This window comes from Pseudoalteromonas sp. NS-SX12, from assembly GCF_057367955.1.
Map to the genome: position 1 here is coordinate 1,632,400 of NZ_CM170634.1, position 57,671 is coordinate 1,690,070.

Annotated in this window: 53 protein-coding genes (2 of these 53 only partly in view); 31 read left to right on the forward strand and 22 right to left on the reverse strand. The window is 41.1% G+C overall.

Annotated features, from left to right (window positions below; all coding sequences use genetic code 11):
- A protein-coding gene (locus AC2IOM_RS07630) for a S10 family peptidase (protein WP_486358017.1) crosses the window boundary here: on the reverse strand, positions 1-929 show its 5' portion. The gene continues 571 nt to the left of window position 1, outside the view; 929 of the gene's 1,500 nt are visible here — the first part of the coding sequence; the start codon lies at positions 927-929; the stop codon falls past the left edge of the window.
- A gap of 321 nt (positions 930-1,250) precedes the next feature.
- Between AC2IOM_RS07630 and AC2IOM_RS07635 the strand changes: the two genes are divergently transcribed.
- Together AC2IOM_RS07635 and AC2IOM_RS07640 are read left to right on the forward strand one after the other, a co-directional pair.
- A complete protein-coding gene (locus AC2IOM_RS07635; protein WP_010561821.1) occupies positions 1,251-2,030 on the forward strand; it encodes a DUF2189 domain-containing protein in 780 nt (259 codons plus the stop codon).
- A 405-nt stretch (positions 2,031-2,435) separates the two neighbouring features.
- The gene (locus AC2IOM_RS07640) at positions 2,436-3,668 is read left to right on the forward strand and encodes a GGDEF domain-containing response regulator (protein ID WP_138630364.1); all 1,233 of its coding nucleotides are present in this window, start codon (positions 2,436-2,438) and stop codon (positions 3,666-3,668) included.
- A gap of 140 nt (positions 3,669-3,808) precedes the next feature.
- Here AC2IOM_RS07640 and AC2IOM_RS07645 read toward each other — a convergent pair whose 3' ends face one another.
- The 4 genes from AC2IOM_RS07645 to AC2IOM_RS07660 all read right to left on the reverse strand — a co-directional run bounded on the left by AC2IOM_RS07645 (position 3,809) and on the right by AC2IOM_RS07660 (position 7,508).
- Positions 3,809-4,531: a LytR/AlgR family response regulator transcription factor gene (locus AC2IOM_RS07645; protein WP_010561819.1), complete on the reverse strand. Its 723-nt coding sequence runs from the start codon at positions 4,529-4,531 to the stop codon at positions 3,809-3,811.
- Positions 4,521-5,075 carry a histidine kinase gene (locus tag AC2IOM_RS07650; protein ID WP_010561818.1) on the reverse strand — a complete coding sequence of 185 codons (555 nt, stop codon included), beginning with the start codon at positions 5,073-5,075 and terminating at the stop codon, positions 4,521-4,523. The genes AC2IOM_RS07645 and AC2IOM_RS07650 overlap by 11 nt, the downstream gene beginning before the upstream one ends.
- Before the next feature lie 102 nt (positions 5,076-5,177).
- Positions 5,178-6,281, reverse strand: a complete 1,104-nt coding sequence (locus AC2IOM_RS07655) for a histidine kinase (protein ID WP_486358018.1) — start codon at positions 6,279-6,281, stop codon at positions 5,178-5,180.
- Between the two features lie 18 nt (positions 6,282-6,299).
- Positions 6,300-7,508: a sensor histidine kinase gene (locus tag AC2IOM_RS07660; protein ID WP_486358019.1), complete on the reverse strand. Its 1,209-nt coding sequence runs from the start codon at positions 7,506-7,508 to the stop codon at positions 6,300-6,302.
- Between the two features lie 295 nt (positions 7,509-7,803).
- Here AC2IOM_RS07660 and AC2IOM_RS07665 point away from each other — a divergent pair, with 295 nt between their 5' ends.
- The 3 genes from AC2IOM_RS07665 to AC2IOM_RS07675 all read left to right on the forward strand — a co-directional run bounded on the left by AC2IOM_RS07665 (position 7,804) and on the right by AC2IOM_RS07675 (position 10,600).
- Complete coding sequence (locus tag AC2IOM_RS07665) at positions 7,804-8,142, forward strand: P-II family nitrogen regulator (RefSeq protein WP_010561815.1); 339 nt, start codon at positions 7,804-7,806, stop codon at positions 8,140-8,142.
- A 10-nt stretch (positions 8,143-8,152) separates the two neighbouring features.
- Entirely contained in the window at positions 8,153-9,385 is a 1,233-nt protein-coding gene (locus AC2IOM_RS07670) for an ammonium transporter (RefSeq protein ID WP_010561814.1), read from the forward strand.
- Between the two features lie 117 nt (positions 9,386-9,502).
- Positions 9,503-10,600, forward strand: coding sequence for a response regulator transcription factor (locus AC2IOM_RS07675; protein WP_100913944.1), 1,098 nt, complete (start codon positions 9,503-9,505; stop codon positions 10,598-10,600).
- Here AC2IOM_RS07675 and thpR read toward each other — a convergent pair.
- A complete protein-coding gene (gene thpR / locus AC2IOM_RS07680; protein ID WP_486358020.1) occupies positions 10,597-11,139 on the reverse strand; it encodes an RNA 2',3'-cyclic phosphodiesterase in 543 nt (180 codons plus the stop codon). The two genes, AC2IOM_RS07675 and thpR, sit on opposite strands and share 4 nt — an antisense overlap.
- A gap of 42 nt (positions 11,140-11,181) precedes the next feature.
- Here thpR and AC2IOM_RS07685 point away from each other — a divergent pair, with 42 nt between their 5' ends.
- The 4 genes from AC2IOM_RS07685 (at position 11,182) to hrpB (ending at position 16,273) form a co-directional block, all read left to right on the forward strand.
- A complete protein-coding gene (locus AC2IOM_RS07685) occupies positions 11,182-11,505 on the forward strand; it encodes an ArsR/SmtB family transcription factor (protein ID WP_105170511.1) in 324 nt (107 codons plus the stop codon).
- Between the two features lie 10 nt (positions 11,506-11,515).
- A complete protein-coding gene (locus AC2IOM_RS07690) occupies positions 11,516-12,514 on the forward strand; it encodes an ArsJ-associated glyceraldehyde-3-phosphate dehydrogenase (RefSeq protein ID WP_486358021.1) in 999 nt (332 codons plus the stop codon).
- Positions 12,515-12,592: 78 nt separating this feature from the next.
- The gene (gene arsJ / locus AC2IOM_RS07695; protein WP_486358022.1) at positions 12,593-13,801 is read left to right on the forward strand and encodes an organoarsenical effux MFS transporter ArsJ; all 1,209 of its coding nucleotides are present in this window, start codon (positions 12,593-12,595) and stop codon (positions 13,799-13,801) included.
- Between the two features lie 30 nt (positions 13,802-13,831).
- Positions 13,832-16,273: an ATP-dependent helicase HrpB gene (gene hrpB, locus AC2IOM_RS07700; protein WP_486358023.1), complete on the forward strand. Its 2,442-nt coding sequence runs from the start codon at positions 13,832-13,834 to the stop codon at positions 16,271-16,273.
- 12 nt (positions 16,274-16,285) lie between these two features.
- Here hrpB and AC2IOM_RS07705 read toward each other — a convergent pair whose 3' ends face one another.
- Complete coding sequence (locus AC2IOM_RS07705) at positions 16,286-16,705, reverse strand: DUF3429 domain-containing protein (RefSeq protein WP_486358024.1); 420 nt, start codon at positions 16,703-16,705, stop codon at positions 16,286-16,288.
- A 131-nt stretch (positions 16,706-16,836) separates the two neighbouring features.
- On the opposite strand from AC2IOM_RS07705, the gene AC2IOM_RS07710 reads away from it, so the two are divergent.
- Positions 16,837-17,532 (forward strand): hypothetical protein, encoded by a 696-nt coding sequence (locus tag AC2IOM_RS07710; RefSeq protein ID WP_486358025.1) that lies wholly within the window; start codon positions 16,837-16,839, stop codon positions 17,530-17,532.
- A gap of 17 nt (positions 17,533-17,549) precedes the next feature.
- Here the strand turns inward: AC2IOM_RS07710 and AC2IOM_RS07715 are convergent, their stop codons facing one another.
- Positions 17,550-18,602: an aldo/keto reductase gene (locus AC2IOM_RS07715; RefSeq protein WP_486358026.1), complete on the reverse strand. Its 1,053-nt coding sequence runs from the start codon at positions 18,600-18,602 to the stop codon at positions 17,550-17,552.
- Between the two features lie 211 nt (positions 18,603-18,813).
- On the opposite strand from AC2IOM_RS07715, the gene mrcB reads away from it, so the two are divergent.
- On the forward strand, positions 18,814-21,126 hold the full coding sequence (mrcB, locus tag AC2IOM_RS07720; RefSeq protein WP_486358027.1) for a penicillin-binding protein 1B: 2,313 nt from the start codon (positions 18,814-18,816) through the stop codon (positions 21,124-21,126).
- Positions 21,127-21,154: 28 nt separating this feature from the next.
- On the opposite strand, the gene AC2IOM_RS07725 is transcribed toward mrcB, so the two are convergent.
- The 5 genes from AC2IOM_RS07725 to AC2IOM_RS07745 all read right to left on the reverse strand — a co-directional run bounded on the left by AC2IOM_RS07725 (position 21,155) and on the right by AC2IOM_RS07745 (position 27,626).
- Entirely contained in the window at positions 21,155-22,984 is a 1,830-nt protein-coding gene (locus AC2IOM_RS07725; protein WP_486358028.1) for a methyl-accepting chemotaxis protein, read from the reverse strand.
- A gap of 124 nt (positions 22,985-23,108) precedes the next feature.
- Positions 23,109-24,389, reverse strand: coding sequence for a glutamate-1-semialdehyde 2,1-aminomutase (hemL, locus tag AC2IOM_RS07730; protein ID WP_394228189.1), 1,281 nt, complete (start codon positions 24,387-24,389; stop codon positions 23,109-23,111).
- An 18-nt stretch (positions 24,390-24,407) separates the two neighbouring features.
- Positions 24,408-25,424 (reverse strand): aspartate carbamoyltransferase, encoded by a 1,017-nt coding sequence (locus AC2IOM_RS07735; RefSeq protein WP_010561800.1) that lies wholly within the window; start codon positions 25,422-25,424, stop codon positions 24,408-24,410.
- Positions 25,425-25,472: 48 nt separating this feature from the next.
- Positions 25,473-25,907, reverse strand: coding sequence for a CopD family protein (locus tag AC2IOM_RS07740; protein WP_486358029.1), 435 nt, complete (start codon positions 25,905-25,907; stop codon positions 25,473-25,475).
- Between the two features lie 12 nt (positions 25,908-25,919).
- A complete protein-coding gene (locus AC2IOM_RS07745; protein ID WP_010561798.1) occupies positions 25,920-27,626 on the reverse strand; it encodes a chloride channel protein in 1,707 nt (568 codons plus the stop codon).
- 217 nt (positions 27,627-27,843) lie between these two features.
- Here AC2IOM_RS07745 and erpA point away from each other — a divergent pair, with 217 nt between their 5' ends.
- From erpA to AC2IOM_RS07765, 4 genes are all read left to right on the forward strand, one after another.
- On the forward strand, positions 27,844-28,182 hold the full coding sequence (erpA, locus tag AC2IOM_RS07750) for an iron-sulfur cluster insertion protein ErpA (protein WP_010561797.1): 339 nt from the start codon (positions 27,844-27,846) through the stop codon (positions 28,180-28,182).
- Between the two features lie 271 nt (positions 28,183-28,453).
- A complete protein-coding gene (locus AC2IOM_RS07755; protein ID WP_486358030.1) occupies positions 28,454-29,542 on the forward strand; it encodes an efflux RND transporter periplasmic adaptor subunit in 1,089 nt (362 codons plus the stop codon).
- Between the two features lie 11 nt (positions 29,543-29,553).
- Positions 29,554-32,670, forward strand: a complete 3,117-nt coding sequence (locus AC2IOM_RS07760) for an efflux RND transporter permease subunit (RefSeq protein ID WP_486358031.1) — start codon at positions 29,554-29,556, stop codon at positions 32,668-32,670.
- A 578-nt stretch (positions 32,671-33,248) separates the two neighbouring features.
- A complete protein-coding gene (locus AC2IOM_RS07765) occupies positions 33,249-33,488 on the forward strand; it encodes a helix-turn-helix domain-containing protein (RefSeq protein ID WP_010561794.1) in 240 nt (79 codons plus the stop codon).
- Between the two features lie 42 nt (positions 33,489-33,530).
- Here the strand turns inward: AC2IOM_RS07765 and AC2IOM_RS07770 are convergent, their stop codons facing one another.
- The 4 genes from AC2IOM_RS07770 to AC2IOM_RS07785 are packed head-to-tail and all read right to left on the reverse strand — an operon-like array spanning position 33,531 to position 37,296.
- The gene (locus tag AC2IOM_RS07770) at positions 33,531-34,886 is read right to left on the reverse strand and encodes an AmpG family muropeptide MFS transporter (protein WP_486358032.1); all 1,356 of its coding nucleotides are present in this window, start codon (positions 34,884-34,886) and stop codon (positions 33,531-33,533) included.
- 44 nt (positions 34,887-34,930) lie between these two features.
- Positions 34,931-35,551 carry a peptidylprolyl isomerase gene (locus AC2IOM_RS07775; RefSeq protein ID WP_486358033.1) on the reverse strand — a complete coding sequence of 207 codons (621 nt, stop codon included), beginning with the start codon at positions 35,549-35,551 and terminating at the stop codon, positions 34,931-34,933.
- A gap of 12 nt (positions 35,552-35,563) precedes the next feature.
- Positions 35,564-36,124 carry a YajG family lipoprotein gene (locus AC2IOM_RS07780; protein ID WP_100913928.1) on the reverse strand — a complete coding sequence of 187 codons (561 nt, stop codon included), beginning with the start codon at positions 36,122-36,124 and terminating at the stop codon, positions 35,564-35,566.
- A 2-nt stretch (positions 36,125-36,126) separates the two neighbouring features.
- A complete protein-coding gene (locus AC2IOM_RS07785) occupies positions 36,127-37,296 on the reverse strand; it encodes a methyltransferase (protein WP_486358034.1) in 1,170 nt (389 codons plus the stop codon).
- Between the two features lie 42 nt (positions 37,297-37,338).
- Between AC2IOM_RS07785 and AC2IOM_RS07790 the strand changes: the two genes are divergently transcribed.
- From AC2IOM_RS07790 to nqrM, 14 genes are all read left to right on the forward strand, one after another.
- Positions 37,339-37,950: an alpha-ketoglutarate-dependent dioxygenase AlkB family protein gene (locus AC2IOM_RS07790; RefSeq protein ID WP_138630400.1), complete on the forward strand. Its 612-nt coding sequence runs from the start codon at positions 37,339-37,341 to the stop codon at positions 37,948-37,950.
- A 29-nt stretch (positions 37,951-37,979) separates the two neighbouring features.
- Positions 37,980-38,288, forward strand: coding sequence for a BolA family protein (locus tag AC2IOM_RS07795; protein WP_010561788.1), 309 nt, complete (start codon positions 37,980-37,982; stop codon positions 38,286-38,288).
- Between the two features lie 207 nt (positions 38,289-38,495).
- Positions 38,496-38,948, forward strand: a complete 453-nt coding sequence (locus AC2IOM_RS07800; RefSeq protein ID WP_486358035.1) for a TRAP transporter small permease subunit — start codon at positions 38,496-38,498, stop codon at positions 38,946-38,948.
- Positions 38,948-40,327, forward strand: coding sequence for a TRAP transporter large permease (locus tag AC2IOM_RS07805; protein WP_486358036.1), 1,380 nt, complete (start codon positions 38,948-38,950; stop codon positions 40,325-40,327). Before AC2IOM_RS07800 ends, AC2IOM_RS07805 begins: the two co-directional genes overlap by 1 nt.
- A 30-nt stretch (positions 40,328-40,357) precedes the next feature.
- Entirely contained in the window at positions 40,358-41,455 is a 1,098-nt protein-coding gene (locus tag AC2IOM_RS07810; RefSeq protein WP_486358037.1) for a TRAP transporter substrate-binding protein, read from the forward strand.
- A 133-nt stretch (positions 41,456-41,588) separates the two neighbouring features.
- The gene (gene fabV, locus AC2IOM_RS07815; protein ID WP_100913921.1) at positions 41,589-42,776 is read left to right on the forward strand and encodes an enoyl-ACP reductase FabV; all 1,188 of its coding nucleotides are present in this window, start codon (positions 41,589-41,591) and stop codon (positions 42,774-42,776) included.
- Between the two features lie 375 nt (positions 42,777-43,151).
- Positions 43,152-44,495: a Na(+)-translocating NADH-quinone reductase subunit A gene (locus tag AC2IOM_RS07820; protein ID WP_486358038.1), complete on the forward strand. Its 1,344-nt coding sequence runs from the start codon at positions 43,152-43,154 to the stop codon at positions 44,493-44,495.
- Between the two features lie 4 nt (positions 44,496-44,499).
- Positions 44,500-45,699: an NADH:ubiquinone reductase (Na(+)-transporting) subunit B gene (locus AC2IOM_RS07825; RefSeq protein ID WP_010561782.1), complete on the forward strand. Its 1,200-nt coding sequence runs from the start codon at positions 44,500-44,502 to the stop codon at positions 45,697-45,699.
- The gene (locus AC2IOM_RS07830) at positions 45,692-46,438 is read left to right on the forward strand and encodes a Na(+)-translocating NADH-quinone reductase subunit C (protein ID WP_486358039.1); all 747 of its coding nucleotides are present in this window, start codon (positions 45,692-45,694) and stop codon (positions 46,436-46,438) included. Before AC2IOM_RS07825 ends, AC2IOM_RS07830 begins: the two co-directional genes overlap by 8 nt.
- Positions 46,438-47,067, forward strand: coding sequence for an NADH:ubiquinone reductase (Na(+)-transporting) subunit D (locus tag AC2IOM_RS07835; protein ID WP_054980658.1), 630 nt, complete (start codon positions 46,438-46,440; stop codon positions 47,065-47,067). The genes AC2IOM_RS07830 and AC2IOM_RS07835 overlap by 1 nt, the downstream gene beginning before the upstream one ends.
- Before the next feature lie 10 nt (positions 47,068-47,077).
- Positions 47,078-47,686 carry an NADH:ubiquinone reductase (Na(+)-transporting) subunit E gene (nqrE, locus tag AC2IOM_RS07840; protein WP_010561779.1) on the forward strand — a complete coding sequence of 203 codons (609 nt, stop codon included), beginning with the start codon at positions 47,078-47,080 and terminating at the stop codon, positions 47,684-47,686.
- A gap of 20 nt (positions 47,687-47,706) precedes the next feature.
- Positions 47,707-48,933 carry an NADH:ubiquinone reductase (Na(+)-transporting) subunit F gene (gene nqrF, locus AC2IOM_RS07845; protein ID WP_486358040.1) on the forward strand — a complete coding sequence of 409 codons (1,227 nt, stop codon included), beginning with the start codon at positions 47,707-47,709 and terminating at the stop codon, positions 48,931-48,933.
- Between the two features lie 96 nt (positions 48,934-49,029).
- The gene (locus AC2IOM_RS07850; RefSeq protein ID WP_138630414.1) at positions 49,030-50,052 is read left to right on the forward strand and encodes an FAD:protein FMN transferase; all 1,023 of its coding nucleotides are present in this window, start codon (positions 49,030-49,032) and stop codon (positions 50,050-50,052) included.
- A gap of 172 nt (positions 50,053-50,224) precedes the next feature.
- Positions 50,225-50,437, forward strand: a complete 213-nt coding sequence (nqrM, locus tag AC2IOM_RS07855; protein WP_010561776.1) for a (Na+)-NQR maturation NqrM — start codon at positions 50,225-50,227, stop codon at positions 50,435-50,437.
- Positions 50,438-50,474: 37 nt separating this feature from the next.
- On the opposite strand, the gene AC2IOM_RS07860 is transcribed toward nqrM, so the two are convergent.
- The 4 genes from AC2IOM_RS07860 to AC2IOM_RS07875 all read right to left on the reverse strand — a co-directional run bounded on the left by AC2IOM_RS07860 (position 50,475) and on the right by AC2IOM_RS07875 (position 54,157).
- Positions 50,475-52,445, reverse strand: a complete 1,971-nt coding sequence (locus AC2IOM_RS07860) for a M56 family metallopeptidase (RefSeq protein WP_010561775.1) — start codon at positions 52,443-52,445, stop codon at positions 50,475-50,477.
- A gap of 9 nt (positions 52,446-52,454) precedes the next feature.
- Positions 52,455-52,841: a BlaI/MecI/CopY family transcriptional regulator gene (locus AC2IOM_RS07865; protein ID WP_054981173.1), complete on the reverse strand. Its 387-nt coding sequence runs from the start codon at positions 52,839-52,841 to the stop codon at positions 52,455-52,457.
- 54 nt (positions 52,842-52,895) lie between these two features.
- On the reverse strand, positions 52,896-53,648 hold the full coding sequence (locus AC2IOM_RS07870; RefSeq protein ID WP_486358041.1) for a LytR/AlgR family response regulator transcription factor: 753 nt from the start codon (positions 53,646-53,648) through the stop codon (positions 52,896-52,898).
- Between the two features lie 143 nt (positions 53,649-53,791).
- Positions 53,792-54,157 (reverse strand): DUF3192 domain-containing protein, encoded by a 366-nt coding sequence (locus AC2IOM_RS07875; protein WP_010561772.1) that lies wholly within the window; start codon positions 54,155-54,157, stop codon positions 53,792-53,794.
- A 406-nt stretch (positions 54,158-54,563) separates the two neighbouring features.
- Between AC2IOM_RS07875 and dinB the strand changes: the two genes are divergently transcribed.
- The gene (gene dinB / locus AC2IOM_RS07880; protein ID WP_275419472.1) at positions 54,564-55,619 is read left to right on the forward strand and encodes a DNA polymerase IV; all 1,056 of its coding nucleotides are present in this window, start codon (positions 54,564-54,566) and stop codon (positions 55,617-55,619) included.
- 90 nt (positions 55,620-55,709) lie between these two features.
- Entirely contained in the window at positions 55,710-57,236 is a 1,527-nt protein-coding gene (locus AC2IOM_RS07885) for a M17 family metallopeptidase (RefSeq protein ID WP_486358042.1), read from the forward strand.
- A gap of 129 nt (positions 57,237-57,365) precedes the next feature.
- Here AC2IOM_RS07885 and AC2IOM_RS07890 read toward each other — a convergent pair whose 3' ends face one another.
- Positions 57,366-57,671, reverse strand: partial view of a methyl-accepting chemotaxis protein gene (locus tag AC2IOM_RS07890; RefSeq protein ID WP_486358043.1) — the 3' end only. The gene runs 1,332 nt beyond the window's last position; the window shows 306 of its 1,638 coding nt (coding positions 1,333-1,638); its start codon lies beyond the right edge, outside the window; its stop codon occupies positions 57,366-57,368.

Consider the following 57,671-nt stretch of genomic DNA (forward strand, 5'->3'; position numbering starts at 1 on the left):
TATTTAGCGATGGTTGCGGCAATTTGTTGTTTTTCATCAATATTAATAAAGCCACCTTTGCTAATTGCAGGGATCGCTTTATTGATTGAAAAGTCTTCAACTTCGGCTAAAAATGTTGTTAGTGGCATGTTTTGGTATTTAGTATCTAACTTGTTGTGATACCAAGCCGTTGCGGCAAAGTAAGGAATGCGATTAGCGGCTTCAACTGGGCCTTCGCGTTTAATACCAATTTCAGTAGGTGATACTAAGATTACGCCATTTAGATACATCCATTGGCGATTTTGCAATTCAAGTGCAAGACCAGAAACACGTGTTGTACCGTAACTTTCACCAATTAAAAACTTTGGCGATAACCAGCGGTTGTTGCGTGTTACAAAGGTATTAATCCAATCAGCTAGGTATTTAATGTCGGCATTAACACCAAAAAATAACTCTTTTTGTTTATCTTTACTTGGCAGTTCACCTTTGTCATTTTCAAGAACACGAGAATAGCCTGTGTTTACTGGATTAACGTAGACAATATCAGCGACATCAAGCACTGAGTAAGGGTTACTTTTAACGCCATAAGGCTGAACTGGGTAGCCTTCGTCATCAATATTTAAGATTTTAGGGCCTGTGTAAGCAAGGTGCATCCAAACCGAAGCCGAACCAGGTCCACCATTAAACGAAATCAGTAATGGGCGTTTGCCATAGTCTTTCACACCTGACTTTTGATAATACGTGTAATGCAAACTGGCAATCGCGTTACCTTGCTCGTCCCATACCGGTTGCGTGCCAATTGTTGCACTGTACTTAACCTTGTTACCTAAGATTTTTACTTGGTGATTAGAGGTTTGTTTACTATCGATTGTTATTTTTCTATCAGTGGCTTGTGATTGGTTTGATATCACAAGCGCTGAAAAAACGACTAACTGAATAAGCTTTTTCATGTTGGCCCTGTTGTTAAACATGTGGATTAGGTTAGTAAGCAGACTACTTAATTTTTGCTTGTGCGGTCAAAGAGAGTGAGACCAATATAGGCATTTTTTCGTTCAATTACTAAATCTACCCTATACTGATTAATGACGTATATAAAACAATGATGCACTTTGACTTTTTACATATAAGCCGTTTTTACAGCGCAACAAGCATTGTATTTAAAACGCTATTAAATGGTTAAAGCAAAAAAACAAACCCATTGTTTGTATCGATACGTACAGTAACTATGAGCGATATTGTCACCGCTAACTGATTCAATTAAGGAGAAAGTTATGCCTCAAACTCCAGTAGCAGATAAGCATGCGACTTTTGCCAGATGTTTAGAGTGCAATAAGGTTGGACTATTTGCCCCTCTGCATTGGCTTGCCCTTGGTTTTAAAGATATGGCAAGTGCGCCAATTTTGAGCCTATTTTATGGTGTTGTGTTTAGTATTATCCCTGTCGCGATTTTATATTTTGTCTATCAATCAGGTACCCATCTCGTTATTTTACCCGCCACCGTGGCATTTGCCCTAATTGGGCCAGCTTTTGCTGTTGGCTTATACGATATTGCGTGGGAACTGGAAAAACAGCACAAACCGACACTAAGTCATAGTTTAAGGTCAATGTTTCGAAACCCAGTTGGCGAGTGGGGTTTTGCGGTACTGTTAATGGTGATTATGATTATTTGGATGCGTTTAGCGGCACTGGTGCATGCGTTATACCCAAATAGTGTTAATCCAACATTTGACGAGCTCTCGGCGTTTTTAACCTTAGGGTCGTTAATTGGTGCAGTTATGCTCGGTAGTGTATTTGCTATTTCTGCGTTTACACCGCAAATCATGATGGAGCGCCGAGTGGATATTATGACTGCTGTGGTGTCATCGATACATGCAGTAAAAGAAAATATTGGTGCCATGATTGTTTGGGCATTTTGCATTGTTGCTTTGGTGGCATTAGGCTTTTTGACTGGCGCAACAGGGTTTATTGTAATAATGCCGCTGCTTAGCTATGCAAGCTGGCATGGCTATATCGCCATCATAAAACACAAAGGCCCTCGCGGTTACGAGTAATAAGGGGCGGTTATCTTTTTACGTTCGTTTTTGCAGCAGTTTGGTTTGGCTTTACATAAGGCAGAGGCTGGGTGACATAGTTATGCTATGTGAGTCAGCCGATAACACCGTAAAAAGCCAATTGAGCGCATTTTTTCATTGTTGCCTACATGGATAGAGGTAAGGGGCGTGAGTAGAAGCGCGAGCGTTGAGCGATATTCGCTTAGATTTCTGAGCAACTCATCGAGCGTCGCGATAAACACACGCTCAGAGAGAACTAAAATAGCAGTGAAAAGATCAGTAGGCCCTAGTATATTTTTAAAAAAGGGGAACGTTTGTTTCCCTTTTTTTAATGGTTATGTGGTATAACGGGACCACAATAATAAGCCTGCGAGCAGGTAAGAAAAGCTTAGTTGGAGTGTAACTATGCAACGAATTCTAATCGTTGAAGATAGCAAAATGGTGCAACAAGTATTGCGCCATCTAGTCGCGCAGTATTTATCTGTTCCCGTTGATTTTGCCGCATCGCTGAGAGAGTCGGCAGGACTTATCAAAAATAATAAATATACCCTAGCGCTGGTGGATTTGAACTTACCCGATGCGAGTAACGGTGAAGTGGCCACACTGACCTTGCGTTGTGGTATTCCTACACTTGTTTTAACTGGCAGTATTGATGAGTTTAAGCGTCAGCAAATGCTTGAAATGGGTGTGGTGGATTACGTACTAAAAGAAAACCGCGATTCATATACTTATGCTGTAAAGCAGTTGGCACAGCTGCTCGGAAACCAAGGAACTAAAGTACTGGTTGCTGATGATTCGCAAACTAGTCGTACTATGATGCGTCAAAACTTAGAGCGTTTACTGTACCATGTTGAAGAGGCTGAAGATGGTGATCAAGCGTATCAAAAGCTATTAGCTGATGAGAGCATTAAGTTACTACTCACCGACTTTGCTATGCCGAAAAAAGATGGTTTTGAATTAGTTAAAAGCATTCGCTCAAAACGAGGGCGTGATAGTTTAGGTATTATTGGTATTTCAGGTTCTGGCAGTCAGAGTTTATCTGCCAAGTTTATTAAGCATGGCGCAAATGACTTTTTAACAAAACCTTTCGCACCAGAAGAGTTTCATTGTCGTGTAATGATGACCATGGAGCAGCTAAACCTGATAGAGACCATTAAAGATTCTGCGAACAAAGATTATCTTACAGGGCTTTATAATCGTCGTTACTTCTATCAAGCGTCAGAGAAAATTATCACTGAGCAATCGTTATTAAGTATTGCTGTGATTGATATCGACCACTTTAAGCAAATAAATGATACTTACGGGCACCAAGCTGGCGATGAAGTCTTAAGCTTTTTATCAAATAAATTAACAGAGCAATTTGGTGATGCACTGATGGCGCGTCTTGGCGGGGAAGAATTTGCCGTGCTGTTTAGAGGTGAAGATCAGGATGCAGCATTTGAAAAACTCGATGAACTACGTTTTTCACTCGCGAATATGCAAGTTGAAGCTGCGGGTCAATTTATTAGCTTGTCTATCAGTGCGGGGGTTGCTCAATTACAGCAAGACGAAGAGCTTTCAGAGCTAATTAATCGCGCCGATGTGGCACTTTATGATGCAAAAGGTGGTGGCCGAAATCAGGTGGTTATTCACCAATAAAGCCAACCTTTAAAGAGTAAGCTAAGAGTTCATAATCGACGCTCTTAGCTTTTAATTTTGCTGAAATCTGAAATCTGAAATCTGAAATCTGAAATCTGAAATCTGAAATCTGAAATCTGAAATCTGAAATCTGAAATTTTTTACAGCTGCGTAAACTCAAGTAGTTGTCTTAATTTGGTTGCTTGTCTACGAGAGATTTCAACCGTTTGACCATTGCTTAGCGTCGCTGTTAAGCCATAGCTAATTGCCTGTTCCATGCTTTCAATTGCATCTAGACGAATAATGTCTGAGCGACTGGCACGAAAATAATGTCTTTCGTCTAATTTTGCTTCAATTTTATTAAGCGAGCTGTGTAAGTACGCTTTACCGTGCGGTGTATAAATCGCCGCGTGGTTACCAATTGACTCAAAACGAATGATCTCTTTCAGCTCAATAATGCGCATGGTTTCGCCGTACTTCACCATTAGTTTGTGATCATCCGGTAGGCCACTTGCCGATGCGCTTTGTTCAAGACGTTTTTCTAATTTTTCAATGCTTTCGGCTAAACGAGCAGGGTTTACTGGTTTTACTAAATAGTCCATCGCGTTTAGTGAAAATGCTTCTACGGCAAACTGGTCGTAAGCAGTACAGAAGATAATATTCACGTCATCACCGAGTGATTCTGCAAGCTCTAAACCGGTTGCGCCAGGCATATGAATGTCTAAGAAGATTGCATCCGGTTTATGCTCAGCGATTTTTTCACTCGCTTCTTCGGCATTTTTAGCCTCATCAACAATTTCAATTTGGCTATGTTTTGATAGTAGGCGTTTTAATTCACTGCGAGCAAGACGTTCGTCATCAACAATTATTATTCTAATACTCATTGTTAAAAGTTAACTCCATCGTGTAAGTGGTCGCATCACAGGTTTGTGTTGCACTGCAAACATTACCAAGGCCGAGCTTCGCAATTAGCTCGTTTAATGGCAAGTCACCTGACTTTATTTTTGGTGTTTGCGTTAATTTAAGTGTAAAAGTAAGCGCACCGCCAGTTTCATTGGTGCTTACAAGTAGTTCATTGTGGCTAACGCTGTAAATATCTTTTTTGATGAATACATACTCAACTATAGGCAGTAGCAAAGAGCATGCTAAAGGATATGGGCTGGAAAGCTTAGTGAACTGTTTTGTTATTGTAATTCGTTCTTCAAGGCGTAGCGCTTCTAAATCAAGCAAGTGTGCTAATTGAGTTAAGTCGTCGCTAACGCTGGTATTACCTACACCGTCGTTTAGTTGATAGCGAATTAACTCGGCAAGTTTGCCAAGTAAGTCGCTCGCTAAATCTTGATTTTCGAAAATCATATAGCGGATAGCATTCATGCTATTAAACAAGAAGTGTGGATTTAATGGTGCTTCCGCATTTTTTTCAAACATATAAAAAGAAAGTCTCTTTTTTGACAGACTATTCTGAGTCTATCGATTTTAAAATTATCTCGCCAATTAAAATGATAAACGGCAAAAAAGTGAGATGAATGGTTAGGCTGTTTTTTCTAGCTGTTGTTGCCAGTCAATTGGCAGTTCAATCACTACTTTTCTGCGCTTACCGCTTTTAACTAAAACGATGCTGGCATCGTTACTATACTGGTGCTCTAAACGGCTTTTTACATTATCGAAATGTTCAGTATCTAAAAAGAACTTACCGTGGCTTTGATGTGCAATTTCGATACGATATTTTTGGTGTTTTATAAAGCTTGCTATCGTTAGTTCGCCGTTGCGGTTACGCGCAGTGTTGAGTAAAAACGAACAGATAAAAATAAGCGACATACTTGGGATATTAGGTGATATCTCAGCATCATGAAGCTTTAAGCTGTAACTACTTGGCGCACGTTTTTGTTCTTCAAGTAACTCTAGGTAATTGGTTAAACTGGCCAGTTCATCATTGAGCTTTGCATCGGCTGTTTTACTCGACATCAAGTTGTAACGAAAAAGGTCCGATGCTTTGGTCACAAGATCTGCCGCTTTTTCTTCATCAATATCAATTTGATGCTTAATCGCTTCCATGGTATCGAATAAAAACTCAGGGTTAACACGGTTGGTTAAAATTTGTAGTTTTTGCTTTTTAAGCAATAATGCGAGCTGCTTATAATTTGAAATGCTAGCTGCGAGTACGTAACAGTAAGCCCACACTAAATTAAACACAATATTATAAATAACATAGGCTACAAGTGACTCGCCTAAGCCGTCCAAATGCATAATACTGTTTAAGTACTCTTCAAGAGAGTAAGGTACTAGTGCTAGTAATATAGGTAAACAATCTAAGCCAACAATCAACAATGAGGTGATGGTGGAACTAGCTAATAGCAGTAAAAACAGTTTCCACTTAGTTTTAGCATAGGTTTTATAGTGTTTATAAATGCCGCGCAGCACGATATGAAATGCCGCAAATATCATTATTAGCTGGTAAGTGCTGAGAGCTAATGCACCGTGCCAACCAAGTTGAAATATGGGGATTTCTTGGCCGTCAGGTTCTTGAAAAATCCCCCATACACCTAAGAGAGTTACTAAGGCTGATACAAATAAGATCGGCCCTTGGTATCGCCAATAATTAGGACTGGTATTTCGAATGTAACTGAAATTCATAACCGGATTTTGACCTTTTTAAATTGGCAATGTTAAACATGCGATGTATTTATCGTCTTTAAACTCAGCGTTTAACGAGGCGTTTTCGTTATACATTAGCTGTAAGCGTTTAATTAGGTTTTCTTGCCCTGTACCTGTGCTTTCGACTTTATAGGTGCCTGTGTAAATTGGGTTACTTACTGTCACCACAAGTTGGTTTTTTTGTTTAGCAATATCAACAATCAGCAGGCTTTGATCTTGCCTTGGCGCAATACCGTGCTTAATTGAGTTTTCAATTAATGTAAGAATGCCCATAGTCGGGACTTTAATATTTAAGCAGGTTTCATCTACATGCATTTCAATTAACAAGCGTTCTTCAAGGCGAATATGCTCAATATCAAGATAGAATTCACAAATGCGTAACTCTTCTTTTAATTTTACCGTGGGGTGCTTATTCGCTGTTAAGTTGTAGCGAAAAAGCTCATTTAGTTTATCGATTAACTCTTTAGCAAGCTGTTTATCTTCGAAAATCATACCGCGAATACTGTTTAAAGAATTAAACAAAAAATGCGGATTAAGCTGACTCATTAATAATGCGATCTGACTTTGCTTAAGTTGTGTTTTAACTTGGAAGCGACGTTTTAATGCTGACAACGGTAGATAGCAAAACAACCAAAAAAGAAATGCACCGAATTGAGACTTTAATTTTTGCGAAGAGGCACGATCAATCGCTTCTTGGTCTCCATTATGAATTTTCTCAAGTTCTTCTCGCGCTTTTATGTGTGCTTTGTCAAACCCTTCTTTAAAACCTTTTTTAAATTCAGATTTTGCTGTCGCATTAGTTGATGTTTCGTCTTGAGTGTCTGTGTTTTCTTCAACTTCGCTATCTGTTTTAACTTGATTAAGCGGGTCTTTATCGGGGTTTGCTCGATAATAGGCAATTTCGTTATCAATCGGCACAAACATGTCTCTGCTTATATCGCGAATGCTCTTGGCTATAAATGAGCCGACAGTAACAAAGACTAAGCCACAGATGAACACTTTCATAAATCCGGCTTCTTTGTTGCGTAAGAAATTAATAGGAGCGCGAATCAAAAAGTGAGTAACAAGAAAGAAGCTTAAAGTGCGTATGCCTGCATACGCGAATGTGTTTGCAAGGCCATGCATTTCCTTGTCGGTGTCTATATTTGACAGCCCGCCAAGTAATAATATGAGAGCAATTAAAGCTTGGATAACCCAATAAGCCATTTGCTTATATATCCTTTGTTATTGTTTTTTATTCCATTGAGTTAGTACGGCTCAGCATAACAGCTAACTCAGACATAGCATATTGTGTCAAAAACGGTCACCAAAGCAAGTTTTTGCTGTTTCATTTTTTGCACCAAAACGTTCACAAACCCACTATTGCTGCACCTTTGTGGTGCGTTAACTTTGTTGTAACACATTGTAAATTACATAACTTTATGAATTAGATAAAAAAATATTATTGGCATAAAGGTTGGATTTAGTAAGTACAAATAAAAAACAACAACAGGTACACGTTATGAAAATGATCAGCGCCATTATTAAGCCATTTAAGCTTGATGATGTTAGAGAAGCGATGTCAGATCTTGGCATTGAGGGCATGACAGTAGTCGATGTGAAAGGTTTTGGACGTCAACGCGGGCACACTGAGCTATATCGAGGCGCAGAGTACCAAGTTGATTTTATTCCAAAAATTAAAGTCGAAATTGCAACGCAAAGTGACAATGTTGACCGCGTGGTTGAGGCGATTACCAATGTGGCACAAACCGGCAAAATCGGTGACGGCAAAATTTTTGTCTATGACCTAGAGCAAATTGTTCGTATTCGTACGGGCGAGTTAGACGAAGCGGCAATTTAAGGGGAATGTCATGGAAAACACAGTAGTTGAATTAAAGTTTGCGCTCGATACATTTTACTTTTTAATGTCTGGCATCTTAGTAATGTGGATGGCTGCGGGTTTCGCAATGTTAGAAGCGGGCCTAGTACGCTCTAAAAACACCACTGAAATTTTAACTAAAAACGTCGCGCTTTACGCGATTGCATGTACGGTTTATCTGATTGTTGGTTACAACATTATGTATGTTGATAATGCCGAGGGTGGTTTTTTACCGTCATTGGGCATGCTGATTGGTACTGAAGCGGCAGATGCTGATCATGCATTGCAATCAGACTTTTTCTTCCAAGTTGTGTTTGTTGCAACGGCAATGTCGATTGTTTCAGGTGCAGTTGCTGAGCGCATGAAGTTATGGTCTTTCCTTGTTTTTTGTGTGGTGTTAACTGGTTTTATATACCCATTAGAAGGTTACTGGACTTGGGGCGGTGGCTTCTTATCAGAGATGGGATTTGTTGATTTTGCAGGTTCAGGTATCGTACATATGGCGGGAGCAGCGGCTGCGCTTGCCGGTGTATTATTACTGGGTGCACGTAAAGGGAAGTATGGTAAAAATGGTGAAATCTACCCAATTCCGGGGTCTAATTTGCCGCTTGCAACATTAGGTACATTTATTCTTTGGATGGGTTGGTTTGGTTTTAATGGTGGTTCGCAATTGCTGCTATCAGACAAAGAAAATGCCACAGCAGTGAGTCAAATCTTACTTAACACGAATGCGGCAGCGGCTGCTGGCGCAATTTCAGCACTATTACTTTGTAAAGTGTTATGGCGTAAAGCTGATTTAACTATGGTATTGAATGGTGCACTTGCGGGTCTTGTGGTAATTACTGCAGAACCTGCATCGCCAAGCCCGTTACTTGCGGTGCTAGGTGGCGCGCTTGGTGGCAGCTTAGTTGTGTTCAGCATTGTGGCATTAGACAAAGCTAAAATCGATGACCCAGTGGGTGCGATTTCAGTTCACGGTGTATGCGGCTTCTTAGGCCTTATGCTAGTGCCGTTATCAAATAGTGATGCGACATTTGTAAATCAGTTAATTGGCGCAGTAGTAATCTTTGCCTTCGTGTTTGTGAGCTCATTTATTGTTTGGGCGGTACTTAAGAAAACCATGGGTATTCGGGTTGGCGAAGAAGAAGAAATTAATGGTATGGACCAGCACGATTGTGGTGTAGATGCGTACCCTGAGTTTGTTACCGTACGAGGTAATATCTAACCAACTAGCTTGATTGAAGTTGTAAATATGTGAAAGCTCAATGCCTAATGGCGTTGGGCTTTTTTATTTGTAATATTATTCTATGCTTAGTACTGGTGCTATTAACGTGTTTAAACTATGAAAATAGACTTACTAATTGCGGAAGACGATATTTGTTTAAATGATCTTGTTGCCTCAAGTTTGACCGATGAATACTTAGTGTCGCAAGCGTATAATTTGGAGCAAGCGAAAGCCTTGTGCGATAAGTCTCAATTTAGTGTCATTGTTTTAGATTATCACTTTCCTGACGGCGATGGGGTTGAGCTTATTCATCATGTGAAAAAACAAGGCAATAACCCAATTATCGTGTTTTTAAGTGCCTCTGAAGAACTGGATACCAAAATGAATGCATTCAATGCAGGTGCCGCAGACTGGATTGATAAGCGTTCATTTATCCCCCCTTTATTATTAATCAAAATTAAAAAAGCACTGGCTAACCGGCAAGAATTTGATGCCCTAAAAGAGGCTGAGCAACAGGCAAACACAGCAGTATTTTCTGCGATGTCAGATTCCTTTATGTGGGGTAATACGGCAAGAGCGATTCAAGGTTGCCTTTCTTGCACTAACTACAACGAGTTTTTAGTTCATATTTTTTCGTACTTACAAAGTTTAGAGCTCACGGCATCGGTTGCGTATAGCGAAAATAGTCAGATAAGTTACTGGGATAGTCCTTATGCACGTGCATGTGGTATGGAAGAAGATCTTTTTAAATTAGTAATGCAAAAAGACGAACGTATTATTAATGCTGGGCGTCGATATTTTTTCAAAGACAGTTATATCTGTATTTTGATTAAAAATATGCCTGAAGACGAAGTACGAAAAGGGCAAATTTTAGACGTGGTAGCGGCCTATATTGAATGTGCAAATCATCAAGTTAATATGCTTAATCAAGAATACGTAAAACAACTGTATTTTAAAAAAATTGCGTTTGAATTAGATGATTTACAGCAAAAAATGGGACTTTTTACAGAACAAACTCAGCAAATTCAGAGCCACCAATCACTTAAGTTTTTTGAAATTTTTAGCCAACTTGAACTCACCAACGACGAAGAAAGTAAGTTAACTGAAGTAACTGATGACACGTTAATGAAGTTTGAAGAGCTCGCTTATAGTCATGTAAATATTATCAATAGCTTAAATAACGTGATTAAAGATTTTAAACGCCAATTATCTTAATCGGCTTTTAGCGGAAATGTTTCGATTGGTATATAGCGTAACTGGTTGTTAATGCGCGTCGAGTGAAAGAGTTTAAATTCACTATAGGTCACGTCAAACGGCGTGATTTTTCGTATTATTTGCGGAGGCTGTTTGCAGTTTCGTATTAGCGTAACGTGCGGGTGATAGGCAAACGGGTTAGTGTAAAGTTGCAGTTTTTCACCTTCATCGCGTAATGTATTGGCAAGCTGTGTTAATGAGTTGGGTTGGCTTGTTGGTTTTAAATAAAAAATTCCACTATTTTGCCAAAAGCTTGTCTCTTCAAAGCGCAAACTAAATGGTGAAACCGATAAACAGCGTGCAAATTCAATTAAAGCCTCTTGTGTTTTAATTGGCACATTCGGTAAAAACGCTAAGGTTAAGTGCAAATTACTTTTTAATATAGGCTTACGTTTGCTTTCAACTTTTGATACTAACCAATTGAATATTTTAGATTTATCTTCTTCGCTAAAATCTAAGCCAAAAAATAGCCGTTTATTTTCTTGATTTTTATCTGTCATCTTTTAATATTTGCTTATGCGTATATATGTTTAAGCGAATTTATGGTTGTAGCACAATTTCACAAAGCACTCAGTGAACAGACTCGCCTTCGAATTATGGCTCTTATTTTAGAGCATAAAGAGGTATGTGTCTGTGATCTTGTTGCCGTTTTAGATATGCCACAAGGTACGGTTAGTCGCCATTTAAGTTATTTAAAAAAGTCTGGGCTTGTACAGTCAGTTACTCGCGGTACATGGCGTTATTATCAATTAAGTGAATCGCTCAGCCAGCCGCTGTTAGCGATATTGAAATTAACACTCGACACACTAAATAGCGATTGCCAAGTGCAACGTGATTTAACTTCTTTCAAACCTTCAAATTGTTAGGCTGTTTATTATGAAAATTGCGATTAATGGCTTCGGTCGTATGGGTAAATTATTAGCACGTATCGTGTTAGCTGAGGCAAACCATCAGTTGGTTTATATTAATGATCCCGCTGCAACAAACGAGGCGATTGCCCACTTGTTAGCGTTTGACTCAGTTCAAGGACGTTTTAAAGACAATGAAATTCATGCAGATGACAGCCATTTATATGTCGCTGAGCAGAAAATTAGCTTATTGCATGAGTCAAAGTTAACCGATCTACCTGTTGATAATATTGACTTATTGATTGACTGTTCGGGGCTTTACCGTAAATCGGAGCTATTTCAACCTTTGTTAGATAAAGGGTTAGCGCGTGTTCTTGTTTCTTGCCCAGTAAAAGACGAAGGCGCGATTAATTTAGTCTATGGCGTAAATCATGATTTGTACCAAGCAGATAAACATAAAGTGGTTACGGCAGCGTCGTGCACAACCAATTGCCTTGCGCCTGTTGTAAAGGTATTAAAAGAAACAGTCGGCATAAAACGTGGCTCAATGACTACCATTCACGATATTACCAATACTCAAACGATTGTTGATAAAGCACATAAAGATTTACGTCGTGCGCGCGCTTGTGGTGAATCGTTAATTCCAACAAGCTCGGGGTCAACAACAGCAATTATGACGATTTTCCCTGAGTTGAAAGGCAAGCTTGATGGCTTAGCCGTGCGCGTACCGCTGTTAAGCGGCTCTTTGGTAGACTTAGTAATTGAAACTGAAAAACCAACCAGTGTTGAAGAGATTAACAATGCATTTGAGCGCGCAAAATCAGGTGAACTAAATGGCATTTTAGATATTGAAAAGCGTCCGTTGGTTTCGGTTGATTTTGTGGGCGATACGCACAGTGCCATTGTTGATGGCTTGTCGACTCAAGTAATCGACAAACATTTAGTAAAAGTATTGGCATGGTACGACAACGAAATTAACTATGTCTCACGTATGAATGACATTGTTAATATGATTGCCGCGTCTTAACTTACCTTTTCGCCCTAAACCAAAGTATTTCAACGCCTTGGTTTAGGTTTTGTTTATCACTTCATGTAGTTTTAAATTATGTTAGCAGCATCAAACACAGTCAGTCAGGGAATTAAAGACTACATACAAATTACCCTAGCTTACTGGGGATTTACCTTAACTGACGGCGCACTGCGTATGCTGGTAGTGCTGTATTTTCATACACTCGGTTATTCGCCAATTGAAGTGGCAATGCTATTTTTGTTTTACGAATTTTTTGGCATTGTTACTAATTTGTTTGGTGGCTGGTTGGGCGCCCGTTTTGGTTTAAAAGTCACTTTGTTTAGTGGCTTGCTGCTGCAAATTAGCGCGCTTATTTTGCTGGCGCAAACTCAGTGGCTAAGTGTTGTTTATGTAATGATATTGCAAGCAGCATCGGGCATCGCCAAAGATCTCAATAAAATGAGTGCCAAAACAGCTATTAAACAGCTTGTGCCAAGTGATGAAAGTAGCACTCTGTTTAAATGGGTGGCACTGCTTACAGGGTCGAAAAATACACTAAAAGGTTGTGGTTTCTTTTTAGGTGGTTTTTTACTGGCGCTATTTGGCTATCAAAACAGTTTGTATTTACTTGCTGCTGGGCTTGGATTAATTACTTTATTGGTTGCCTTTCAGTTAAAGCAAAGTTTAGAGGCCAAATCATTTAAACCGAAGTTTAGCCAAGTATTTTCATCAAGTAAAAAAGTAAACTTACTCTCGTTTGCGCGTTGCTTTTTATTTGCCAGTCGCGATGTGTGGTTTGTGGTTGCCTTGCCAGTGTTTTTAACCATGCAAGCGGGATGGTCGAGTACAGCAGTAGGTACTATGATGGCGTCGTGGGTGATTATTTACGGGGTTATTCAATCCACTACACCAAAAGTATTTAAGGCTTTTAATAAACAGGCCAATGCGCAGTCAGCGGTGTTCAGTGCGCTTGTATTGTTGGCTGTTTTGGTGGTTATGCTGGTGGCGATTTCTTACGGCCTATCACTGGTTAATGTAGCGATACTTGGGCTAATTTTATTTGCCGTAATTTTTGCTATTAACTCTGCCATTCACTCATTTTTGATTGTGCATTACGCTCGCGATGAAGGTGCCTCGATGGATGTTGGCCTTTATTACATGGCAAATGCCTGTGGGCGTTTATTTGGTACTGTGTTGTCTGGATTATTGTTTCAGCAATATGGATTAACAGCATGTTTAATCGCGAGTGCATTATTTGTGGCGATTTGCATTCCAATTACTGCGAAGTTAACGCAAAACAGTTAAAATTCAGCAAAAAATGAATGGATAGTTGTTTTGCTGCCGATTGAAAGTGTTTATCAAACTCTGGTTTCTAGATTATCGCAACATGAGCGCGTGGTGCTGCAAGCGCCACCAGGGGCGGGTAAATCAACTTGGTTACCACTGCAACTAATTAAAGATAATCACTTCAAACGTATTATTATGTTAGAGCCACGTAGGCTTGCTGCACGCAATATCGCAAGCTTTCTGGCCGACTGTTTAGATGAGCCGCTAGGGCACACAATCGGTTTGCGCATTCGTGGTGAAAATTTTACCAGTCAACACACCCGTTTAGAAATTGTAACTGAAGGCATGCTGACACGTATGCTGCAAGATGACCCAGAATTAGACGGCGTAGATTTGGTGATTTTTGATGAATTTCACGAGCGTTCAATTCAAGCTGAAACAGCACTTGCACTCTCATTTGAAGCGCAAATGGCTTATCGTGATGATCTTAAATTACTGATTATGTCGGCAACGCTTGATGGGGAGCGTTTAAGTTGTCACTTCGATGCACCGCTGGTGCAAAGTGAAGGACGTCAATTTCCTATCGCTGAACATTACACTGCAGTTAAAAATGAAGCTGATTGGCTAGCGCAAATTGCGCCGTTAACCATTCAAGCAATGGCAGAGCAAAGCGGCAGCGCACTGGTGTTTTTACCCGGCGTAAAAGAAATTAAAGCGATAGAGTCTGAGCTTATTGCAGCCAAAAACACAGGAAGCATCGCGCAAGATACTGCAATTTACGCACTGTTTGGCAAGCAAGACAAAAAAACACAGCAAGCGGCGCTTAAACCATGCTCCGAAGGGCAACGGAAAATAGTACTCACCACCAATGTGGCAGAAACCAGCTTAACCATTGATGGAATTCGCATTGTTGTTGATTCAGGTAAAGAGAAAATAACCCAATACAATGTTAAAAATGGTATTAGCCAATTACTTACTGTTAATGTGGCTAAGTCATCGGCGATTCAGCGCGCGGGTCGTGCAGGGCGCATCGAAGCGGGTGCGGTGTATCGCTTAGGCAGTAAAGAACATTTCGAGCGACGAGCAAGCCATGCAATACCTGAAATATTGCGCAGCGATATTAGTCAGCTTGTTTTAGAGTGCGCTAATTGGGGAACGTCAATTGACGACTTGGTGTTACTTGATAAGCCGTCGCCCAAACAAATTGATGCGGCGAAAAGTCTACTGTTGATGCTTGAAGCCATCACGGCTGATGGCAAGATTACCTCATTAGGTCAACAAATGTTGAGTTATGGTACAGAGCTACGTTTTGCTCATATGCTGATAAAAGCAAAGCAGCTTGAAGCTGATTATACCGGTATTTATCATTTGGCAGTGTATCTGGTTGCGCTTTTCACCAGTCAGGTAAATCGCAGTAATGACCTTGCAACTGGGCTTAATTTTCAGCTTAAATCACCGCAGCCAAACTTTGATAAAGAACTACGCCTGTGGCTTAAACGCTTAAAATTAACGGCGGTTAATCATCTACCCCTTGAATATTTATCGATTGTAATGGCGTTGGCTTTTCCCGACCGCATTGCGCAAAAACGCGGTAACGGATTGCGCTTGGCTAATGGTGCTGGCGCAACGCTTTATGATGATTTTCCAATTTATGATGACCTATTGTGTATTGGTGATATGGGCGGTGCGACAGGGCAACACGTATTTAATGCGTGTAAGTGTGATTTAGCACAAGTTGAAAGGGCGTTGCCGTACTTATTTGAAAATAAAGACGTTGCACAGTTTGATGAGAGCGCTGGGCGTTTTATTGCCGAAACACAATATTGTTTAGGGCAGCTGATACTGTCACGTAAACCTAGTAATAAAGCGCTTAGTGGTGATGAAAAAGCTGCTGCTTGGTGTCATATTATCGCAAGAAAAGGGTGGCAGCTGTTAAACCTAACGTTTGACGTTGAGCAATACATAGTGCGTTTAACGTTAGCCCATCAGTTTTTACCAAATGAATTTCCGCAGTTATCAAAACAGCACTTATTTGATCATCTTGATACGTGGCTTTCGCCTTATTTAACCGACGTAAATAGTTTGGCGGCACTTAAAAAGTTGGACTTATTAGCGCCGCTTAAAGGATTGCTCGATTGGCAACAGCAAACGTTATTAGATGAGTTATTGCCCGAGCGATTAGTTGTGCCTACTGGCTCAAAACTAAAAATTCATTACCAAGTTGATGGCCCAGCAAAGCTCTCGGTAAAAATGCAAGAAATGTATGGCGTTGCAACCACACCTAAGCTTGCGAATGGTGAGCTGTCGTTAGCCATTGAATTACTTTCACCGGCAATGCGTCCGCTCCAGATCACGCAAGATTTAGCAGGGTTTTGGGCGTCGAGTTACCGAGAAGTACAAAAAGAAATGAAAGGGCGTTACCCTAAGCATTTTTGGCCAGACGAACCGGCCAATGCTAAGGCAACTAATAAAGTAAAAAGCAGAATGTAATCGCTCTGCTTTTTACTGCACTACACCATGGTGCAGTTGTGCGGCAAAAAACAAATGACAAACCAACACTACACCCGTAATACGCTCACGCATGCGTTGATAATCTGGGGTTAATTTACTCCATGTTTCGGTACGTTTTTGCACTGCCAACAAAAAAACATACGATGCGCCGAGGTAGAGTAGGGCCAGTTTTATATCAAATAGTGCGAGCGCTAGCGTTGGAATTGTTGGTAATACAACTAGCCAATTTAGCTTGTTACTGTTTGATTCATGCCATAATGTACCAGCAACGAAACTCATAATACTAATGCTATAAAACATAAATGCTTGGCTTAATAAAGCATGCTCAAAAAGAAAGTGAGCGCCCACTAATAATAAAAATGGAATAAGACCAAGGTAACCTAATAGTGTTTGATTGCTATATTTTGACATAAGTACAATTCACGATTTCAATTGATAGTGATTGTACGCGAGAATCATCAAATTTGTTTAGTTTATTATGGATTTAGATAAACAGGCTCTGATATTCTGTTTAGAGTTATAGCTCTATTTAGGGTGGTTATGTGGGTACAATTCAACAGACACAAGATTTTAGTTGGCCAAATAATTGGTTAGATACATCACATATTTCAGCGCTCAAAGATATTTTTACTGCCTGTTTTAACGGCATTTCCAGTGACGAATATTTTGAAAAATACTTCAATTGTAGCGCGGCGTTTAAACGTGTTTTAAGGCTTTATTTTGCTGATGGAAACATTGTTGGTTATTGTTTACTTACGTTTGAGCGTGCAAACAAAAAAGTGCTGTTAAGAGCATCCGCTGGCTTTTATCCTGAATTTCGACAAGGTGGTCATACTTTATCGTTTTCTATTCAACAAGCGTTTAAGTATTGGCTAATGCATCCTTGGCAATATATTTACTATGCCGATACCATGTTAAGCCCTGCGATGTATCGCGCTATTAGTAAGCGCGTTGCAATCACGTATCCAAGCCCGCAGTTTTTGTATCATAAACGCGATTTGTTTGACGCATTTAATAAGGCTGGTTTTGTTAGCTCAGTGACAGATACCCGCTGTTTAGTGGAAACAGGACGTAGTAGTGCTTACAGTGACGATGATTTAAAGGCGTTTTTTAACAGCGAAAAACGAGAAATTGCATTTTATTGTAAGGCAAACCCGCATTTTGCATCGGGTATTGCCTTATTTGTGATTATGCCGATTAACTTAAAGCAGTTAGTACACACATTATTTAAGCGGTAGTATGTTAACTTTCCGCGCTAATACGGCAGTGGATATTTACGCCAAATAGCATCTACTTGCGCCATAAAGTCATCTGGTAGGTTAAGTTCAAATGCGGCAATGTTTTCGGCTAGCTGCTGCTGCGTGGTTGCACCAATAATGGTTGAAGTTACACCATCAACTTTATCGCACCATGCCAGTGCAAGTTGGCTTGGTGTGATCCTTAATTTCGCCGCAAGCTGACAATATTCAGCAACCGCCTGCTGTGCAGTTTCGGTATTTCTAAATAACCCATTGCGCTGCATTAATGTCCAGCGACTACCTTGTGGTCTGGCATCGTTTAGATATTTTCCACTTAACATTCCGGTTGCTAGCGGCGACCAAGGTAAATAGGCAATTTCTTCATGTACACAGTGCTCTATTAAATAAGGCCAATCTTTAGCGTGCAGTAAATTGAATTCATTTTGAATAGACACTGGGCGAGGCAAGTTATGCTCTTTGGCTAATTCAATAAACGTATGAATACCCCAGGTCGTATCATCTGAAAGGCCATAGTGGCGAATCTTACCTGCTTTAATACAGTGATCTAGCCCTTGTAAAATATCTAACATTTGCGCTTGATGGGCTTTAGTATCAACATTTGTAAAACTAATTTGGTTCGGTCTATGTTTTGCAAAATGCGGAGAAGTGCGGTTAGGCCAATGCAGTTGATAAACATCAATGGTGTCGATTTGTAGGCGTTTTAATGACGCATCAACCGCATTGATTACCGCTTGTCCAGTGATGTCTGAAGCATTTCTGATCCAAGGCAGGCCATTGCCTGCTATCTTTGTTGCAACTACCCAGTTATCGCGCTTTTGTTTATTTTTGGCAAAGTAGTTACCAATAATTTCTTCTGTTTTACCGTAGGTTTCGGGGGTTGGTGGTACAGCGTACATTTCGGCTGTATCCATAAAGTTGATACCGTGCTCGGCAGCTAACTCAATTTGTTGATTGGCATCAAGTTGATTGTTTTGCACACCCCAGGTCATGGTGCCTAAACAAATACGTGAAACATCAATGTTTGAACTTCCTAATTTTGCGTATTTCATAGCGAACCTTCTGGTCTTAAAATTATTAGATTTAGTGAAAATATGACGTTGCGATATGGTGCTTTTTTATGAGAACAATACTCAGCCGTGCTGATTTAAAATACAAACAACAACATCAGGCAATTATAATGGGGGTTTTAATAGGTATTGGCAATGAAATGCGATACAAAAATCGGTATGATAAACAGGATTTTTCTCAATTCTAAGTGCAATGACAGATAAAAAGAAAACGCCAAAATCGGCAACGAAAAAGACATCTACAACGCGTAAGCCGCGCGCTAAAAAAGCCACTCAAGCTAAAACTAAACCGAGCAAATTAAAACGCTTTTCAATACTCGCGTTAAAGCTAGGTGCTGGTTTGCTGGTTGCACTCGCACTTTATTTAATCTACTTAGATAGCAAAATTAGCCATAAATTTGAGGGTAATAAGTGGCAGTTACCAGCGCAAATTTATGCCCGCGCAATGACCTTCTATCCCGGCCAATATTTATCAAAAGATGAAGTTGTGTGGGAACTCCAACGCCTTAATTATTCTGAAGTTAATCGCATCAATAATACCGGTCAATACGTTATTAAAGGCAATACTATTCGTATTTATCGCCGTGCTTTTGAATTTTATGATGGGGCAGAACAGCAAGTTGGGTTCGATTTAGTGTTTGGCCCGAAAAAGCTTGCTGCAATTAAAGATGAGCAAGGGGCAAATTTATCAATGGCGCGCTTAGAGCCATTACAGTTGGCACGCCTTGCCAACGAAAGCAAGCAAGATCGCGAGTTTGTGCCACTTAGTCATATTCCGCAAGTGGTACAAGATACCTTGCTGTTGGTAGAAGACCGCAATTTTTACGAGCACCATGGGGTATCAGTTTGGTCTATTGTACGTGCCTTGGTGGCAAATATTCGCGCAGGTCGCACAGTGCAAGGGGGCAGTACTTTAACTCAGCAGTTAGCGAAAAACTTTTATTTAACCCGAGATCGCACCCTAACACGCAAAATCAATGAAGCATTAATTGCGCTGATTTTAGATTTTAGATACAGCAAAGACGAAATTTTAGAAGCGTACTTAAACGAAGTGTATTTAGGTCAGTCACGCTCGCAAGGTGTACACGGCTTTGGTTTAGCCAGTGAGTTTTATTTTGGTAAACCACTGAATGAAATTGAATACGACCAAGTTGCGCTATTAGTGGCTATGGTTAAGGGGCCAAGTTTCTATAATCCAAGGCGTTTTAAAGAGCGCACGATGGAAAGACGCGACTTGGTGCTACGCTTAATGGTTGAGAATGGGTTAATTTCGACTAAGAGCTATAAACTGGCGTTAGCACGTGATATCAAAATAGAACCTCTATCACGCTTTGATATTAATCAGCACCCGGGCTATATGGACTTAGTTCGCCGCGAGCTGAAAACAATTTTAAATTCAAAAGATACAATTGACGCAGGTGTACGCGTATTTACTTATTTCGATTTACAAAAACAAGCGGCGATGGAAAAGTCGTTTGAAACTGGGTTGCCATATTTAGAGCGTTTAAAATCGACTTCTAAGCTTGAGGCGGCAATGTTGTCGGTTAATGTAAAATACGGCGGTGTGTCTGCCTTAGTAGGCGCTCGCGATAGCGACTTTAATGGTTTTAACCGAGCGCTCGATACCAAACGTAATATCGGCTCATTGGTTAAGCCAGCCATTTACATGACAGCATTTGAATCGGGTAAATACACCTTAGGTAGCTTAGTTGATGACGAGCCAATGGAGATTAGCGATGAAGCTGGACACACTTGGTCACCGTCTAATTTCGACCAGAAATTCCGAGGCAAAATGCCGCTTTACCAAGCTTTTAGTAAAAGTATTAATATGCCTGCTGTAGCGGTTGGACTAGATTTAGGTTTACCTGCTGTAACTGAGTCAATTAAGCGATTAGGGGTCGATGAGTCAATTAATCAGTACCCGTCACTACTGTTAGGGGCACAAGAACTCGCGCCGATTGATGTTGCGCAAATGTATTCAACCATTGCGTTTGATGGCGATTATCGCAAGTTAACGTCAGTGGCGGCAATTACTAATGCTGTGGGCGAACTTATTTATCAGCATCACAGTACGCCTGAAAGGCGCTTTTCACCTGCGACTAGTTATATGACTAAATACGCAATGCAAAAGGTAACACGTGAAGGCACCGCGAAACGCTTAAAATTACATTTCCCAACCATTCAGTTAGCGGGTAAAACGGGCTCAACCAACAACTTGCGTGATAGCTGGTTTGCCGGTTTTGACCAAAATACGGTAACCGTTACGTGGGTTGGTCGTGATGATAATAAACCGACTAAATTAACTGGTAGCGTTGGTGCTTTAGAGCTTTATATTCGTTATTTGCGTCAGCTTAATCCGGAGTCAATCGCAACACCTAGGCCACCGTCAATTAAATGGGCATTTGTTAATACAGAAACGGGCAGACAAGCTCCACCAGGATGTGGCACTGTGCTTAAATTGCCAATACCAGCAGAGTTATTTAATTCACGACCGCGCTGTCACTAGCGCGTATCGTGATGTTCGAACAATAAGCTTACAGCTTAAATTGGCCAAGAGACTGTTTCAGCTTGTTGGCGATTTGCAGAATATGATTTGCTTCAGAAGCGGTGCTTTGCGCAGAGCTTAAACTGTGTTGTGCAAGCTGGCTAATTTCATCGCTGTGCGCAACAACATTTAATGTGCTACTGGTTTGTAAACTGGCTTGCTCCATAATTGCAGCGCCAGAGCGGTCAATTGATTGCATATCGTGTTCTGCGTTAGCCAAAATATCCCGAGTTTGATTGGCTTGTTCAACGCCTTGCTCCATTTTATCTACACTGTTTTGCATTTTCTGTTGAGTATCTTTTGCAGCCACCTGCAAAGTGCTGACAATGGTGTGAATTTCTTGCGTTTGTTGTTGAGTGCGTGCTGCTAGTGTTCTTACTTCATCAGCTACCACAGCAAACCCTCTACCTTGTTCTCCTGCACGCGCAGCTTCAATTGCGGCATTGAGTGCAAGTAAGTTAGTTTGGTCGGCAATTTCACTGATGGCGACACTTACGTTACTAATGTTTTGTGTGTCTTCTGCAAGCTTATTGAGCGCAGCTTGGCTCTGTTTAAAATCAAGCTGTAGTTCAGCCATATGTTGGCTTAAATTAAGAGTATTTTGACTGCCTTGTTGTACGTGTGTACTGGCTTCTTTTGCTAAGGTTTGCGCATCGGTTGCTTGTTGCTCAACCGCTTGTGCTGAGCTGCTCATTTCACTTAGTTGACTCGAAATTTCAGCAATTTTTTGCTCTTGTTGTATTGCATCTTGGCGGCTTGCGTCACTTGCATCTGCAAGCAGGGAAGTTGCTTGATTAAGTTCAAGTGCGGCGTGTTGAGATTGTTCTACAAGCTCAGCAAACTGCTTTAACATAAAATTAATTTGATGGCCGATAGCGGCTAACTCGTCGTCACTTTCAAGGTTTACTTTGATATTGAGTGAGCCATTGGCTGCTTCGTTTACGGTGTTAGATAAACGCGATAGCGTGCGTATCACAGCAAAATAAAAACCAGTCACCAAGTAAAGCGCGATTACCGTAAACAGAATTGATGCAATTAGCACGCTGTTACGAATAAACTGAGCGTTTGCCATTTGTTGGCGTACTTTTTGAGTTAGGTGTGGCAGCAAGGTGTCTGTAAAGCGTTCTAAGCTTTCGATTGTTTTATTATTTAGCTGAGAAAACTGCGTGCGTGATAAAGCGATTGAATCGGGGTCGAGCACTAGCTGTTTAATGGTTCTTTGATAATTTAGCAAGGCGCTTTTGGTATCAAGAACGAGGCTTTGTAGCGCGGTTTTTGTTGGTTTATGATGCGTCATCGCAACCATTAATTTGTTTTCAAGGTTATTGACTGAACTCGGTAGCGCTTTATTTTGATTAGATAGCTGAATAAAAGTATCAGGTGTAAAACTGCCGCTATTTATTACTGTGTCTGTGGCCTCTTTTACCGCATAAAAATTGGCAACGAGCAGCGGAAAATCATCCACTATGGCGCGATTTAAATAATTGCTCGCCAAATCGTTATCGGTTGCTAGTTGGCTTTTTATCGATATTTTATTGAGAGAGTCTAACGCATTACTAGCTGAAACATTAAAGTCATTGGCGGCAACCTGATTTAAGTTGTTGTCGACAACCGCTTGTAGTAAAGGCTTGTAATTTTTTAGTCCTGAGAGTTCCCGTTGGTGCTGTGTAATTTGATGGTTAAGCTGCACGTTTAAAAAAATTAAGCTGATTGCTAAGGGAATTAGTAACACACATACCACGACGATGATCTTTTTAGAGTAATTTAGCTTTGCCATTAAGGTAACGGCGGGAAGAATAAAGGCATTGGGCTTTGGCATAAACTCTGATCCTGTTAAGTGATACAGTGGTACAAGTTTATAAGAAGAACGAGTTTTTGCCTTTTTTCGTTCAAAAAAAACCACGCAAGTGCGTGGTTTTATAAATTAAATCTAACTTATTTGCTTAAAGCTTAGCGAAAGCGCGCTCGGCAGCTGCAATGGTTGCTTCAATTTCAGCGTCACCGTGTGCAGTTGAAACAAAGCCAGCCTCAAATGCACTTGGCGCAAGATAAACACCTTCATCAAGCATTAAGTGGAAGAACTTTTTAAAGCGCTCTAAATCACATTCTGTTGCTTGCTGGTAAGTAGTTACTGTTTCTTCAGATGTAAAGAAGAAACCATACATGCCGCCAGCGTAGTTTGTGGTAAGTTCAATACCTGCTTTTTCAGCAGCAGCTTTAAAGCCTTCACAAATACGCTTACTTTTCGCTTCAAGTTCGTCATGAAGACCATCAACATCCAGTAACTCAAGGGCTTTTAAGCCTGCGGCCATGGCAATTGGGTTACCTGAAAGCGTACCTGCTTGATAAACCGGACCTACTGGTGCGATGTAATCCATGATTTCAGTTTTACCACCAAATGCACCTACCGGCATACCGCCGCCGATCACCTTACCTAAACAGGTTAGATCGGGTGTGATATTGTAATACGCCTGTGCACCGCCTTTTGCAACGCGGAATCCAGTCATTACTTCATCAAAAATCAGTACTGATTTGTATTCGTCACACACTGCGCGTAAACCTTCTAAGAAGCCAGCAACTGGTGGAATACAGTTCATATTACCCGCCACTGGCTCTACGATAATACACGCGATATCATCACCAAATTTAGCGAAAATTTCTTTTACTTCATCGAGTTTGTTAAACGATACAGTCAGTGTGTGCTTAGCAAAATCTTCAGGAATACCCGGTGAATTTGGCACGCCCATAGTCAGAGCGCCAGACCCCGCTTTTACCAGTAGTGAATCAGCGTGACCGTGGTAACAGCCTTCAAACTTTAAGATTTTATCTTTGCCGGTAAAACCACGTGCCAGACGAATTGCACTCATAGTTGCTTCAGTACCTGAGCTCACCATGCGTACTTTTTCAATTGATGGCACAAGCGCTTTTACTTTCTCGGCCATTAAAATTTCAGTTTCTGTTGGTGCGCCGTAGCTTAAACCGTTCTCAACAGCGTCAAGTACAGCCTGTTTAATCGCACTGTGGTTGTGACCTAAAATCATAGGGCCCCAAGAGCCAACATAGTCAATGTACTTGTTATTGTCGGCGTCATAAGTAAATGCGCCTTCGGCTTTAGTAATAAAGCGCGGTGTGCCACCAACACCGTTAAATGCACGAACCGGTGAGTTTACACCACCTGGGATAGACGCCTGTGCTCTATCAAATAAGTCTTGGCTAATTGTCATAATTTGTTCCAAATAAGATTAGGTATTTTGTTTACGGCTGAACCATGGCACTTCGGTTTCATATTTGTCGACGAGACCGTCAACACCTAGCGTTAATGCAAATAGCGCCATACGCACCAGTACACCATTTTGTACTTGGCGGAAAATCGCTAGGTTATCATTACTGTTTAAGTCGTTATCAAGCTCATTTGCATCACCACGGCTGTCGCGCGGTAGTGGGTGCATTAGTACAGAGTTTGGTTTGCAGTGGGCATCGTAAATTGCTTGGCTAATACGGAAGCCTCCACGATACTTATTTGCTTCTTCTTGCGATGGGAAACGCTCTTCTTGAATGCGTGTTTGATACACGATATCGGCTGCAAGATTACCTTCCATTTGGTTGACGATTTCGACTTGGTGACCTGCATTAGTTACGGTATCAACAATGTAGTCAGGCATTTGCAAGCCATCGGGCGCGACAAGTGAAAATTTTACGTCTTTATAATGGCACAGTAGTTTTGATAGTGAATGTACTGTACGGCCGTATTTTAAATCACCGACAAGGGCAATGTGCATACCGTCAATATTGCGGTCAAAGCGCGCAAGTTCTTTATCAATTGTTAGTAGGTCAAGTAGCGCTTGTGTTGGGTGTTCGTTTGGACCGTCACCACCATTAAGTACTGGTACCGTTGAACCATTAGCAAATTCGGCAACCGAGTGTGCTTCTGGGTGACGCATCGCAACGGCATCTGCGTATGATGAAATTACACGAGCGGTATCATACAGAGATTCACCTTTAGCAAGCGCCGAGGTTTGCATGCCGGTTGTTTCACGCACAAGGCCGCCAAGCAAGTTAAACGCGGTACCAAAGCTTACGCGGGTACGGGTGCTTGGTTCGAAAAATAAGTTTGCAAGAATAGCACCTTCAAGTACTTTGGTGCGTTTTTGCTTCTTTGCATACGGCTCCATTTTCTTTGCAACATTAAAAATGGTTTCAATCGCATCGCGGTTTAACTCATTTACAGACAGAACATGCTGGCCAACAAAGTTTGACATGATAAAGATCCTGAACAGTTATTTTCGGGCGCTAATATAGCAGATTTTTTATAAAGTTGGCTTCATTACCGCTAAGATAACAATCGCAAGCAGTACTAAAACAGGTAATTCATTGAATATGCGATAAAACTTATCGCTTCGTTGGTTTCTATCGTGCTTAAAATCGGCCAGTAGTTTAAAGCAGTAGCCGTGGTAAATATAAAGCAAAATGACCAGCACTAATTTGTAATGTAGCCACATGCTGGCGCGGAACCACTCTCGGCCATACATTACAATTAAAGTGATACCAAAAACGCCCGTTAAAATAGCAAACGGTGTAACAAAAAAGAGTAAACGGCGCTCCATGATTTTTAGCATGGCACTGTTACTGCGCTCTTCGGTAAGTGCGTGATAAACAAATAAACGGGGTAGGTAAAAAATGCCTGCAAACCAAGCAACCATAAAAAAGATGTGAAGCGCTTTTATCAGTAATAGGGTGTTCATTATTGTTATATCCTAAAGCAATGCGTTGCGGATCATTAAAATTTGGCGAATGTCATCCCAGCGGATAATGCCTAAAATATCATTGTCTTTGAGTTGATCATATACGTAAATAACCCCTGAACGATTGTCGCGTAAAATCTCAAATGCATCACCAAGGGTGGCTTGGCTGGTAACACCTTGCATTTCGATATAGCGGATTGACACACTTTCTTCAGCGGTAAGGTTTAAGTCGTATTCAGCAAGGCGATAGCCGTTTTCATCATCAAAAACAATTAGTGGGGTTTGCGCGTCTGCTGCATCAAGAGACTCAGCGATAAGCGATTTATCATCGCTGTAAAGTAAGTTGAATTTATCGCTCATTTCCTCAATAACCCCGACTTTTTGCAGTGCTTCTACGGCAGGGGAAACCTGATATTTAAGCCCTTGAAAGTCCAGTTGTTGTAAGAAAATGGAACGGTTGCCAAAGCCTTGGAGTGCGGTTAAATACGCAGATACAATTACTAACATAGCTGGCACAATAATACTGTGGCTAGCGGTTAGTTCCATTACTGTCATTAGAGCTGCGAGTGGCGCATTGAGCGTTGCTGCAAGCAAGCCAGCCATACCAAGTACTGCGTAAGTGCCTGTAATGTTTACTTCAGGGCTAATAAACGCAGCAAAGTAGCTCATTAATGAGCCTAAAATAACGCCAAGTCCAATAACTGGGCCAATGATCCCGCCAGGAATACCTAATCCTAAGGCAAATAAGGTTGCTAATAATTTAGCGATTAAAATGGTGGTCAGTAACTGAACCTGCTCGGGGGAACTCACTGCAATATCTATGGCGCTCATACCTGAACCCATGGCTTGTGGTACTAAGTAACCAATTGCACCAGTAATAATGCCTGCCAAAATAAGGCGAGGAAACATATTTACCGATTTAAAGGTGCGAATTATCAACATCAGGTTTTTGTTAAAGCCGTAAGCAACCGCACCGAGCACAATGCCACAGACCACTAGATAAGGGTAATGCCAAGGTGGTATTGATACCACTTGAATTAGCGCCAGTTCTGAATCGGAGCCAAAAACAAATTGGGTGGTGATAGCACCTGTTACCGATGCCAGAATCACTGGTACGAAAATATGCACTTTGTACTCTCTCAGTACCACTTCCATTACAAAAATAACCGCTGCGAGCGGGGTGTTAAATGATGCCGAAATACCCGCAGCTACACCGCATCCCGTTAACGTACGCATGGCATTAAAAGGCAAATGCAAATAACTGGCAATGACACTGGCACCCGCTGCCCCCATGTGTACTGATGGGCCTTCTCGTCCCACTGAAAAGCCGCTAATAAGCGCAATTGCCCCGCCAACAAATTGGTTTACGGCATTCCATATAGGCATTTGGCCATAGTTTTGTTTAATGCGGTGAATAACGTAGGGAATACCGAGGCGATAATGCTTAAAACCTGTTAGGTAAGCAAAAGTAGCAATAAATACCGCGGCAAGAATAGGTAGTATTAATCTCTCAGTTTCAGGAAGTTGAGTGAAGTTATCGTATTCGCTGACAAAGCCGCTTTGGCCAATTAATACCACTAAGCGAAACATAATAATCAACATGGCGGCAACTAAGCCCGCTAGCACACCTAGTAACGCTAATTGAATACTCGATTTTGGACGAGCAACGACCCTTCGTAAGGCCGCCAAATTATCGGTTACTTTTTGGCTAAATGTCATGCGATTGTTATCGGTAATTCAGAGGGTTAATTATGACGTAATTATAACAGCATAATAGCAATAAAAAATAAGTTAATTTGTATAGCGAGTAATGATCTAAAGCAATAAATGCGTTAGATACTTCGTTACTTTAATATCACCAAAGGGAATAGCGCTAAACTTGATTAAATTGGTCAGGTATTAGATAATTCGGCCATTCATATAAATGGGTCGAAGTATGTCTGATCAACTACCAATTAAATTTAGCGAAAATGCTGCAAATAAAGTAAAGCAGCTTATCGAGGAAGAAGAAAACCCAGCATTAAAATTACGTGTTTACGTAACGGGCGGTGGGTGTTCAGGTTTCCAATATGGTTTTACATTTGATGAGAAAACCAATCCTGGCGATTTAGAAATCGAGAAAAGCGGTGTAACTCTAGTAGTTGACCCAATGAGTCTTCAGTACCTAGTTGATGGCGAAGTAGACTATACCGAAGGTCTAGAGGGTTCACGTTTCTTTGTAAACAACCCAAATGCAACAACAACCTGTGGTTGTGGCGCATCATTTAGTGTTTAACTAAATAGACAAATAGCAAAATTTAAAATGCCACTTTATGTGGCATTTTTTGTGCCTGAATTGGATGGAGTTTTGTTGTTGCTTATTGACCAAGCCCACTAGGCTTACAAAGCAATGCCGCGATCAAACAGCTTTGGACTTGAACAGAATTTAGACCACAAAGAACAACACGCTCGAGTGCAGAGTGTTACATTTTTTAACTTACATATATTGTTGAGAAGTATTATCATCAAATAAGGAAATATCTGCCACATCAGTTCCGGAGACAGGAATGCACCTAATTAACAAGCTACGCACTCAGCTAAACGAAAAGCCTTATATCATCGCTATTTTTATTACTGTTTTTATTATCTTATGGATGATGTCAGGTGGCTCAAATGCCAATGAGCAAAGCACCTCAGAATCCCAGCAGCGTATCGCTAGAGTTAAAGTAGAAACCTTGCATGCCAAGCCAATTAACCGCTCATTGCAACTTTATGGTCGCACCGAACCAAATAAGGTTGCCCGTGTAGCCGCTCGTCAAGAAGGTGAAGTAATAGAGATTCTTGTTAAAGAGGGTCAGTTTGTTGAGCAAGGTACGGTTATTCTTAAACTTGATAAGTCCGATTTAGATTCACAAATTACCGCAGCAAAAGCATTGCTTGAACAAAGCGAAGTAGAGTACCAAGGAGCACTCAAGCTAAAGCAAAAAGGCCTTAATGACCAATCTGCGTTAGCGCGTGCAAAGGCAAGTTTAGAGCAGGCTAAAGCGAGTCTGGCAAATCTTGAACTATCACTTAAACGAACAGAAATTAAAGCACCGTTTTCAGGTGTAATTAATCAACGCCTTGTTGAGTTAGGTGATTACTTAGGACGTGGCGACCCAATTTTAGAGTTGGCTGATTTAAACCCGCTTGTAGTACGCGCCGATGTAACGCAAAAAGAAGTGATGGGATTAAATGTAGGACAAAGTGTATCGGGTTTATTTATTAACAACAAAACCTACAGCGGAAAAATTCGTTATATCGCTTCCGTTGCTGATGAGGGCACTAACACATTTAAAATTGAAGCGGCATTTGATAACCCAAATATGCAGTATCGTGCGGGCTTTTCTACCCAGCTTGATATTACTTATGATGAAGTCAACGCGATTCATTTAAGCCCAGCATTTATGGCGCTTGATGAAGACGGCAATATTGGTGTTAAAACGGTTGATAACAATAACCGCGTGGTGTTTTCGCCTATTGATGTTGTGAAGTCAGAAGCTTCTGGCGTGTGGATGGCCGGACTTGGCGAAAGCGCAAATGTGATTACTCTAGGTCAAGGTTTTGTGCGAATTGGCGATACGGTTGAACCTGTGTTTGCCAATGAGCAAGAGTAGAGGGCTGCACAATGCGCACATTAATTGATGCTTCACTCAGTCGCACTCGTACCGTTTTATCAATATTCATTTTATTGATTATTTCGGGCTGGGTGACTTACCAAAATATTCCAAAAGAAGCGAATCCCGATGTCACCATTCCATTTATTTATGTATCGATAGTACATGATGGCATTTCGCCAGAAGATGCTGAGCGTTTGTTAGTGCGTCCAATGGAAATTGAACTGCGCGCTATCGAAGGGGTAAAGGAAATGACGGCGGTTGCTAGTGAAGGTCACGCATCCGTTACGCTTGAGTTTTTTGCAGGCTCTGATCCAAAAGAAGCGCTTGCTGATGTGCGCGACAAGGTGTCGCTCGCAAAAGCAAAGCTGCCGTCGGAAACCGAAGAGCCAGAAGTACACGAAGTATTGATGGAAGATCAGCAACCAACAATTACTTTAACGCTATCGGGCGATATTCCTGAACGCGGCTTATTAACGCTTGCACGTAATCTAAAAGATGAGTTGGAATCAATCTCAAGTGTGTTAGAGGTCGAAATCGGCGGCGAGCGCGAAGATATGGTTGAGATTGTTGTCGACCCACTTTTAATGGAGTCGTATGGTCTTGACCAAAGTGATATCTATAGCTTACTCACCAATAATAACCGCTTAGTTGCAGCGGGCACACTGGATACGGGTAAAGGCCGTTTTGCGGTAAAAATTCCATCTGTTTTTGAAACTATTCAAGATGTTATGGAACAACCAGTAAAAGTATCGGGTGATAAAGTTGTACGCTTTATGGATGTAGCGCAAATTAGACGCTCTTATAAAGATCCAAATTCGATTGCTCGCATAAATGGCCAACAAGCGGTATCGCTCGAAGTTAAAAAGCGTGCTGGTGAAAACATTATTGATACGGTTGATCAAGTCAAAGCCAAAGTGGAAGAAAGCAAAGCAATTTGGCCAAATCATATCAAGGTCACTTATACCGGTGATATGAGTAAAGACGTAAAAGACATGCTGTCTGACTTACAAAATAATGTGCTTTCTGCCGTGCTTTTAGTCGTTATTGTGATTATCGCGATCTTAGGCACGCGCTCAGCGTTTTTAGTGGGAGTGGCCATTCCAGGCTCATTCCTCACCGGTATTTTAGTGATTGCGATATTCGGTTTAACGGTCAACATTGTTGTACTGTTTGCCTTGATTATGGCGGTAGGTATGTTGGTAGATGGCGCCATTGTTGTAAGTGAATTTGCCGACCGTATGATGAGTGAAGGCATGCCGCGTAAAAAAGCCTATGCGGTTGCTGCTAAGCGCATGGCATGGCCGATTATTGCATCAACAGCCACTACTTTAGCGGCTTTTGCACCACTGATTTTTTGGCCGGGCATGATGGGTGAATTTATGAAGTATTTACCGATTACCTTAATTGCCACACTCTCTGCGTCATTAGTAATGGCGCTGGTATTTGTGCCAACAATTGGTAGTTTAATTGGTAAAGTTCGCCCGCTGACAGATGAGCAAAAGCAAAATCTATTGGTAGCGGAAGAAGGTAACTTAACGCAATTAAAAGGCGCAACAGGGCGTTATGTTCGTTTACTTGACCGTGCGATTAAGCGTCCTTTACTAAGCTTGTTTGCCGCTATTGGTTTTTCTGTTTTAGTGTTTATTGGTTATGGCATGTCAGGACTTGGCGTTGAGTTCTTTCCTGATGTAGAGCCGAATGGCATTAACTTAAAGGTGCGCAGTTACGGTGATTTGTCGATTTATGAAAAAGACCAAATCATGAAAGATATTGAAGCGCGTATCTTAACGGTTGAGGGCATAAAAACTCTGTATTCTCGCTCCGGTGGCAAAGATATCGTCGGATCACTGCGTATGAACTTAAAAGACTGGGATAAACGACGCCCGGCAGATCTAATTATTGAAGAAGTGCTTGGCAACACTTCAGATATGGCTGGTGTGGAAATTGAAATCCGCAAAGATGAAAATGGTCCCGGCGGCGGCAAAGATTTATCAATTGAACTCAGTTCTAAGTTCCCAAATGTATTAAATGAAGAAGCTCGCCGTATTCGCAACGCGATAGAAAACGACGGCGCTTTTGTTAATGTGGACGATTCCGCCTCAAAGCCAGGTATTGAATGGCAACTCAAACTAAACCGTGCAGATGCCGCGCGTTTCGGTGCAGACGCAACCATGCTTGGCGCCAACGTGCAAATGGTAACTAACGGTTTGAAATTAGGTGAATATCGCCCTGATGATGTCGATGATGAAATTGATATTCGTGTCCGTTTTCCAGCAGATAAACGTGATTTAGGCCGATTAGAGACGTTAAGAGTAAAAACCCAGCATGGCCAAGTGCCAATTACGCATTTTATTGAGCGTAAAGCGGTACAAAAAGTAGATACCATTAATCGTGTTGATAGCCATCGAGTAGTTACGGTGAATGCTGATGTTAAAGTAGGTCAACAACTAGGTAAGGCGCTACCGCGTCTACAAGCGCAACTTGAAGCGCAAGGGCTAGATCCTCGCGTGAAACTAAAAGTGCGTGGTGAAAATGAAGAGCAAGATGAATCTATGGTGTTCTTAGAAAAAGCCTTCTTAGTGGCACTTTTTGTGATGGGTATTATCTTAGTTACCCAATTTAATAGTTTCTATCAAGCAATGCTGATCTTAAGTGCAGTGCTGTTTTCAACGGTGGGTGTATTCTTAGGCTTGATTATCTTGCAACAGCCATTTGGCATTGTGATGTCGGGCATCGGTGTTATTTCATTAGCAGGAATAGTGGTTAACAATAATATTGTATTGATTGATACCTATAATGTTCTTCGCAGACAAGGTATGGACCAACACGAGGCGATTTTGCGAACCGGTGCTCAGCGCCTAAGACCTGTGCTGTTAACAACCGTTACCACGATACTGGGCTTAATGCCTATGGTACTGCAAATTAATATCGACTTATTTAACCGCGAAATAGCGTTTGGTGCGCCGTCAACGCAATGGTGGGTGCAATTAGCAACGGCTGTGGCCGGAGGCCTTGCCTTTGCAACAGTGCTTACCTTAGTACTGACACCGTGTTTATTAGCACTTAGGAAAAAGCCGATGCAATATCAAGATGCCGAGATTGTAGAGCACAAACTGGCAAGCTAGCTTAAGTTTAAAATAAAAAGAGCATCAATTGGTGCTCTTTTTTTATGTTAGTTTGTTTTCGTCAGGTGCAGCATTAGGGTAAAAAACGCCAAAATAACGCAGCTAACACCGAGAATATAAAAAAATCCTTTCTTCCCTTGTTTTAATGGGATGTTGTTTACCTTAAGAAAGTAAAACCACGCAAAGCACAGTAAAACTGGCAGTAAAAAAAACAATCTAATCATAAAGATGAATACTTATTTATTGTTTTATTAGGTTATAGCAAAACGCGGAAATCTGCCACAATTGAAAATATTGACTATATTTTAGCTAGTCACTTTGACCGATAGACGAAAATATTAGTACTAAATTTTTATGCGCTTTTAATAATTACTTATACTGGATCAATCTAATTCCTGCATTTGGTCGCTATAATTTGTAGATTAACCGCAAAATTTGTAGGGCATTTACTCAAAGTAGGTAGAATGTGCTAACTAAAATTTTATGCTAGGTATTGTGTATTCTTACCAATATTCTCAGTGTGGTTTAAGTGGGTTGATAGAATAGAGCATTTCCAATCATCAATAGGAGAAGTAATTATGATGGGGAAAACAGTTGCGTCGGAAGAAAATTCGCGTTTAACACAATGGCTTAAAGTAAAACGCCAAGAGAAAGGCCACACTATGCGCAGCCTTGCACAGGTGCTTGGAACACCGCATTCATTTGTTGGCAAAATTGAAAACCAAGAACGTCGTTTAGATGTTGTTGAATTTATTCGTTACTGCCAAGCGCTTGAAATAGATCCAATTGAAGGCTTAACGCTATTAAAAAGTGAATAAACATTCACTTTATTTTAAGTAATTTAATGATGCATGGATGCACTACTGCTTGCTATGAAAGCTTGCTTCCAATGCCATTAGGCGCTTTCTAATTAAAAATAAGAAAATTAAAGACGGTATTACCATTAGTGCTGTAAGTAAGAAAAACAGCGCCCAATTCCCATTTAAGTAGTCAATTAAATACCCTGACGACCCTGATAAAAACGTTCTTCCCAAATTTCCTAGCGATGCAAGTAACGCATAATGTGTAGCACTAAATGCGCGGTCACATAACATTGAGATAAATGCCACCATGGCGACTAAAGACCATGCTTGAGTAAAGCCATCTACCAAAATGGCCATGGCGTATAGGCTCTCTTTTGGTCCTACCAAAGCGATAACTGAAAACATTAAGTTAGAAGCTGCCATTGCAATACCGCTAATAAATAAGCCTTTTACAATACCGTAGCGTGAATTAAATAAGCTGCCGAGAAAGGCAAATACAATGGTAATTAAGCCGGTACCAAGTTTAGAGTAGGTGGCAATTTGTGAATTACTAAAACCAATTTCTTTGTAAAAGACAATCGACATTCTTCCTAAAAAGGCTTCACCAATTTTAAACAGAAATATAAAGGCCAACAGCGCGAGTGCCGTTTTTACACCGTTACGATTAAAGAAAGCTTTAAATGGTTCGGCAATTGTCACCCAAAGCCAAGCGCCAATGCGTTTTAAAAATGATGCATCAGTTTGAATAAACTCAGCTTCAAGCGCTTTATGAACATATTCGCGATTTGAATCGGGCTCTTTCGCAAAAAACACACCTAGCATCAGGGCCAACATTATCAGTGCCAACACAAAGTAAACATGCGTCCATTGCCAGTTGGGTAGATCAGCCATGTAAAAAGGTACAGCGCCTAATAACGCATAGCCTGTCCACCAACCTGACGTCGCCATCGTCGCGGCGGCCGTTGTTTTATGGGTCTCGTGCTCGTTGAGAGTATCAATACGAAAGGCATCGATAGCGATATCTTGGGTAGCCCCAGCAAGCGCGATAACAAAACAACACAGTGCTACGGTTTGCAATTGGTTTTGAATATCAACTTGGCTTAGCCATAAGGTTGCCAGCAAGATAAATACTTGGCTTAGCAAAATCCAACTGCGACGTTGTCCCAGTAATTTGTGAAGTAGGGGTAACTTTACGCGATCAACTAAAGGCGACCATAAGAAATTAACGCTGTAGCACACAAAGACGATGCCAAAAAGGCCTATCATTGAACGTGATAAGCCTTCGTCTTTCAGCCACGCTGACATTACTGAACCAATCAGTATCCAGGGAAAACCGCTCGCGATGCCAAATGCAAATACATTGATTAAGCGGCGATCTTTAAAATAGCCAAGATACTCTGAAACAGTAACCATAGTTGTTTTACTTTACCTATTATTCTTATTATTGAGCGTTGTGTTTATTGTATAGGATCAAGCACTTGTGCTTTTAAAATCACGACAGGTTTCTTTGGTACAAAGCACCAACCCAGTTTGTCGTGGCAGCCGGTTTCAACACGCATTATTTTATCGAGTGTTTCTGAGCCTTCGGTAACATAGCCAAATACAGCAAAGCCCCATTCACGACCAGGGTTTAAATGGTCATTGTCGTTCATATTGAAAAAGAACTGACGTGTGGCTGAATGTGGTTTGCGGTCTTGATAGGCCATTGCGATAGTGTACATATCGTTTTTTAAACCATTGCCACTTTCGTTTGGAATTGCAGGCCCCATGTATGCGCCGTCGTAATCTTTATCGTAACCGCCACCTTGAATTACAAAGTCACGCTCTTGCTCTGCATCGTGTTCAACGCGGTGAAAAACGGTATCTTCGTAGCCACCATCAACTACGTAACCTAAAAAGTTATTTACCGTAATAGGCGCTTTACGACGGTCTAATTCAACGGTGATATCACCCATGGTGGTGGTCAATTTAACCAAAGGGAAGGCGTTATCTTTTTGTACAAACTCGCCTTTTTTAATCAGATTAGCAGCGCTTGAAAAGCTCGTTAGTAGTACGAGTAATGAGATTAAATACTTCATAATATGTTACTCCTAGCGATTAACCGCGTTAACAAATTCTGGGTCTGTCACAATACGTGTGATCATTTCTTCAATTAAACGATTAACTTGCTGTTCTACTTTTGCTTTATCAAAGCCAAGTGGCGCTTCACTTTGCTTATTGCCTTTATAGCGCTTTGCAAAACGGTGCTCTGTGGTTTCAATCACTACTTCAAGCTCAGCATTAGTAATTGTGGTGTGCTTGTGTAATTGCTGTTTAATCGTGGTATCTAATCGCTGAATATTAACATCGAGCGCCTTACCCATACCGCTATTGTTTGCACCCACTTGGGCTAATGCTTGTTCAATTGCTGGCGTAATTGACTCGGCAAGGTATTTATCGGCAAGCGTTTGGTTACCATCGCTATTTTTAATGGTAACTGTGGTAAAGCTCGCACGGCGGTCATTGACTGATAAACTCACATCTTGCTGCACCATTTTTTGGTGTGTTTGAGTATAGTTAGGGCTGAATATAAACTTCTGTGACGGTGTGCTGCATCCAGCAAGAAAGCCCAAAGTGAGGGCCAAAACGGTAACTTTATATTTTGCATTCATAATTATAATGCTCTCTTTTTAGCGCTTAAAACGACAAATTTCTTATTTGAGCCTAATAGCTTGTAGCCACCAAATAGGCGTTTTAGCTTTTCATGGTAATTTAAATGGCGGTTGCCAACAATACGCAATTCGCCACCGTCACGTAAACAGCGGAAACTATCAACAAACATTTGCCATGCAATATGGTCCGTAACGGCTTGTTGTTGGTGAAATGGCGGGTTGCATAAAATCAAATCGGCACTATTACTTTCTACGCCTGTGAGACAGTCATTGTGTAAAAAAGTGCAGTTTTCTAACTGTTCTGGCAGATTTGTTGTGACATTGTGCTTAGCTGACGCAACAGCCATTGCTGACTCGTCAACAAAAGTAACAAGCGCGTTGGGGCAGCGTTCAAGAGTGGTTAAACCAATGACACCATTGCCACAGCCTAAATCGATGATGCGCTGCTTTTTACTTCCTTGTGGTAAGTAATTGATAAAAAAGCGTGCACCAATATCTAACGAATCACGACTAAACACGTTGGCGTGATTTGTGATGGTAAACTGCGTTTTTTCAAGAGGCCAAGTGATTGGAAACTTACTCTCTTGAGCTTTATTGTGTTGCTTGCTCAAGATTAAACGGGCTTTTTTAACCGCTAATGAGGTTGCGGTTGGCCCTGAAAAACGTTCAAATAACTGAATCGTAGACGAGTGAATGTCTTTTACTTTACCAGCAGCAATAATCGGGGTGTCTTGGCGTAAAACTTTACTCAATTGACTAAGTAAAAAAGTTAAGTAACCCGCGTTTTTCGGTACTTTAATAAGGACTAAGTCAAGATCGTTTGGTAGAGCATCTAAGCTTTTTAAAAACACTGTGTTTTCACCAGTGAGCTGATTTTGCTCAAGGTTGTAATGTGCAGCCTGTTCTGCCACAAACGAATCATTCAGATGGTAGATAAACGCATGGTTAAATGCACAGGCCAGTGCGCCAAAGCCGTCGTTAATGATAAGTACTTTGCTACTGTTTTCTACTAACTGCTGCTGTTCAATATAATTTACTAAATATTCATCAGCCGCGTCCCATGCTTGTAAGCTCGCGTTTTTTTGTTTGAGCGGAAAGCGTGATAGGGTAAATGTGTTCTCACCTAATTGAGCAATTTCATTTAGCTGTGAGTCTGATGATGTTTGCGACATAACGGTGTTGTAAATTTATTTTTAAAGGTGCAGTAGTTTATCATGGCTTGGAATGTTTCTAACAGCATTGAGCGAATAAATAAGGCGCAATGTGTCGCGCCAGACTTTTACTATTTTGAACACTTTATTGCAGAGCAAAAAGCGCTTTCCTTGTATCAACAATTACTGGCTTTAGAGTGGCAGCAACCAACGCTGACCATTTTTAACAAACAACATACTATTCCGCGTAAACAAATCTATATGGGCGATGCGGGGACTGGCTACCGCTACTCTAATCAACTGTTTTTGCCCGAGCCTTGGCATGCCAGCGTACTTAATTTAAAAAATAGCCTTAATAATTGGTTTGGCACACAGTTTAATGCTGCGCTGCTTAACTGGTATCGCAATGGCGAAGATAAAATGGGATGGCATGCGGATGATGAGCCAGAACTGGGGTTTTACCCAACCATAGCATCGATTTCCCTAGGTAGCTCACGCAAGTTTAAAATACGCGAAAACACTTCAAAGCATGTGACGGATCTAATTCTCAGTAATGGCAGTTGTTTGTTGATGACAGGAGACAGTCAGCGCGATTATCAACATTCATTACCGGTACAAAAGCGTGTTAATGATGGTCGAATAAATCTGACGTTTCGCACTGTTTGTGGCATATAATAGGCAAAAATTTTTAATGAGAATTAATTATGTCGATGTTAGAGCAAATAGAATCAAAGCTAAAAAACGCGTTTTCTTGTGAACATTTAGAAGTGATTAATGAAAGTCATATGCATAGTCGTGGCACAGAATCACATTTCAAAGTGATTGTTGTTAGTAACGATTTTGAAGGTAAGCGTTTACTCCAGTGTCATCGTATGATCAACGAGGTCCTTGCTGATGAATTGGCGAATCATATTCATGCGTTAGCAATTCATACTTATACGCAATCGCAGTGGCAAAATGCTGATATTCCTAATTCACCTAAGTGTTTAGGTGGTTCTAAATTTGATCAGTAAGTAACAAATACACCTCATTTTTCTAATGTCCAGCCTTTGATGTGCAACAGGTTGGACTTTTCTCCTTGTTAATTAGGTGTTACATTTTTCCTTTTAAAATGATAACAATAATTAACAATGAGTGCAGTCAACTCTAATTCCTCTTCATCACATTTTATTAAAATCGCCAACCTTCTTGATGCTTTTATAGAGCGAATAGGGCAAACGGTGGCATGGTTTAGTTTTGCGATGGTGCTGATTATGTTTTTAATCGTGCTATTGCGCTATGGCTTTAGCCTTGGTTGGATAGCCATGCAAGAAAGCGTGCTTTATCTTCATGCTTATTTATTTATGTTGGGTTGTAGCTACGCGTTAAAACACGATGAGCATGTGCGTGTTGATGTATTTTATCGCCGCTTTTCAAAAGCGAAAAAAGCCTTTGTTAATTTAGTAGGCCACTTAGTGTTATTGTGGCCTGTTGCTATTTTTATTCTGTTTGTAAGTTTCGATTATGTTGCCGTGTCTTGGCAAATTAAAGAGCAATCGCAAGAAGCTGGTGGCCTACCATTTGTTTACCTATTGAAAAGCTTGATCCCGTTAATGTGTATTTTATTACTGATACAAAGCCTGAGTGAAATTTGTAAGAGCTTAAATGCGCTTTTCAATAAAGGAGATGCGTAATGGAATATATGGCAATTTTACTCTTTATATGTGTTTGCGTTGTACTTTTAATGGGTTTTCCAGTGGCATTTTCATTAGCGGGAACAGCGCTTATTTTTGCAGGTATAGGCAGTCTGTTTGGTATTTTTGATGGGGCGTTTTTACATGCGTTGCCAAATCGTTTATTTGGCATAGTCACTAATAGCACTTTAATTGCTGTGCCATTATTCGTCTTTATGGGCGTAATGCTAGAAAAATCGAAAGTTGCTGAAAACTTACTGGATGCCATGGCCGTGGTTATGGGTAAACGCAAAGCGGGCATGGGTATTGCGGTAACCTTAGTGGGCATGTTGCTTGCCGCAAGTACGGGTATTGTGGGTGCAACCGTTGTAACTATGGGGCTATTGGCATTGCCAACCATGTTAAAGCGCGGCTATAGCGAACAATATAGCTGCGGCATTATTACTGCAACGGGCACGCTTGGGCAGATCATTCCGCCTTCAATCGCATTGGTATTACTGGGTGATGTGTTGTCTAGTAGCTATCAGCAAGCACAACTTAATATGGGAATTTTCACTCCAGAGAATGTCAGTGTAGGCGATTTATTCGCAGGTGCTGTGATCCCTGGCATCATTTTGGTGGGGCTTTATATTCTGTACTCAGTGTTTGTTGCGGTATTTAAACCAGAACAAGTTCCTGCATTATTGGATGAAGATATCGAGCATATTAAAAAGCGCAAGCAAGTGTCGCTATTTGTAGCGCTTGTGCCGCCACTGATGCTGATTTTTATTGTGTTAGGTTCTATTTTGTTTGGTATTGCCACACCAACAGAAGCCGCTGGTGTTGGCGCATTTGGCGCCATTATTTTAGCCGTTTGGCAAAAGCAGTTTAACCTTACAAATTTAAACGCGGTAATGCAAAGCACCACCAAAGTGACTGCCATGGTGTTTATGATTTTAATCGGTGCATCGCTGTTTTCACTGGTTTTTAGAGGGTTTGGCGGCGAAGAACTGATTGCTGAAATGTTTGAAGCACTGCCCGGTGGCTTATTTGGTGCCATGCTCGTCGTGATGCTAGTGATGTTTTTACTTGGCTTTATTTTAGATTTTATTGAAATCACCTTTGTCGTAGTGCCAATTGTTGCACCGATTTTATTAATGATGGGGGCTGATCCAATCTGGCTTGGCATTATGATTGCGGTGAATTTACAAACCTCGTTTTTAACCCCGCCTTTTGGCTTTGCACTGTTTTATTTACGCGGTGTTGCACCAAAATCGGTGTTAACCTCGCAAATTTACAAAGGCGTGATACCTTTTATTATTATTCAATTGATTTTATTGGCGTTAATGGCAGCGTATCCAAGTTTAGTAACGTGGTTACCTAGCCAGCTTTATGCATAAAATTATTGCAATGGAACGCACGGAGGAAGCATGAAAAAACTAAGTACACTAATCACTTCAATTGCCTTGGCGGTTGGTTTAAGTGGTTGTGGTCAAGAACAACAAACCAGTAATGCAACAACAAACACGGTCGAACAGCAACAAAGCTTTAAATGGAAGCTAGTGACCAGTTGGCCAAAAAATTACCCAGGGCTAGGTACCGCGCCAGAGCGTTTTGCACAAAACGTGGAAGCAATGAGTAATGGCCGTTTAAAAATTAAAGTGTATGGCGCAGGCGAATTAGTTCCTGGATTTGAGGTATTTGATACCGTATCGAGCGGTACCGCTGAAATGGGTCATAGCGCAGCCTATTATTGGAAAGGAAAAATTCCTGCGGCGCAATTCTTTACCGCAATACCGTTTGGCATGAATGCACAAGAAGTTAACGGCTGGTTGCACCATGGCGGTGGTATGGAATTATGGAAAGAGCTCTATGAGCCTTATAACTTAATTCCCGCGGCCGGTGGCAATACCGGCGTACAAATGGCTGGCTGGTTTAAAAAAGAAGTGAATAGCGTAGAGGATTTAAAAGGCTTAAAAATGCGTATTCCGGGTTTAGGCGGTGAAGTGCTCGAAAAACTCGGTGGTGTGCCATTGTCTTTAACAGGTGGTGAAATTTTCACTGCACTGCAAACTGGTGCTATTGATGCCACCGAGTGGGTTGGTCCGTATAACGATTTAGCCTTTGGTTTAAATAAAGCAGCAGAGTTTTATTACTATTCTGGCTGGCATGAACCAGGCGCGAATTTAGAGTTTCTAATTAATAAAGAGGCGTTTGCTTCATTACCAAGTGATTTACAAGCTATTGTGACCTCAGCGATGCGAACTGCTAATCAGGATATGCTTGATGAATACACTGCACGCAACAACACAGCGCTTGATCAGCTGAAAAACAAGCACAATGTGAAGCTGCGTAAATTCTCCCCAGAAGTAATGCAGGCGCTAAAAGCTGCGACCATGGAAGTAATTAGCGAGCAAGCACGTAATGATGAAGCAGTGGCAAAAGTATGGCGTTCTTACTCAGAGTTCTTACAGCAAGTTAAGGCGTATCATCAGATTTCAGAAATGGAATATTATTCGAATCGATAACACGATAAGATGATAGGGGGCGTAAGCCCCTTTTTTATGAAAATTATTTGCTGATCAGACCTGTTTGGCAGTGCTTTGCTTTAAACTAGCAACAATTTTAAAAGATTTTATTAGGTAAAAGTGGAATTAACTTATGGTTATCAAGCCTAAAATTCGTGGTTTTATTTGTACAAACGCGCACCCAGTAGGCTGTGCAGCTCATGTGAAAGAGCAAATTGAATATGTGAAGTCTCAAGGCCAATTAGAAACTGGACCTAAAAACGTATTAGTAATTGGTGCATCTACTGGCTACGGTCTTGCATCACGTATTACTGCAGCATTTGGCGCAGGCGCAAAAACGTTAGGTGTGTTCTTTGAAAAAGAAGGTACGGAAAAGCGTACAGGTTCTGCAGGCTGGTACAACACAGCGGCATTCCAAGCAGAAGCTGAAGCGGCTGGCCTTTGGTCAAAAAACATTAATGGCGATGCATTTTCTAACGAATTAAAAGAAAAAACGATTGCAACCATTAAAGAAGAGCTAGGTAAAGTTGATTTAGTTATTTACAGCCTTGCTTCACCACGTCGTACCGATCCAAATACAGGCGAAACCTATTCATCAGTACTTAAGCCAATTGGTAACTCTGTAACAACTAAAAACTTAAACACGTCTAAGCGTGTTATCGATGAAGTAACTGTTGACGCAGCAAGTGAAGAAGAAATCGCTAATACTGTAAAAGTTATGGGCGGTGAAGACTGGGAAATGTGGCTTGATGCGCTACAACAGGCTGATGTACTTGCTGACGGTTTTAAAACAACAGCTTACACCTACATTGGTAAAGAATTAACCTGGCCAATCTATGGCCATGCGACAATCGGTAAAGCAAAAGAAGACTTAGATCGTGCTGCCGCAGCAATTAAAGATAAAACGGCGAACCTAAATGGTGAAGCGTATGTTTCTTCACTAAATGCTGTTGTAACGCAAGCGAGCTCAGCAATTCCAATTATGCCACTTTACATTTCTGGTCTTTTCAAAGTAATGAAAGAAGATGGCACTTACGAAGGCACAATTGAGCAGATCAATGGTTTATTCCGTGAAAACCTTTACGGTGATAACCCACGTTTTGACGAAGGCGGCCATTTATTCCAAAACTACAAAGAGTTGGAAGATGATGTGCAAGCACGCGTACAAACTATTTGGGATACTGTAGATAGCGATTCAATTGACGAACTTACGGATTACGTGAGCTATCACAATGAATTTTTAAAACTATTCGGTTTTGGTATCGACAGCGTGGATTACGACGCTGATGTAAACCCAGTTGCAGATATCGAGTTAGTGTAAAACTCTGACTCTCTTTTTAGAGTTCAGAAGGTTGGTGTTGTAGTACGCCGATATTCTGAACTCTTAATTCTCAATTCCACTAATCTTCTTCCCCCTGAAAATTTCTCACATAACACTTTTGGCTAATTGATTTAATTGAAATGGTGATCGACCCAGTAGATTAGAGCGTTTAGTAACTTGTAAAGTACAAATTTTAGGCTTTAATTTGTAAGCATAAATTTCAATTTAGACTCGCATAGTCATCCGAATTAATGTTAAAATTCGGGGAATATGTATAGATTCGATTGTATCGCCTAATATTTGCACTTTCGTGAATGTTTGGTGGTACATGGTTAGATTTTTCAGTTTCTTTTCATTAATGTAATGCAAGTGCGTATGATCAACATAAAAAAAGGTCTGGACTTGCCAATTGAAGGCGCACCTTCGCAGGTGATTCATGACGGTTCTGCCGTTAAACGAGTCGCTGTGCTAGGTGAAGAATTTATTGGTATGCGTCCTACCATGCATGTTCGTGTGGATGACCAAGTCAAGAAAGGCCAAGTTCTTTTTGTCGACAAAAAGAATCCTGGCGTTAAGTATACTGCACCAGCCTCTGGTGTTGTTAAAGAAGTCAATCGCGGTGCTAAGCGTGTATTGCAATCTGTTGTTATTGAAGTTAACGGCAGTGAGCAAGAAACGTTTGCGTCTTTCTCGGCAGGTGAGCTAGCGAGCCTTGACCGTGCAAAAGTGCAAGAAGTACTGGTTGAATCAGGTCAATGGCCGGCGCTTCGTACCCGTCCATTCAGTAAAGTTCCAGCTTTGGATTCAACGCCAAGCTCGATCTTTGTTACTGCAATTGACACTAACCCATTAGCAGCAGACCCAGCAATTGTTATTGCTGAACAAGCTGAAGCGTTTGAAGCAGGCCTTGCGGTTGTTTCTCGCCTAACTGACGGTAAAGTGTTTGTATGTAAGGCGCCTGGTGCAACTGTTCCTTCTTCATCTGTAGCTCAAGTAGAAGTACATGAGTTCGGTGGTAAGCACCCAGCAGGTTTAGTAGGTACTCACATTCACCACTTAGACGCTGTTTCTGCTAGCAAGCAGGTATGGCACTTAGGTTACCAGGATGTGATTGCATTCGGTAAACTATTCCTAACAGGTGAAATCTTCACTGATCGCGTTGTGTCGTTAGCAGGTCCTACTGTTAAAAACCCACGCTTAATCAAAACTCAACTAGGTGCATCTACAGATGACATCGTTGCTGGTGAGTTAGAAGATGGCGAAAACCGTGTGATTTCTGGTTCTGTACTTTCGGGTACTACGGCAAGTGGCCCTCATGCTTTCTTAGGTCGTTACCACACTCAGATCACAGCATTATTAGAAGGTCGTGAAAAAGAATTATTCGGCTGGATTGCTCCAGGTGCGAAGAAGTTCTCTGTAACACGTACTTTCCTATCGCATTTAGCGCCTAGTCGTTTATTCAAAATGACGACATCAACAGGTGGCTCAAGCCGTTCTATGGTGCCAATCGGTAACTACGAGCGCATTATGCCTTTAGATATCCTTCCTACTTTATTACTTCGTGATTTAATCGCGGGTGATTTAGATGGTGCGATTTCGCTAGGTGCACTTGAGCTAGATGAAGAAGATTTAGCGCTATGTACCTTCGTTTGTCCAGGTAAATACGAGTACGGTCCAATCCTTCGTGAACGCCTGACTACTATTGAGAAGGAAGGTTAATCCCATGGGCTTAAAGAAGTTTCTTGAAGATATCGAGCCGCATTTTGAACCAGGTGGTAAACACGAAAAATGGTATGCACTGTATGAAGCAGCTGCGACTATTTTCTACACGCCAGGTCATGTAACTAAAACCGGCTCTCACGTACGTGATAATATCGACCTTAAACGTATTATGATCTTAGTGTGGATGGCGACATTCCCAGCTATGTTCTTCGGTATGTTTAACATTGGTCATCAAGCGTCAATCGCGCTTGCTAATGGTTTCGCTTTAGGTGATTCATGGCAGGTTGCTTTATTCCAAATGTTTGGCGGTGAATTAACTGCAACATCGGGTTGGGGCGCTAAAATGTTCTACGGTGCTTGTTTCTTCCTACCAATTTACGCAACTGTGTTTGCTGTAGGTGGTTTCTGGGAAGTACTATTTGCATCGATTCGTAAGCACGAAGTTAATGAAGGTTTCTTCGTAACATCGGTACTATTCGCACTTATTCTGCCAGCGACGATTCCGCTTTGGCAGGTAGCACTAGGTATTACCTTTGGTGTAGTAATGGCGAAAGAAGTATTTGGTGGTACAGGCCGTAACTTCTTAAACCCAGCGCTTGCTGGTCGTGCATTCCTATTCTTCGCATACCCTGCACAAATCTCTGGTGATACTGTGTGGACAGCGGTAGATGGTTTCTCTGGTGCGACTATGCTTGGCCAAGCGGTTGTTGGTAGTGTTGACTACAGCAACATGGAGCTATGGTGGAATGCATTCTACGGTTTCGTTCAAGGTTCTGTAGGTGAAACGTCGACACTAGCACTGATGATTGGTGGTTTAGCACTAATTTACTTCCGTATCGCTTCATGGCGCATCGTACTGGGTGTGTTTGCAGGTATGGTTGCAATGTCATTCTTATTAAATGGTATCGGCTCTGAAACCAATAACATGTTCGCTATGCCTTGGCATTGGCACCTAGTGCTAGGTGGCTTCGCATTTGGTATGTTCTTCATGGCGACCGACCCAGTTTCTGCATCTTTTACAGATAAAGGTAAGTGGGCATACGGTATTCTTATTGGTGTAATGGTTGTATTAATCCGTGTTGTAAACCCTGCATACCCAGAAGGTATGATGCTAGCAATCCTATTTGCTAACTTGTTTGCACCGTTATTCGACCACTTTGTAGTTCAGTCGAACATCAAGAGGAGATTGGCTCGTGGCTAGTAATAACGAATCTATCGGCAAAACACTTGGTGTTGTAGTTGGCTTATGTTTAGTGTGCGCGGTAGTTGTATCGCTTGCCGCTGTGCAACTTCGTCCGCTACAGCAAGCAAACAAAACACAAGACGTTCAGCGTAATATTCTAGCTGCAGCTGGTTTTGCTGACGTTAAAAATGTGTCTGAAACATTCAATGCAAACATTGAAGCTCGCGTTGTTGATATGAAAACAGGTGAGTTTGTTGACACTGATCCAAACAGCTTTGATTTTGAAATGACTAAGTTCGATGCTAAACGCAGCATCAAATTAGACAAGAAAGACGATAAAGCAGGTGTTCAGCGCATGACAACTGAGTCGCCAGTTTATTTTGCAAAAAATGACAGCGGTAAAGTAGAAACAATCATTCTACCAGTTCAAGGTTACGGCCTCTGGGGTATTATGTACGGTTTCTTAGCGTTAGATACTGACACTAAAACAGTTAAAGCGATTAACTTCTACAAGCACAATGAAACGCCGGGTCTAGGTGGTGAAATCCAAAACCCTAAGTGGACTGCGACTTGGGAAGACAAGCAATTACCAGTTGATATCGTAAAAGGTACAGCGGGTAACAATGTGCATAAAGTGGATGGTTTATCGGGTGCAACGCTTACTTCTGTTGGTGTTGATAACACATTCAAGTTCTGGACAAGCGAAAAAGCGTTTGGTCCATTCCTAGCGAAAGTACGTGAAGGAGCATTGAACTAATGGCTAATTCAAAAGAAATGAAAGAAGTCTTGTTTGGTCCTGTTTTTGCAAACAACCCAATTGCACTTCAAGTACTGGGCATTTGTTCTGCACTAGCAGTAACTTCAAGCCTTAAAAATGCGCTTATCATGTCAATCGCATTGACATTAGTAACGGCTTTCTCGAGCTTATTCATCTCGATGATCCGTAACCACATTCCATCAAGCGTACGTATCATCGTACAGATGACGATTATTGCATCATTAGTAATCGTTGTTGACCAAACGCTACAAGCGTTTGTTTACGCAACAGCGAAAGAGCTTTCGGTATTCGTTGGTCTAATCATTACTAACTGTATTGTAATGGGCCGCGCGGAAGCATATGCAATGAAGTCGCCACCAATGATGTCTTTCCTAGACGGTATTGGTAATGGTCTTGGTTATTCAGTAGTACTACTAACAGTTGGTTTCATTCGTGAACTATTCGGTAAAGGTACGCTGTTTGATGTTGAAATCTTACCATTAGTTTCTGAAGGTGGTTTCTATCAGCCAATGGGTCTTCTAATTCTTCCACCAAGTTCTTTCTTCATCATTGGTTTATTCATTTGGGTACTTCGTACTTATAAGAAAGACCAAGTAGAGAAAGCATAAGAGGTAAGAGATGGAACATTATATTAATCTATTTATCAAAGCGGTTTTCATTGAAAACTTAGCGCTTTCTTTCTTCCTAGGTATGTGTACATTCCTAGCGGTATCAAAGAAAGTTACTACCTCTTTAGGTCTTGGTGTTGCTGTAATCTTTGTACTAGGTGTTGCAGTACCAGTAAACAATTTGGTTTACCACAACTTGCTTGCACCTGGTGCACTTGAGTGGTTAGGTTACCCTGAAGCTGACTTAAGCTTCCTTAAGTTCCTAACATTCATCGGTGTTATCGCAGCACTTGTGCAAATCCTTGAAATGGCACTTGATAAGTTCTTCCCACCGCTATACAACGCGCTGGGTATATTCTTACCACTTATCACCGTAAACTGTGCGATTTTTGGTGCAGTAGCATTCATGGTTGAGCGTAACTATAACTTCACTGAATCAGTTGTATTTGGTATTGGTTCTGGTGTTGGTTGGGCGCTTGCGATTGTTGCGCTAGCGGGTATTCGTGAGAAGATGAAGTATGCTGATATTCCTGATGGTCTTCGTGGTTTAGGTATTACCTTTATTACTGTAGGTCTTATGGGTCTTGGCTTTATGTCATTCTCTGGTATTTCACTTTAAGGTAGCGAGGAAACTATACGATGGAAACAGTTGTATTAGGCGTAAGCATGTTTATCGCTATTGTTGTGATCTTAGTCCTGATTATCATCGCGGCTAAATCAAAACTAGTACCTAGCGGTAACGTAACGATTGGTGTTAATGGTGATCCTGAAAAAGCGATTATCACACAGCCAGGTTCAAAACTTTTAGGCGCATTAGCCGATGCAGGTATCTTCGTATCATCTGCATGTGGTGGCGGTGGCTCATGTGGTCAGTGTCGCGTAGACGTTCATTCAGGTGGTGGTGACATTCTGCCAACTGAGCTTGACCATATTACTAAAGGTGAAGCGCGTGAAGGTTGTCGTTTAGCGTGTCAGGTTGCTGTTAAAGGCGACATGGAAATTGAACTTGAAGAGTCAATTTTCGGTGTTAAAAAGTGGGAATGTACAGTTATCTCAAATGATAACAAAGCGACATTCATTAAAGAGCTTAAGCTTGCAATTCCTGATGGCGAATCTGTACCTTTCCGTGCAGGTGGTTATATCCAGATTGAAGCACCAGCTCACCATGTGAAATATGCAGACTTCGATATTCCTGAAGAATATCGTGGTGACTGGGAGCACTTTGGCTTCTTTGCTCTTGAGTCAAAAGTTGATGAAGAGACTATCCGTGCATATTCAATGGCTAACTACCCAGAAGAAGAAGGCATTATCATGCTTAACGTGCGTATCGCTACGCCGCCACCGCGTGATTTAAGCTTACCTTGCGGTAAGATGTCATCTTACATCTGGTCACTTAAAGAAGGTGACAAGGTGACAATTTCTGGTCCGTTCGGTGAGTTCTTCGCGAAAGACACAGACGCAGAAATGGTATTCGTTGGTGGTGGTGCAGGTATGGCGCCAATGCGTTCGCACATTTTCGACCAGCTTAAGCGTCTTAACTCTGACCGTAAGATGAGCTTCTGGTACGGTGCGCGTTCTAAGCGTGAAATGTTCTACGTTGAAGATTTCGATGGCCTACAAGCTGAGAATGATAACTTCGTATGGCACTGTGCATTATCAGATCCACAACCAGAAGATAACTGGGAAGGTTACACAGGCTTTATCCATAACGTTCTTTATGAAAACTATTTACGTGATCATGAAGCGCCGGAAGACTGTGAATACTACATGTGTGGTCCGCCGATGATGAACGCGGCAGTAATTAACATGCTGAAAGACTTGGGTGTTGAAGATGAAAACATCCTACTTGATGACTTCGGTGGTTAATTCACAGGTAAAAAGATAAATTTTTACGATACAATTCAGGCTCCTAAATCGACTATAATGATTTAGGAGCCTTTTTTATTACAAGATAATAAGTTTATGAAACGAATATACTATTTTGCTTTTTTTCTGATTCTACTGACCTTGGTTGGCTGTGATCAGGCGGCTAAAGAAACCAAGATGCAAGAGGTGTTGTTGCAAGGCAAGACTATGGGCACCACTTTCACAATTAAGGTATTTGTGCCAGAACAAAGAGTGCAGGAGCTGAGCTTATTCAGTGATGTAACAAGCCTGTTGAAAGACGTAAACCAATCCATGTCTACGTATATTCCTGATTCTGAAATCAATCAGTTTAACCGTTTAGCTGCGCATCAAAACTTTCCTATTTCTGAAGATTTCCGCCGCGTTACCGCTGAGTCAATTCGTTTAGGATTAAGCACAAAGACGCTTGATGTGACTATGGGGCCTTTAATCGATTTATGGGGGTTTGGGCCTGATAACCGCCCTGAAACCATTCCAAGTGATGAGGTGATTGCTGAAATAAAGCAGCATATTGGTGTTGATAAGCTTAAGTTATCAGAACAAGGATTGATGAAGACAGTCGAAGGGTTGGAGATCAGTTATTCGGCAACAGCGAAAGGCTTTGGTATTGATAAAGTAGCCGAATATTTAGATTCATTGTCGCTAACCAACTATATGGTTGAAATTGGCGGCGAAATCCGTACTTCAGGCCACAAACCAAATAACGTGCCTTGGGTGCTGGCGATTGAACAACCAGATAGTGAACCTGGTACACGCGAGTTTCATAAGTTAATTCGTGTAAATGACATCGCGATGGCGACTTCAGGTGACTATCGTATATTCTACGATGTTGACGGCGTACATTACTCTCATCTTATACATCCTGAAACGGGCAAGCCGGTGCGTCAGGACTTAGTGTCGGTAACAGTGCTTCATGCGTCAGCAATGACAGCGGACGGTTTAGCGACCGCGTTAACAGTAATGGGTACAGAGCAAGCGAAACAATATGCAGAGCAACATAACTTGGCCGTTTACCTCATTAGTAAAACGCCAAAAGGTTTAGAAACATACGCCAGCAACGCGTTTAAGCCGTACCTTTAAGTTATTTATTTGCTTTACGGGGCAGCTAAGAGTTTTACGTTGCTCAATTTGCATATTTGAGAGCGAGACGGTTTTGAATTTTGGCTTGCTTTGGGTCAAGTATTAGCCAATTCAATATTACATTTTTTGTCTTGAGCGCGTATAATTGCGACACTTTTTTAAGGGGCCAACTATGTCTATATTTTTTCTTACTTTTGGATTACTCGTTATTATTGCACTAGCAATGGCTGTGGGCGTAATTGTACAAAAGAAATCAATGGCGAGTAGCTGTGGTGGCTTAGGTGCGATGGGCATAGATAAAGTATGTGACTGCGACGACCCATGTGAAGCACGTAAACAGCGTTTGGCAAAAGAACGTCGCTGGAATAAAGATCGCATCATTTAATCATTATAAAAAAGGCCATCAATTGATGGCCTTTTGCTTATCTATATCTGTTAGCAATTCTGCTGCCTGTAACAGGTCGTAGGTATTGGCCTGGGTCACTAAAACCGAAGATTTTACTCATCTTAGTTGAAACCTTTTTATTGCCCTTCATTGCAGGCTCAAAACGCCACTCTTTAAGTGCGCGTGCAATGGAGCGCTTGAAACGGCTATTTACATTATCCTTGTACTCTATATCTCTAACATGACCTTGCTCATCAATAGTAAATGTTACGGCAACATCCACATGATTTTGTCGTGATGATGGCATTCTTGGGTGTTCAGGAATAACTGAATGAATGAGCTTAGCACTAGTAAATTTTGGCTCTAATTCCACTTTTGTTTTTTCGGGCTGTTTTTTTAGTACTGGCGCAGTAGTTAACTTTTCCGCGTGTTCGGTTTTTGCTACCGATGGTGTTTTAACAGGTTGGTTTGATTTAGCCGCTAATTGATTGCTTTTGCGCTTGCTAATTTGCTGAGTTTTTACTTTCGTTGATTTAGCAGCCTTATCTGCTTGAACTTTTGCAACCACCGCTGACTTCGCTTTTTGCTCCGCCTGTTTACTTGCTATTTTTTGCTGTTTAGCAGTCTCTTTTCCCTTTTTTTCAGTAACGCTTGTTTTGCTTGAGTTACGCGTTTTTGCGCGCGATATTGGCTTTGTAATTAGTTTAGGCTTTGGCTTTAAGTCGCTCACAGTTTTTACAATCTGAGCATGAGCTTTCTCAGTTGATTTAGCTGTAGCAGTAGTGTTAATCGGCGATTTTTCTTGAGCGTTTTCTTTTACTTTAGCAACTGCTGTTTCAAGCGGGTTACTGGTTTGTTGTTCTTTGTTGGTTTTCTGATTTTTATTGTTTTGCTGAGCAATAGGTTGCTGAGGCTTTTTATTTTCTGCAACCTTTGCGTCCAGCACCATAACGTGTTGCTGGTTAGCAGGTAGAACTGGCGCCGGCTCGGTCTGTGTCATTGCAATAACTTTAGAGGCGGTAAATATGCTTGGAATAACGAATGCCGCAGCGAGTGCGGCGAGCCATTGGTTCCCATAGCGTGGCGCACAGCTGTGCTGACCTACGGCGCGATGGATACGTGATGACAAGTCACCACCTGTTGCTGCCATTGCAAGCTCAGGAATGTTGTGCCTAAGCACTTCTGCTTCGGCTAATGCTCTGGCATATACTAACTGGTTGCCACAGTGGTGGATTGCTAAATCATCACAGCAATATTCACGTTCTTGTCGAATTTGTTTAGAAATCCACTTAACTGCTGGGTGGAAGAATAATACTAACTCAACAAATGTTTGTATTAGGTTGACTAAATAATCATAACGTTTGATATGTGCAAGCTCGTGTGCCATTAGCATTTCTAGTTGAGCGATTGATAACCCGCTTGCCAAATTTGCAGGCAGCAACACCACGGGCTTTATCCAGCCAATTGCCATAGGCACGTGTGCTGTTAATGATATAACCAAGCGGGCGCGTTTAGTTACAAAAAGACGCTCTTTAAGTTGGTTGAAAATTAACTCTAGCTTGTCTGATGGCTGCACAATATTGGTTGTTGTAAGCTTATGTACTTGCAGCATTTGTAAAGTAAGGCGCATGCTTAACACAATAATGCCAGTCATCCATAGCACGGCAACTAGCGGCGTATAATCAGCTAACTGAATCTGATGCGCAGTGTTAGATATACCTGAAGGCGCCATTGATGACGCAATAACGTCATTTATTGCAAGTGTGCTTACATTAATTACTTCGTCAGGTTGCGACAGAATATAAAACGTAATGGTTGGCGCAATAACACAAAGCAGTAAACAGAATAATGAGAAAATATAACGGAATTGGCTGTGCTTATTGCTGGTAAGTTTATTTACACAAAAAAGTAGGCCTGCAATAACTAAGCCTTGCCATAAAAAATGTAATAGAGTGAGAGAAATAAAATAGAGAGTATTACTTTCTAATAATGAGGGCAGTATATCCATAACGTGTGCTTACTTATTATTTTTTTCGAGAGAATCTAACAGAGTACGAATTTCATTAATTTCTTTAGTACTGGCTTTTTCGTCGCCAAGTGCGCGCATCACCAGATCAAAACGTGACCCACCAAAAGCTTTGTTAACAATGTCTGACAGTAAAGATGATTGGGTGTGTTCCACAGAATATGCCGCGCTGTAGACATGCGCACGAGTCGACTCATCACGTGTAACAAGGCCTTTTTCGTGCATGATTTGTAACATTTTAAGCACAGTGGTGTAGCCTATTTTTTGGCTTTCACTGATATGTTCATGCAAAGTGCGAACAGTGGCAGGCTGAATACGCCACAGCACATTAAGAATGTTGAGTTCTGCACTTGTTGGTACGCGTTTATTCTTATTCATAATTACGTCGCTTTTCGTAGATTGTTATTTACTCTACGAGATAGAGTTTATTTGTCAACCAATTAATCCTTGCATGTTTTGCTTGTAACGTCGGGATAAATTCAGATTAGCGCCGTCTTTTAAGGTAACAATATAGTCTCCGTTATCGGTAGGGCGGATTTCGCGTATTGCTTGCTTTTTGATGATCGCAGAGCGATGAATGCGAATAAAGCCAAATGGCGATAGCTGCTGTTCCATTGAAGATAATGTTTGGCGATGTAAAATCGTTCGCTCATCTTGGTTGAGGTGCAATTCAACGTAGTTTCCAGCGCCGCCAACCCAAGAAATTTCATCAGGTGTTAAAAATTTTATTCTACCGGCGTCTTTTAAAACGATTTGCTGGTCATCTAATTGGTTAGACGAAAATCGTTGTACCAGTGAGCTCATCAACTCAAATTGCTGTTTCTCAGGCGCGAGCATTCTGGCTAGCTTATCTAATGTTTTGCCTAAACGAGAATTGACCATAGGCTCTAAAATAAAATCAAATAAATCACATTCAAATGCCTTAGCTGCATCAACGCGATTACTTGATAATAATATGATTTCAGTTGAGTCTGCTAATGATTGAAGTGTAGGCCAATCATGTTCTTGAATAAGCTCATTTTGTACAAAAAGTACTTTGGCACTGGTTTTTTTACAGGCTGCTATTAATTTGGCAAAACAAGATTCAACATTTGTTAGCTCAAAAAGTGAATTGTCGATTTGTTGTGACAGAATTTCTGAGAATGTTGGGTCGTTGTGACCGACGACTAGATTGTATCTATCCATTTTATCCACCTAATTACGATACCTTTCGTAATTAATATTACGAAACTTGTCGTAATAGTCAACGAATAAATGTAAGTGGATGTAAATAGTTTGATTTAAAGGGGTTTTAAAGAGAAGGGCGAAACATTTCGCCCTTACACATATTAATTTTTTAACTGCTCAAGAGCGTGTTCGCCCCAGCCTGTTAGTTGATTATTTTTAAACACAAGCGGCGTACATTCATCTTTTGTTGTTTTACCGTCAGAATGAATAGAGTTTGTTGCGTAGTAAAGAACACGATACTCAGTATCGTTTTGTTTTACTAGCTCAGAAAAGTTTGGCGTACCAAGTTTATTGATTACGTGTTGATACTCTTTTCCAATTTCCATATTGGCAATCGCTTTGCGGTTTTTTTCATGGGTTCTTTCCCAGCTAGATGAGTAGTCTGATTTGCCTTCGCCGCCTACCGCAACAACACAGCCTGTTAAAAGTGGCAATGTGAGGGCTGATGCTAAAACTAAGTATTTCATAGAAGATCCTTGAATGATATTTCAAATATTATAATTTTCTAGTTATTAGCAGAAATAGTGCCAAAAAATTAAATTGTTATTTATCAGTTTGTTATTATTTTTATAATTTCTGGTTTTGGTGATATTTACGAAATTTTAGTGACTTTGACTAGTTGCCATCGCCGTATATTCGCTTTTTTCAAGGTGTGGTTTAATCGTCGCTTTCTGTGGATATTTATTGTACCTAAATGAATATTTACAAAACTTCAATACTCTACTTATGCTGTTATCTGCATTCATTTTCTTATCAATAAAATGAATGCAGATAAAGGCATCTTAAAACTTAACACGCCGTAAAATAAAAACTTGCTGAATCAAATAAGTTTGATACATAATAAACTGTATATATAAACAGTATTTTGTGATTTTGAAAAAATTTATACATATTGATATGGATTGTTTTTATGCAGCAGTCGAAATGCGAGACAATCCAGAGTTGAGAGGTAAGCCAATCGCAATTGGCGGTAAACACCGTCGTGGTGTGTTGGCAACCGCCAACTATATTGCGCGTCAATATGGTGTGCGCTCAGCAATGTCTAACTATAAAGCGCTGCAACTGTGTCCAGAATTACTGATTGTTCCCGGCAGAATGGCAGTATACAAAGAAGTGTCTAATCAAATTAGAGAGATTTTCGCCAAATACACAGATCTAATCGAACCGCTTTCTTTAGATGAAGCCTATTTAGATGTAACCGATTGCACACAGCACTCAGGCAGTGCAACACTTATCGCTAATGCGATTCGTGATGAGATTTTTGAAACAACAGGTTTAACGGCGTCGGCGGGAATCGCACCCATTAAATTTGTGGCGAAAATTGCCAGTGATGAAAACAAACCAAATGGCTATTGTTTGATCCCTCCTCATCGGGTGCAAGGGTTTCTTAAAGCGCTTAACCTTAAAAAAATTCCTGGTGTAGGCAAAGTTACCTTAGAGAAATTGAATGCATCAGGTTTGTTTGTTGGTGAAGATGTATTAAACCTCGGTTTAAATCAAATGCAGGTAAAGTTTGGCACTTGGGGCGCAGAGTTATTTAAAAAGTGTAATGGAGAGGTGATTGGCAAGATAAATACATCACGTATTAGAAAGTCACTTTCAGTTGAGCATACCTACGAATATGATAAAACATCGCTAGAACAATGCTTAGCAGAGCTGCCAAAATTAAAAGATGAGCTTGATACTAGGCTGCAAAGTAAAGGGTTGTTAAACAAAGTGTCTAAGCTTTCGGTAAAAGTTAAGTTTAACGATTTTGTTTCAACAACCGCGGATTACAGCTGCACGCATTTAGATGATGATATTTTTACGCGTTTAATCGAAAAAGCCTACTTACGAGGCGGAAATAAAGGCGTGAGATTACTCGGTTTAGGTGTTGGCTTGTCTGAAAATAGCTACGAACAAGAGCAGCTTGCAATGTTTGAATCTTGATTTTTATAAATTTGCCCTCATATTTAAGCCATCTTTTCTAAACTTACGCGACAACATTGCGCGTATTTATTCGTTCAGTAAGGTTCAAAAATGACTTCACCAAAGGCCCTGCAAGCGGCATCAATTTCAGATTTACCTCAATATGTTGATAGTTTAATTATTATCTCGCCAGACTTGGCATTACTCCCAAATGATTTTCGCGATAGTGTAATGGCTACTGCGCAATTCGATAAGCGCATAGGCCAAAAAGCATTATTGTTGGTGAATGACAATGCACCTGGAAAACGTTTAGTGATTGCACCAACAGGCCCTTTAGAGCGTGACTATGACGATGTGCGTCGTTTTTTCGATGCGGCAAAACAAGGTGTACTAGAAGCAAAACAAGCGGGTGCAACAAACCCTGCAATTTTAGTATTAGGTCAATTAGATGAGCGTTATCAGCAAGCAACAACTGTAGCGTATTTAGGTGCTTGCCAAGCATTATGGCAACCGCTAGAAGCACGTGAATTCCACGGCGCAGCAATTGAACCAATTCAATCTATTACTGTTATTGGCGAATTTGATAGCCACTATGCAAATGCTATTGCACAAGGTCAGTACGCTGCGCGCGACCTTTGCGGTACTGAACCCGAGCGTATGGCACCTCCTAAATTTGCAGAATACTGTGAAAGCTTATTTACCAACAGCGCAGTATCGGTAGAGGTGATTTCAGATACTCAATTTATTGATAAAAATTACCCAATGCTTAGCACTGTAGCCCGTGCATCATACGCGGTAGAGCGTCATCACCCGCGTGTTGTTAAGCTTGAATATGTGCCTGAAGGTGATATTGAACGTACGCTATTATTTGTTGGTAAAGGCCTTGTTTACGACACAGGTGGTGCAGACTTAAAAGTAGGTGGTGCAATGGCGGGCATGAGCCGTGATAAAGGTGGCGCTGCATCAGTTGCTGGCTTTATGAAGAGTATTGCTGAGCATCAACCTGAAGGGGTTAAAGTAGTTGCCTACTTAGCAGTTGTTCGTAATTCAATCGGCTCTGACTGTTTTGTACCAGATGAAATTATCACTAGCCGTGAAGGCGTACGCGTACGTATTGGTAATACTGATGCGGAAGGGCGTTTGGCAATGGGCGACCTATTAAGTGAAATTAAAGATGTCGCTAAGGGTGAAGTTAACCCTGTTGTATTTACCGTTGCAACATTAACAGGACACGCTGCACGAGCAATGGGACCTTATACTGCGCTTGTTGAAAATGGTGCATCAAGAGCGCTTAACTTATCGCACAATATCGCAACGCAAGGTGATTTATGGGCTGATGGCTCTGAAGTATCGCGCGAACGCCGCGAAGACTATAGCTTTATCGCACCTAAAACGTTAGCAGACGATGTATTGTCGAGTAACAATGCGCCATCAGCAATTACCGCCCGTGGTCACCAGTTCCCAATGGCATTTTTGGCTGTGGCATCAGGCCTTGATAAACACGGCGCAAACTCTGAGCTGCCAATTCCGTACATTCATGTGGATATTGCTGGTAGTGGCGTTGAGGGCGGCGACTGGCAACACGGCAAACCAACAGCAGCATCACTTGCAAGTATTTACGCTACATTTTGTAAATAATCTTAGGTGCAAGTAGCTACAACTTGTCAGAGCTGAGGTTAACCTATCTCAAATCGTGGTTAGACGTTAGCAATTGCATATAGCCATAAAAAGGCCGAACACTTGTTCGGCCTTTTTCGTTGTCTAGTATTAATCTAATTTAAAGCGATTCACTACGGCATTCATTTGTTCACTGCTGGCTATCAGCTCATTGCTTGCGCTATTTAATTGATGGGTGTTATTTAGTGACTCATCTGCCATGCCCGCTAATTCGTTGATGCGCATATTTGCTTCGCTAGCTGCTTGGCTTTGCTCATCTGTTGCACGGGCAATTTGGCTATTCATTTCAGAAATCACATTCATTAACTCATCTATTTGATTGAGCACTTCATCGGCTTGACTGGCCTGAGTAACCGTATCGCGAGAGGTTGACTGCGACGCACTTACCGCAGACAC

Coding starts and splice junctions, on each gene's coding strand:
- AC2IOM_RS07635 (WP_010561821.1), top strand. CDS start 1,251: ATGCCTCAAACTCCAGTAGCAGATAAGCATGCGACTTTTGCCAGATGT.
- AC2IOM_RS07640 (WP_138630364.1), top strand. CDS start 2,436: ATGCAACGAATTCTAATCGTTGAAGATAGCAAAATGGTGCAACAAGTA.
- AC2IOM_RS07645 (WP_010561819.1), bottom strand. CDS start 4,531: ATGAGTATTAGAATAATAATTGTTGATGACGAACGTCTTGCTCGCAGT.
- AC2IOM_RS07650 (WP_010561818.1), bottom strand. CDS start 5,075: ATGTTTGAAAAAAATGCGGAAGCACCATTAAATCCACACTTCTTGTTT.
- AC2IOM_RS07655 (WP_486358018.1), bottom strand. CDS start 6,281: ATGAATTTCAGTTACATTCGAAATACCAGTCCTAATTATTGGCGATAC.
- AC2IOM_RS07660 (WP_486358019.1), bottom strand. CDS start 7,508: ATGGCTTATTGGGTTATCCAAGCTTTAATTGCTCTCATATTATTACTT.
- AC2IOM_RS07665 (WP_010561815.1), top strand. CDS start 7,804: ATGAAAATGATCAGCGCCATTATTAAGCCATTTAAGCTTGATGATGTT.
- AC2IOM_RS07670 (WP_010561814.1), top strand. CDS start 8,153: ATGGAAAACACAGTAGTTGAATTAAAGTTTGCGCTCGATACATTTTAC.
- AC2IOM_RS07675 (WP_100913944.1), top strand. CDS start 9,503: ATGAAAATAGACTTACTAATTGCGGAAGACGATATTTGTTTAAATGAT.
- thpR (WP_486358020.1), bottom strand. CDS start 11,139: ATGACAGATAAAAATCAAGAAAATAAACGGCTATTTTTTGGCTTAGAT.
- AC2IOM_RS07685 (WP_105170511.1), top strand. CDS start 11,182: ATGGTTGTAGCACAATTTCACAAAGCACTCAGTGAACAGACTCGCCTT.
- AC2IOM_RS07690 (WP_486358021.1), top strand. CDS start 11,516: ATGAAAATTGCGATTAATGGCTTCGGTCGTATGGGTAAATTATTAGCA.
- arsJ (WP_486358022.1), top strand. CDS start 12,593: ATGTTAGCAGCATCAAACACAGTCAGTCAGGGAATTAAAGACTACATA.
- AC2IOM_RS07705 (WP_486358024.1), bottom strand. CDS start 16,705: ATGTCAAAATATAGCAATCAAACACTATTAGGTTACCTTGGTCTTATT.
- AC2IOM_RS07715 (WP_486358026.1), bottom strand. CDS start 18,602: ATGAAATACGCAAAATTAGGAAGTTCAAACATTGATGTTTCACGTATT.
- mrcB (WP_486358027.1), top strand. CDS start 18,814: ATGACAGATAAAAAGAAAACGCCAAAATCGGCAACGAAAAAGACATCT.
- AC2IOM_RS07725 (WP_486358028.1), bottom strand. CDS start 22,984: ATGCCAAAGCCCAATGCCTTTATTCTTCCCGCCGTTACCTTAATGGCA.
- hemL (WP_394228189.1), bottom strand. CDS start 24,389: ATGACAATTAGCCAAGACTTATTTGATAGAGCACAGGCGTCTATCCCA.
- AC2IOM_RS07735 (WP_010561800.1), bottom strand. CDS start 25,424: ATGTCAAACTTTGTTGGCCAGCATGTTCTGTCTGTAAATGAGTTAAAC.
- AC2IOM_RS07740 (WP_486358029.1), bottom strand. CDS start 25,907: ATGAACACCCTATTACTGATAAAAGCGCTTCACATCTTTTTTATGGTT.
- AC2IOM_RS07745 (WP_010561798.1), bottom strand. CDS start 27,626: ATGACATTTAGCCAAAAAGTAACCGATAATTTGGCGGCCTTACGAAGG.
- erpA (WP_010561797.1), top strand. CDS start 27,844: ATGTCTGATCAACTACCAATTAAATTTAGCGAAAATGCTGCAAATAAA.
- AC2IOM_RS07755 (WP_486358030.1), top strand. CDS start 28,454: ATGCACCTAATTAACAAGCTACGCACTCAGCTAAACGAAAAGCCTTAT.
- AC2IOM_RS07760 (WP_486358031.1), top strand. CDS start 29,554: ATGCGCACATTAATTGATGCTTCACTCAGTCGCACTCGTACCGTTTTA.
- AC2IOM_RS07765 (WP_010561794.1), top strand. CDS start 33,249: ATGATGGGGAAAACAGTTGCGTCGGAAGAAAATTCGCGTTTAACACAA.
- AC2IOM_RS07770 (WP_486358032.1), bottom strand. CDS start 34,886: ATGGTTACTGTTTCAGAGTATCTTGGCTATTTTAAAGATCGCCGCTTA.
- AC2IOM_RS07775 (WP_486358033.1), bottom strand. CDS start 35,551: ATGAAGTATTTAATCTCATTACTCGTACTACTAACGAGCTTTTCAAGC.
- AC2IOM_RS07780 (WP_100913928.1), bottom strand. CDS start 36,124: ATGAATGCAAAATATAAAGTTACCGTTTTGGCCCTCACTTTGGGCTTT.
- AC2IOM_RS07785 (WP_486358034.1), bottom strand. CDS start 37,296: ATGTCGCAAACATCATCAGACTCACAGCTAAATGAAATTGCTCAATTA.
- AC2IOM_RS07790 (WP_138630400.1), top strand. CDS start 37,339: ATGGCTTGGAATGTTTCTAACAGCATTGAGCGAATAAATAAGGCGCAA.
- AC2IOM_RS07795 (WP_010561788.1), top strand. CDS start 37,980: ATGTCGATGTTAGAGCAAATAGAATCAAAGCTAAAAAACGCGTTTTCT.
- AC2IOM_RS07805 (WP_486358036.1), top strand. CDS start 38,948: ATGGAATATATGGCAATTTTACTCTTTATATGTGTTTGCGTTGTACTT.
- AC2IOM_RS07810 (WP_486358037.1), top strand. CDS start 40,358: ATGAAAAAACTAAGTACACTAATCACTTCAATTGCCTTGGCGGTTGGT.
- fabV (WP_100913921.1), top strand. CDS start 41,589: ATGGTTATCAAGCCTAAAATTCGTGGTTTTATTTGTACAAACGCGCAC.
- AC2IOM_RS07820 (WP_486358038.1), top strand. CDS start 43,152: ATGATCAACATAAAAAAAGGTCTGGACTTGCCAATTGAAGGCGCACCT.
- AC2IOM_RS07825 (WP_010561782.1), top strand. CDS start 44,500: ATGGGCTTAAAGAAGTTTCTTGAAGATATCGAGCCGCATTTTGAACCA.
- AC2IOM_RS07835 (WP_054980658.1), top strand. CDS start 46,438: ATGGCTAATTCAAAAGAAATGAAAGAAGTCTTGTTTGGTCCTGTTTTT.
- nqrE (WP_010561779.1), top strand. CDS start 47,078: ATGGAACATTATATTAATCTATTTATCAAAGCGGTTTTCATTGAAAAC.
- nqrF (WP_486358040.1), top strand. CDS start 47,707: ATGGAAACAGTTGTATTAGGCGTAAGCATGTTTATCGCTATTGTTGTG.
- AC2IOM_RS07850 (WP_138630414.1), top strand. CDS start 49,030: ATGAAACGAATATACTATTTTGCTTTTTTTCTGATTCTACTGACCTTG.
- nqrM (WP_010561776.1), top strand. CDS start 50,225: ATGTCTATATTTTTTCTTACTTTTGGATTACTCGTTATTATTGCACTA.
- AC2IOM_RS07860 (WP_010561775.1), bottom strand. CDS start 52,445: ATGGATATACTGCCCTCATTATTAGAAAGTAATACTCTCTATTTTATT.
- AC2IOM_RS07865 (WP_054981173.1), bottom strand. CDS start 52,841: ATGAATAAGAATAAACGCGTACCAACAAGTGCAGAACTCAACATTCTT.
- AC2IOM_RS07870 (WP_486358041.1), bottom strand. CDS start 53,648: ATGGATAGATACAATCTAGTCGTCGGTCACAACGACCCAACATTCTCA.
- AC2IOM_RS07875 (WP_010561772.1), bottom strand. CDS start 54,157: ATGAAATACTTAGTTTTAGCATCAGCCCTCACATTGCCACTTTTAACA.
- AC2IOM_RS07885 (WP_486358042.1), top strand. CDS start 55,710: ATGACTTCACCAAAGGCCCTGCAAGCGGCATCAATTTCAGATTTACCT.